This window comes from Vreelandella sulfidaeris, assembly GCF_042429665.1.
Lineage (GTDB): Bacteria > Pseudomonadota > Gammaproteobacteria > Pseudomonadales > Halomonadaceae > Vreelandella.
In genome coordinates this window covers 115,343-156,047 of sequence record NZ_JBHMAC010000005.1, presented here as the reverse complement: position 1 = coordinate 156,047, position 40,705 = coordinate 115,343, and the positions used below count along the sequence as shown (strand labels likewise).

Genomic DNA, 40,705 nt, shown 5'->3' with positions numbered 1-40,705 from the left:
CGCTTGAAGACGCCACGGGCGACATCTACAGCGCCGACGAAATCAGCAACGGCGTTAACGCCACGGTCACGCTCGGTGCGGGCACCGCGGTGGGCGACACCCTGGTGGTCACCGACGGCAAGGGCAATGAGCTTCTTAACCGTCCCGTCACCCAGGCGGATCTGGATAACGGTGTCACCGTCACGATCACCGACCTGGATAACACCGACACGGCCCTCAGCGTCACCGCCACGGTCACCGACCCGGCCGGTAACAGCGACACCGCCACCGATAACGGCGTGATTGACGCCACCGCCCCGGCGGTCAGTGTGGCGCTTGAAGATGCCACGGGCGACATCTACAGCGCCGACGAAATCAGCAACGGCGTCAATGCCACGGTCACGCTCGGCGCGGGCACCGCGGTGGGCGACACCCTGGTGGTCACCGACGGCAAGGGCAACGCGCTGTTCAGTGGCGACGTGACCCAAGCCATGCTTGATGACGGCCTGACCGTCACGATTACCGATCTTGAGGCGAGCGACACAGCCCTCAGCGTCACCGCCACGGTCACCGACCCGGCCGGTAACAGCGACACCGCCACCGATAACGGCGTGATCGACGCCACCGCCCCGGCGGTCAGTGTGGCGCTTGAAAACGCCAGTGGCGATATCTACAGTGCCGACGAAATCAGCAACGGTGTTAACGCCACGGTCACGCTCGGTGCGGGCACCGCGGTGGGCGACACCCTGGTGGTCACCGACGGCAAGGGCAACGAGCTGTTCAATGGCGACGTCACCCAAGCCATGCTCGACGATGGCCTGACCGTCACGATCACCGACCTTGAGGCGAGCGACACGGCCCTCAGCGTCACCGCCACGGTCACCGATCCGGCCGGTAACAGCGATACCGCCACCGATAACGGCGTGATCGACGCCACCGCCCCGGCGGTCTCGGTTGAACTCGAAGACGCCAGTGGCGACATCTACAGCGCCGACGAAATCAGCAACGGTGTTAACGCCACGGTCACGCTCGGCGTGGGCACCGCGGTGGGCGACACCCTGGTGGTCACCGACGGCAAGGGCAACGAGCTGTTCAATGGCGACGTCACCCAAGCCATGCTCGACGATGGCCTGACCGTTACGCTCACCGACCTGGATAACACCGACACGGCCCTCAGCGTCACCGCCACGGTCACCGATCCGGCCGGTAACAGCGATACCGCCACCGATAACGGCGTGATCGACGCCACCGCCCCGGCGGTCAGTGTGGCGCTTGAAGACGCCACGGGCGACATCTACAGCGCTGACGAAATCAGCAACGGTGTTAACGCCACGGTCACGCTCGGCGCGGGGACCGCGGTGGGCGACACCCTGGTGGTTACCGACGGCAAGGGCAACGAGCTGTTCAATGGTGACGTCACCCAAACCATGCTCGACGACGGGCTGACCGTCACGATCACCGACCTTGAGGCGAGCGACACGGCCCTCAGTGTCACCGCCACGGTCACCGACCCGGCCGGCAACAGCGACACCGCCACCGATAACGGCGTGATCGACGCCACCGCCCCGGCGGTCAGCGTGGCGCTTGAAGACGCCACGGGCGACATCTACAGCGCCGACGAAATCAGCAACGGCGTTAACGCCACGGTTACTCTCGGCGCGGGCACCGCGGTGGGCGACACCCTGGTGGTTACCGACGGCAAGGGAAACGAGCTGTTCAATGGCGACGTGACCCAAGCCATGCTTGATGACGGCCTGACCGTCACGATCACCGACCTTGAGGCGAGCGACACGGCCCTCAGTGTCACCGCCACGGTCACCGATCCGGCTGGTAACAGCGACACCGCCACCGATAACGGCGTGATCGACGCCACCGCCCCGGCGGTCAGCGTTGCGCTTGAAGACGCCAGTGGCGACATCTACAGCGCCGACGAAATCAGCAACGGTGTTAACGCCACGGTCACGCTCGGCGCGGGCACCGCGGTGGGCGACACCCTGGTGGTCACCGACGGCAAGGGCAACGAACTCCTTAACCGTCCCGTTACCCAGGCGGATCTGGATAACGGCGTCAACGTCACGATCACCGACCTGGATAACACCGACACGGCCCTTAGCGTCACCGCCACGGTCACTGACCCGGCCGGTAACAGCGACACCGCCACCGATAACGGCGTGATCGACGCCACCGCCCCGGCGGTCAGTGTGGCGCTTGAAGACGCCAGTGGCGATATCTACAGCGCCGACGAAATCAGCAACGGCGTCAATGCCACGGTCACGCTCGGCGTGGGCACCGCGGTGGGCGACACCCTGGTGGTCACCGACGGCAAGGGCAACGCGCTGTTCAATGGCGACGTGACCCAAGCCATGCTTGATGATGGCCTGACCGTCACGATCACCGACCTGGATAACACCGACACGGCCCTCAGCGTCACCGCCACGGTCACCGATCCGGCCGGTAACAGCGACACCGCCACCGATAACGGCGTGATCGACGGCAGCGTCCCTATTGCAGATCCGATTAAGACGACTGCCGAACTTTATGATGGCAACGGCACAATCAATGACAATAATCAGTTGCTGTTTAAAGCATTCACTGTAGGGGGCGGCGTAGACCAAGTCTCAGGAGAATACGAGCAGACCCCAGAAGTCGATGAGAGTGAGCCTGCTTTTGGTGGTTTTGATGAAAATTCTGCAGAAGAAGATTTAACGTTTGTACTCACTTCAATGCCTGAGTTTGGGTCTCTCTACTTAAATACAGGTGATGGCTACGCGCTAGCGACAACGAATAGTGAGTTTACTACAGCAGATACGCTGTATTGGGCTGTTAATGAAGAGCAGCTTATAGCCGCAATGCAAAGCGTTGAGGCAAGCTCTCTAGGCGGCAGGACATTACAGGCTTGGCAGTCTGACGATAGCGTTGATATTTATTCTTACAACTTGGACGGAACCAAGAGTACAGATTTATTAAATGTTTCTGATGGCAGGCTAGGTATTAGAGACAACACAGGAAACCAACTTGAAGTGCCAGGCCAATTAGGCTTCCGCGGAGAAGGTTCGGAAACCATGATTTTCGACTTCCAGCGCCCCATTGGCGAAGCTACTATTAATGTTGATCGTTTAATTGCCAGTGAAGGCGAGGTAGGCTCTGTTGCTGCGTATTTAAATGGTGAACAGGTTGGCGAATGGACCTTTAGTGGAGTTAACGGTGCAACGTTAAATGGAGTGGCAGTCGATTTTACCCCTGGTAATGGCTATAGCAATGAAAGCTTTACCCTAGAAGGCGTAATTTTTGATCAATTGCGCTTCACTGCCAAGCCTTATGCGGATGGTGTTACTGGGCAGGTACCTACTGATAATAGTGATTATTATTTAAAGTCTATACAGTATAAGGAAGTGCCCCAGGCTGATTTCCAGTACAAAGTAATGGATAGCGCTGGTAATGAAAGTAATGTGGTTGATGTAGTCATTGGTGAGCCCGCCACCCAGAGTGCTGTTCCTGACGACTTGGGTCCTGAAGTGACTGTTGAGCTTTTAGGTGCTGGCGAAGATGATGTTTATAACGTTCAAGAAATAGCAGAGGGCACAGAAGATCATGTAGAGGCACGCATTGAATTAGGTGGAACTAGTCAGGTAGGAGACTTACTGGTTGTTAACTCAAACACCTCCGACGAGCCCATTTTGAATCGTGCGATTACCCAAGATGATCTAGACAACGGTGTAAGCATTCAAGTGCCTGTGTCACCGGAGACGACCTCTGTCAACGTTGCCGCTACGGTCACAGATAATGAGGGTAATACCTACTCCGCCCAGGATGAAAAAGGTGTCGCAAACGTAGTACTTGAAGCCACGATCACCATCGATACCCTGGCGGGCGACGACGTGATCAACGGTGAAGAAGCCACCCAGACCATCACCGTCACCGGCACGGTCGGCGGCGACGCCCAGGCGGGCGACACCGTCACCCTGAGCGTGGGTGAAGAAAGCTACACCGGTCTGGTCACCGCTGACGAAGATGGCGACCTGACCTACGCCATCGACGTACTGGGCTCTGCGCTGGCTGAAAACGACAGCATCACCGCCGAAGTGACCGGTGAAGACGCCGCTGGCAACGCCTACAGCGCCGACGCTGACAAACCTTATGGTGTCGATCTAGCACCCGTTGCTGAAAGCGGTCAGGTAAGTGGAGAAGAAGACACTGCAATAGTCCTGCAGTGGGGTGACTTCAATATTGTAGATGCTGATTCTGCTGTTGATGAGTTGGGCGTAACCATCACGCAATTGTCTGAAGCCGGAACATTGCAATACAAGGCTGGCGATGGAAGTTGGCAGAGTGCTGAAGAGAATAGTCAATTCACTAAGGCTCAAATTGATGCAGGCGAGCTTCGTTTTATGCCTGCAGCCAATGAGTCAGGCTTCGATAGCTATGAAGGTGAAGGCGTAGGCAACCAACAGACTGACTATGCTCATCTTTCTTTCCGCCCTACCGATTCGCTCAATGAAGGCGAAGAAGCGACGCTGTCGATCAATATTAAGCCTGTAGCTGATGCGCCGGAACTCTCCATGACCATTACCGCTGGGGAAACAATCAGCAGTGGTGGCGAGATTATTAAGGTTAATGGTGGCAGTGAAGTAACCGGTGGCTTTGATGTCCAGAATGGACAAATTGTTAAAGTTGGCGATGGTGTACGTGTTTGGCTAACAAAGGGTGATAGTGAGCCTGACGTTGCTAACCCTGGCTCCTCAAATGCTGGTTTAGTGCAGTATTACGATCAGGGTAATGCAAACGGTAACGGTAATTATGCCGATATTTTTGTCGTGCACTCAGGCAGCGGCTATTTACAAGATGGTAACTGGAGAGGTTTGGATTCTGTTTCTGGTAATAGAACCCAAGCAACGAGCGATGCGAAACAGGATTATATCTTTGTCGCTCAGGAAGAAGGCTACAGCTATGGTGTTGAATGGAGCACAAATAATAACGCAAATAGTAGTGTTAATACGTTTGATGGTGTCAGAGTCTCTTACTCTTCCAGCAGCCAGCAGGGCAGTCTAATTGGCCAGGTAAGTAACCAGCTCGAGGGTGTTATTTATGGGGATGGCACGACTTACACCGCCAACGAGCAACGAACTAGTACCGAAATTGTGACTGGCGATGTTGATCAAGAGTATATCGTTAATATCTCTGCTGCACTGATCGATACAGATGGCAGTGAGGTGCTATCCGATATCTCGATCACGGGCATTCCTGCAGAGGCAACCGCTGAACTGACCAATGCGCCGCAGGGGGTGGTATTAACTCAGACAAGTGATGGTTGGCTGATTAGCAATCCTGAGCAGGCTGATCTGAAAGATATTCAACTAGTGGTGACTGTCCCTGTTGAGCTAGGTGCGCTTCAACTGGAGGCCAGTGTTACTTCGCATGAGGTACTTCTCGATACCGATGGCAAGCCCGTCTATGAAAATGGCGAGTTGGTCGTGCTCGACAGTAACACTAGCGCCGAGTCAGCAACGGTGGAGCAGTTTAATGTAGTAGTTGGTTCCCCAGGTAGTGACAACATCTCGGGCAGTGATGCTAACGATATCATTATAGGTGATGTGACGGGCTTGCAGCTCATGCCAGGTAAGGATTACAACATATCCTTTATGGTTGATACATCTTCGAGCTTAAGTAGCTCAGACGTTGAAAGTATCAAAACCTCACTTAAGGAAACCTTTGAAACCATCCAGGCGAAGGCTCAAGAAGCTGGGTCAGGAACCATTAAAGTTCAGCTTATCGATTTTGATACAAATGTGCAGTATAGCGTTAGTGTCGATATGGCTGACCCGAATGCACTTGGTAAGCTAGACGGCGTTATCAACGCGATGCGAAGTGATGGCGGTACTAACTATGTAGATGCGTTTAATACGGCCGGAAACTGGTTTAACGGAGAAACTGCCCATCGTGTGAATGGTAATAAAGTGGCGGAACAGGGGGTAAAAGCAACAGAGGGCGCTATCAACCTCAGTTATTTTATCACCGATGGTGTACCCACTATCTACTCGCGCGCAGCTGAAAGAGGAAGCGAAAAGAATGCGGGTGAAGATCGCTATATGTCATCAGGCGCGGATGGCATGGGTGGCTCTCAACCTACCTATGTTGATTTAGGGGGCAATAGCTGGAGTCCAGATAATAAATCTTTAGAAATGTCCCAAGCTGCTTACAAGAAATTATTAGAAAATGTTAGTGGTTTAACTGTTCATGCCTTCGGCTTTGGTGATGAATTGAATAGTAGCCAACTTGATTATTTCGATTCTGAAGGCAACTCTGTCACTGGACTCAATCCCGAGGATATTGCCAATGAAATTTCAGGCCAGGGTACGACGAGCCAATTACCTCCGTCGGATGATGTCATTAACGGTAATGACGGAGATGATATCCTCTTTGGCGATAAGGTTGTTTATGGTGATGAGAATGGTGTTGCCGCTCTCAAGACCCTGATCGCCGAAAAGCTTGAAAAAGATGTCAGCGATGTTACCACCCAGGAAATGCATGGCTATATCAATGATAATCCTGACGAAATGTCTCGGTTCGATGGCGGCGCTGAAACGGGTGGGAATGATATTCTCATCGGGGGAGATGGCGATGACATCCTCTTTGGTATGGGTGGTGATGACACCTTAATCGGCGGTCCGGGTGACGATATTCTCTTCGGCGGTACTGGCTCTGACACCTTTAAATGGGAGTTCGGAGATGAAGGAACGGCTGAAAATCCTGCGATAGATCGTGTGATGGATTTCACCCCTAGCGATGGTGACAGTTTAGACATTGCAGACCTTCTTCAAGATGAGTCCGAGGATACTATCGGCCAGTACGTAATGGCCGCTGAAGAGGGTGAGGATACGGTTCTTTATCTAAGCTCTCAGGGCAGTCTGGCTGGTGATAAAGAAAATGCTGACCAGATAGTACGCTTGGAAGGTAAAACGTTTGAAGACTTTGGTGGTGGTTCGGCGCAGGATGTTATCCAGCATATGTTGAATAACGAGCAGTTAAAAATTGACCAATAAACGTCCACGGTCATAATGCGTAGCTGAAGGGCCGCCCCGTTAGGGGCGGCTCTTTGCTAGAAGCACGTTTTTTAAGGAAATTAACTATGCTCTATACCAAACGTAATGGCGCCGGTGAGATGGTCATGCTCAGCAAAGAACCAACGTCGGAGTGCAGTGAAACGGTCGCGCCCGATTCGCCCGAAGTAATAGCTTTCTTAGCCGACCAGCCCAGTTCCTCATCACACTTTATAGCGTCTGATTTAGCGTTTGTGAGGGTGGTCGAAGATATTCTTGAAGTGTTGCTGGAAAAGGGCATTATCACCTTTACCGATTTACCAAGCGCTGCACAGGCCAAGGTGATGGAGCGTAAGTCATTGCGGGTCAAAAATAACGTCGACTTGCTAGGAGGCGATAGCGACACCATTTAGGGGCCCGGTGAGGTAGTGCCGCTACGTTAGCTATTAACGATCCGTTATTGTTTGTCAGCTGGGGTTTACCCTTGTCGTACCCCTGGTCCGGTTGCTCCGTCAACACCTACACGGAACAGGCTAGCCAGGTCTTCATCGTTAGCAACGCCTTCCCCAATCACCTGAATCCCCAGTGAATGGCAGAGTGTTGCCATGCCGCGTACGATGGTCTGCTGCTCGCTTGATTGATGCAGGTTATGGATCAAGCTGCTATCCATTTTTAAGTAAGCCAGTCCAACGTCATGTAAATCTGCCAGTTTGGTAAATTCAGCACCCACGTGTTCAATGCCAAACGTACATCCCAGCGGCCTTAACGATGTGCACAATCCCCTTAAGCTACCAATTGCATGGGTGCTTAGCGTGGCGGGCACTTCAAAGCAGAGTTGCTGCGCCAGTAGTGGTTGCGAGACAAGAAGTGCACGTAGTTCGTTCACAAACTGTGTATTGGTGATAGACGCCGCCGAAAGATTAATCCCGACTGGCTTAGGATCCGTGTGAAGGTTGAGTAGCGCTTTTTTAACCACGGCTAAATCGAGTGCTGGCTCCATATCAAAACGGGTTATCCAGGGAATAAAGACGCCAGCCGTTTGCCAATCGCCACCAAGATTTAAGCGTGCGGGACATTCGTAGTGGAGAATATCGCCATGGGCATCAAGCACTGGAAAGTATGCCAATTCAGGGCCAACCGAAATGGCTGCTTCCAGCGCCGTACGCCATTGTTGGTGGCTACTGTAAAGCGAGATACGCTCACCCTCACGCACGACGATCTGCCCGTGTGAGGCTAAACTTTCAGCCTGAGCAAGGGCATCATCCAGTGTTGCCAGAAGCGTGGCGCGTTCATCATGAGGTTCGTAGGGCACTATGGCGGTAGGTAAGTTAACCGCTACATTGGGCGCTATATTGACCACGCTCGTCAGCACTTTGCTAACCTGCTGCTTTAACTGCTCGGCATCGTCGGCTAACGGCAGCATAAAGATAAAGTCACTGCCGTTAAGGCGACCGACCACCGGTTCCGTCGAGGTTTGATCAAGTTCTCCTAACTGGGTGACCAACGTGCTTAATAGCTGATCGGTACCGGCGTAACCCAGTTGTGTGTTGAGGTTTTCCAAGTCTTGAACACGAACCATAATGAGCAGGCCCGACGCGCGAGCGTCATCGCTGCTTAATTGGGAAGAGAGTTTACTCATAAATACGTCACGGTTTAGCGCACCAGTGACACGATCGTGCTGTAAATGCCGGCGTAACTCGTCTAACTTATGGCTTTCATGGCTGAGCATTTGATGCACGTTGGCAGACAGAATATTCATCGCCTGGGTGACTTGGCGTAGTTCCAGGGTCCTGGGTTCTTTAATAGTGGTGAAGCGCCGCGCGCTAATATCCTGAGCTTGTGCGACTACTCTGGAAAGAGGATGTTTAATGCCGCGAACGACCAGGGTGGCAATGGCTAAGCTGATGGCTCCTGCCAGTAAAAACCAGGCGGCTAGTTCCAGCATACTCCGCCATAGCGAGGCATAGGCAAAGCTATGTTGGCTCTCTAGCTCCAGTGTGCCGTACTGACGCCAGCCGTCTTGTATCGTTGCGATGCCGCTGGGGACATCGAATTCAATCAGGTGGCGGAACCAGTCGGGGACCTCCCCGTTATACTCAGGTGCAGTGCGCTCAATGAGCACACGGTCTTCCATATCACGCAAGGTGATTTGGCGGTAATAGCCGGTGTCAAACTGCGCCGCTATTAATAACTCCAGAGTCACTAGATCTTTATCCAGTTGGCTCATCGAAAGAGCTAACGCGGTGGCGTTGTCTTCATTTTTAATACGCACTTCTTGCTCAATATAGTCGCGGCTAGTGGTGATACTAATGGCCAGACTACCCACGAACGAAAGCAGCAACAGGGCGATAATGGCAATCCAAAGTTGTTTAATTAGTGACATCGTGCCAATTCCTCTTAAATGAAACCCTGGGTTTGCATGCGTTCGATAACGCTGCGCCAGCGTGATAGCCGAGCTAACGGATCGGCGCGGGATTCCGTTGAACCGCCAGCCCAAAGCCCTTCACTATTAAAACTAAATAGAGGATCAAGATCAGGGCGCTGAGAAGCAGGGGTGATTGACGGTATTATATTGTCCAGCACTAACGGTTCAGCATTGGGCGTCGAGTAATAGCCGAGTACCATGTGGGCTTGCGTAATTTGGCTGCGCCCAAGCCGTGCACGCACATAAATCATGCGCAGGTATTGGCTAGCAATGCCTAACTGCTTAAGCGTAATGTATTTGGCTATGGAGTAGTCTTCACAGTCTCCCTGGCCTTTACCCATCGCTTCTAACGGAGTGGCCCAGTAATCTTCTTGTCCCCACACAGTCACATCGTCCACCCAGCGGATACGGCGATTAAAAAAGTCGTTAACGCCGCGCAATTGCGATTGTACGTCCTGAAGTTGCAGCTGTTGTAGTAGTGCAAACCACTCCTCTAAGACAGCCAGACCGGGCTGGCCATACAACTGCTGCATACTCTGGCGTAAGCGCTGCGGATCGAAAGCGGATGCAGGCGTTGGGTGAATGCCTAGCCCGACACCAAGGCATAGCGCGCCGACAGTTGCTAGGAACTGTCGGCGCGAAAAGGTAGGGGGGCGGAATTCAGACAGTGCAGGCATATGACGCCGTTAATAACCGACAAATAGGCCTCAAGACTACAAGCTGCCGTGTTTAAGTGCTACTTATCTCAGCCAAAAAAGATGAGATTGTCCTATTCCATGGCAGCCTGTTGGGTGGTTTCTAATAATGGCTCTAGAGCGGGCCACACATTGGCGAGTATCGTCGGTTGAGCATCAGCAGTCGGGTGGATGCCATCACTCTGCATAAGCGTGGTGTCTAACGCGATATCCTCAAGTAAGAAAGGCACCAGCGGCACGTCATACTCTTCTGCCAGCGTGTAGAAAACGCCGGTAAAGGCGTCCCGGTACGCTTGACCATAGTTGGGTGGTATATCGATTCCCAATAACAGCACTTTAGCGTCAGCCTGCTGGCTTTGTTCAATCATACTGGCTAGGTTTGTCTGCATTTGAGCAGGCGCCAAGCCGCGTAAACCGTCATTACCACCCAGTTCCAGAAGAACAATATCCGGCTGTTGCTGTCGGAGAATATCAGCGAAGCGTTGTAATCCACCTGACGTTGTTTCGCCGCTAATACTGGCGTTAACAATTTGTGCATCGCCCTCTAAGCGCTCGGCCAAGAGGCTTACCCAACCCTCTTCACGCTCAATACCATAGGCGGCACTTAAACTATCGCCCATCACCAGTAAGGTGGGCTCCTGGCGTGGATTGACTGATTCAGGATCATCAGACGCTGCGTTGATAGACGAAGAGGCAAAGATGGCTATCAGCACTACCAGCCATCCGGTTACCATGCGGTTCAGTTCATGCAATGTTATAGGGATGTCACGCTTCATGCCTTACTCCTCAGATAAAACTGCCAGTGCGTCTAATGATCAATCACCATCAAGCGTGTCACCTCACGGTGAACGTCAGGCTTTAACCGACAACCAAACTATCTCTGATGTTCCTCAGGGGATGAATAAGCGAGTGCACGGTACTGCTGGTCACGTCGTGCTACATGCTGACCGGCTGTCTAAAAAAGTGGTGAGTGGAGAGCGCTCGCTCACTATCTTACACGACCTGTCGCTGAGCGTAGTCGCCGGTGAAAGCGTCGCGATTTTAGGTAAAAGCGGGGCAGGGAAATCTACCTTGCTGGGCCTGCTCGCCGGGCTTGATACGCCAAGCGACGGTGAGCTCATGCTCTTTGGTAGCGCACTCAGCCGGTTGGATGAAGATGGACGTGCCTCACTGCGCGCAGGCCGCGTCGGGTTTGTGTTTCAAAACTTCCAATTATTGCCCACCTTGAGCGCGCTTGAAAACGTCATGCTGCCGCTTGAGCTGTCACCGCGAGCAGGAGAAGCACACACCGCGACCCACTGGTTAGAACGGGTAGGGCTTGGTGAACGAATGGATCACTTACCCAAACAGCTTTCCGGAGGCGAGCAGCAGCGGGTAGCGGTTGCGCGTGCGTTTGTGACAGAGCCTGAACTGGTATTTGCCGATGAGCCCACGGGCAACCTGGATCCTGATACTGGCGCGCAAATCATTGATTTATTGTTCAGCCTGAATCGCGAAGCGGGTACTACTCTTATCCTGGTGACTCATGATCATGCCTTGGCCAAGCGCTGTGACCGCTGCCTGCGCTTGGATCAAGGGCGCCTGGAGCCCTTTGAGCCGACTGCTGCCTTCAACGACGAGGGAAGCCAATGAGCGATATGAACTGGCGTTTAGCAATGCGCAGCCTCAAACGAGACCTGCGTGCTGCCGATGTCCGTGCGCTTTTTATTGCCCTGGTATTGGCCGTGGCGGCGTCTACCATGATCGCCTTTTTTCTGGATCGTTTAGAGCGCGGTCTGGAGCGTCAAGCTGGCCAGATGCTGGGCGGGGATCTTGTGCTAGAGCAGCGTACCCCCTTTTCTGCTGAGCTACGAGCCCAGCTTGAAAATGCTGGCTTTGTGCTGAGTGACCAAGTGGATCTGGTGTCGATGATTAGTCGTGACGGACGTTTTCAGCCGGCGAGCTTGAAAGCCGTTGACGATGTTTATCCTCACTATGGCATGTCCTACGTAGACTTTGGCGATGGTGCTGAGCGAATTGCCTCCGGCCCACCGCCAGGCGAAGCATGGGCTGATCCGCGCTTGGTGGAACTGGTTGGCATTACGCTTGGCGACCGCGTACAGGTCGGTCAAACCGAATTGGTAGTGTCGGGGATTATTGAGCGCGAAGCCGATCAGTCTGCTGGTTTCGGCAATTTCAATCCGCGCTTAATGATCAATACGGCGGATGTTGAGGCCACGGGACTGGTACAAGAGGGCTCGCGAATTGAGTTTGAAATCCTCGCCGCAGGCCCGCCCGCGGCGCTAGAGCAAGTACAAGGAGTACTTGATGAACTTCGCCGTGAAGGTGTTGAAGTGCGTGATGTGCGTGTGGATCGCCCTCAGCTTGGTAACGCCTTACAGCGGGCTGAAAGCTACCTGGGGTTAGCCGGCTTGGCAGCGGTATTGCTGGCAGGCGTGGCGGTGGCAATGTCCACCCGCCGCTATGTGGAGCGCCATCTGGATACCGCCGCTCTGCTGCGTTGCTTCGGCGCCAGTCAACGCCAGCTAGTGACCATATTTACCCTTCAGCTAACGGGCTTGGCACTGGTTGCCGCGGTCTTGGGAGCGCTACTTGGCCTGATTGGTCAAGCGGTTCTGATCTGGTTGTTGGTGAACTTCCTACCTATGACGCTTCCGCCGCCTGGGCTGCTACCGCTGGGGTTAGGCGTGTTCACTGCGCTTGCCGTATTGGTCGGGTTTGCCGGGCCTACACTGCTGCGTATTAAGCGGGTGAGTGCGCTAAAAGTTCTACGTCGAGAGTTAGATCCACTGCCTCCCTCTGCCTGGCTGGTGGTGGGTGTGGCCAGTATCGTATTTGGAGGGTTGCTTTGGCTCTATTCGGGAAGCTTGCCGTTAGCTAGCGCTCTGTTAGCGGGTGGTGCGCTGCTGCTCGGGGTGCTGTGGATGATCAGCACGCTATTACTGACTGCGATATTGCGGGGCGTACAGGGTATTTCTAGCCATGGCGAATGGTCTCAGGCGCTTCGATTAGGGGGGCGCCAACTCGCCCGGCGACGCCAAGCAGGGCTTGGCCAATTAGTAGCGTTTTCGGTGACATTCTTCGCGATGGCAATGATTGTATTGGTGCGTGGCGACTTGTTAAGCACGTGGCAAGAGCAGTTGCCAGCGAATACTCCCAACTATTTCGCGATTAATATTCAGCCTTCTGAACGTGACCCTTTTGAGGCCGCAGTAGCCCCGCGAGTAGAGACCCAGAGCACGCTATACCCGATGGTGCGTGGCCGTGTTATTGCGATCAATGGCCAAGCCCCCCAAGAGGCTGTTCCAGCCGATGCACGCGGCGATAACTCACTGCGAAGAGAGCTCAACCTTACCTGGCAGGCCGAGGTGCCAGAGGGTAATGAAGTAGTGGCCGGTGAGTGGTTCACACCCGCTCAGTTAGGCCGTGAAGAGCGTAATGACAGCGCAGGCTGGATGAGTGCTGTCGAAGCAACGCCTCAATCGTCCCCTCAACAGCCACCAGCGGTGCCGATCTCCATGGAGGCGGGGCTGGCTGAAAGGCTAGGGTTAAGCGTGGGTGAGGAAATGACGTTCTCGGTCGGTAGCGACGAGATTACTACGCAAATTACCAGCCTGCGCAGCCTGAACTGGGACAGTTTTCAACCTAATTTCTTTGTTATTTTCCCGCCGGGCGTATTGGAGCAGTTTGGACATAGCTACATCACGGCCTTCCACCTGCCCGAAGCGGAGCAGGGGCTTATCAGTGAACTGATAAGCGACTTTCCAGGCGTGTCCTTGCTAAACGTGGATGCCATTTTAGGTCAGGTAAGAGATGTCCTCGCTCAGGTCACCCGGGCGGTTGAATTAGTGCTCGCGTTGGTGCTGTTAGCGGGAGTGAGCGTGCTCTATGCAGCATTAACGGCAAGCCGCCCTGTGCGTGCCCACGAAAGTGGCCTGCTGCGTGTGTTTGGCGCAGGCAGCCGAATGATTTCAAGGGTGCAGGGTGCTGAATACGCGCTCTTGGGCTTTGCTAGTGGCTTGATGGGCGCGGTGCTGGCGGAGCTGACCACGGCGGCGCTATACCTATATTTGCTGGACCTCACTCCGCGGTTTCACCTGGGATTATGGATTTTCCTTCCGGTTGGCGGCGCGATATTGATCGGCGTGATAGGCCATGCGCTCTCGCGGAGTTTACGGCGCCAAGCCCCAGCCGCGAGTTTGGGCCTGATCGGTGAGGCTTAAACCGTCTCTGCCAGGCGGGAATCGTCTATTTGGCCAACCAGAAACCGACCACAACAGCGCTAATAACAGCAACAAAAAAGACCAGGTTACGGACGCGAGTATCGCGGCGTGATTTCATGATGGCATCCAATGAGTGTGGAGATGAAAAGGCACAAGCTTTACGCCCGGCATGGTAACGTTTGTCGCCTTGATCGTCATCTTGCCAGTCTTAGGACTGGGCTTTTTGTATGCTAGTGTTAGCTGTTTTTTCAGGATCGTTGTCTATGCCTCCATCTTCGCTCACAGCGGCGGGGCGCTTTGTTGCGCCGCAGCCGCTTTCTCTTGCTCAGGGGCGCTTGGCGGCCCTGAGCTGGGGGCGTTCTGATGCCCCTACCTGGCTGGCGTTACACGGCTGGCTGGATAATGCAGCCAGTTTTTCGCGCTTAGCCCCCTTGTTGGTCGATGCGCTGGATATTCGTATTGTCGCCCTCGACTTTCATGGTCATGGTCATTCGGCACACGCACCGCAAGGCAGTGACTATGCGCTGTGGGATTATTGTCATGATGTGCTCGACGCCATGGTTTCCCTGGAACTTGAACGCTGCAGCTTATTGGCTCACTCCATGGGAGCCGCCGTGGCCTGCTTGCTTGCCGCTTCACTACCCGAACGCGTTGAGCGGTTAACCTTGATTGATGGGCTAGGCGCGCTCAGTACGCCGAGTAATGAGACTGCCAGTCAACTGCGTAAAGGGTTAACCGCTTACCGCCGTCCGCTTTCAAACGCACCGTGTTACCGTGATATCGACAGCGCTATTGCCGCTCGTGTCGCGGGTGGTGTTACGCCTGTCGATACGATAACGGCCGCCCCGTTAGTCGAGCGCAATACTCAGCCTACTGCTGATGGGCAGGTACAAATGCGCACCGACAGCCGTTTGCTGAAGCCATCACTGGTGCGTTTTACCCCTGACCAAGTGCTCGCGTTATTGGCAGACATTAATGCCCCGCTTTTATTGATCGAGGGGGAGCAGGGGATCTTAGGTGAGCGCGCCTGGGCCAAACAGGCGCGCAATGCGCTAAAAGCGTTAACCCGCCATGTGCTCAGCGGAGGGCATCACCTGCATCTGGAACCACATGCGGTGGCGAACGTCGCCGCCGTCATTAACACTCACTGGGGTAAGACCGGTTAGGTTTAGGAAAGGATGGCCGCATGAATCAATGGGGACAGGAAGACAGGGGAAATAAAGTCGCGCTGGTGTTGGGCAGCGGCGGCGCACGAGGCTATGCGCACATTGGCGTTATTGAAGCGCTCGAAGCGCGGGGATTTGAGATTATTGCCGTGTCAGGGTGCTCGATGGGGGCGCTGATTGGCGGCATTTATGCCGCGGGCAAATTGCCTGAATATCGCGATTGGGTGTGTGAACTCGATTATCTGGATGTACTTAAACTGGTCGATGTAACCTGGAACCCGATGGGGGCAATGCGCGCCAGCAAAGTCATGAGCAAGTTGGAAACGCTGGTCGGTGATATTTTGATTGAGGATTTGCCTATCCCTATCACCACCGTGGCAACAGATCTGGTTCGGCAACGTGAGGTATGGTTTCAAAGTGGACCGTTGCTGCAAGCCATTCGCGCCTCCATTGCCGTGCCGGGGATCATTACCCCAGTGCATTTGGGGGATCAAGTTCTGGTGGATGGGGGGCTACTCAATCCGCTGCCGATTATGCCGGTGGTAGCCGCCCATCAGGCCGACTTTGTGGTCGCTGTTAACGTAACTGCCCATAGTCCGCTGCCGGTGAGCCTGGAATCATTACTGCCCAAAGAAAAGATAACCGACGATAGCAGTAGTCAACACGCCATTGAGCGAGCACAACCTACGGGCAAATGGATGAGCGACGTGCGTACCGCTACTCAAAAGTTGTGGAGCGGGCTAGGAGCCAGCGAAGAAGACGAAGACGGCGCACCGGAAGAGGCTATCGAAGCACGCGGTAAACGCGAGTGGAGTAAGCTCGATATGATTTTAGAGTCGTTTGATATTACCCAGGCGGCATTGGCCAAATATAAAGTGGCGGGTTACCCCCCTGATGTACTGATTGAAATACCCAAAACCGTCTGTAGCACCTATGAGTTTCACCGCGGTAAAGAGTTGATTCGCCTGGGGCGGCATTTGGCGGACGAAGCGCTGGAACGGCGCATGCCCAGTATCGCGTCGGATGCTGCCGAATAACGTTGATGGCGAGTAACCTTTATTGCCCCCGCTTGCGCAGCAGAATATACACCGCGCCGGTACCGCCATCGATATCAATTGCTGAGCAGAACGCCAATACGCCAGGCCATTCGCGTAACCACGCGTTGGTATGGCTTTTGAGCACGGGAAAATCGGACGTGGTTCCCCACGCTTTGCCGTGCACTACCAATACGCAGCGCAGTCCTTGGCCAGCCGAATCGCGGAGAAAGCTCTCAAGCTCTGCTCGAGCTTCTTCCAGCGTATAACCATGGAGATCAAGTCCCGCTTGCCACGCCGTTTGACCACGCTTTAACTGGCTAAACGAGCGCCACGGCAAATCGGGTAGACTGAATTCTAAATACTCGGAGGGGCGCACGGCTTCCACCCGGCCATCCGAGGTGCGCCCGCTGGTTTGAGGAGCATTATTTTCTACCGCCGCGTTACGCCTCGCTTCATGCGCCTTTCCATCGCGTTTAGGCTTGCCAGGGTCGGCCTGGTTGGTGGCGATACGGCGCACGCCTGCCGCCTTTAATGCATCGCGGAAGGCATTAATATCGTCATCATTGGGCAGGTGGCGGCGTCGCGTCATAACAGGCTCGGGTGATAGAAAAAGGCAACAATCAATGTCGCACAGTATAGCGAGATGAGCGTTGCTGTGAACCGGGCGACGTGAAAGGTACAATCTTTTATTCGTCGTAGCGATCACGCTATACCGGCTGTATCCATGGCTACCGTTAATCAGGAGTCGCTTTGACTACCCACTTGAACGCAGAGACCACTTTCTCAACGCTCACCCTGCCGGAGTCGGCGCTGGTGGGTGAACTTTTTACCCTGCGTGATTATCTCCGCTGGGTGTCCAGCGAGTTTTATCTGGCAGGACTGCATTACGGCCATGGCACAGAGTCTGCCTGGGATGAGGCGGTGGCGCTGTGCTTGGGCGCGCTGCACTTGCCGTGGAATATTGACCCCAGCGTATTAGAGGCGCGGCTGTTGCCTGTCGAGCGTCAGCGCATCATTGGCTTGGCGCGAGAGCGTATAACCACCCGTCGCCCATTGCCCTATTTATTGGGGGAGAGCTTTTTTGCCGGCCACCCGTTTAGCGTTGATGAACGTGTGCTGATTCCGCGCTCGCCGATCGCCGAACTCATCGAAGACGGGTTCGCGGCATGGTTTCCCGAAGAACCCCCCGCCACTATGCTGGATTTATGTACGGGTTCAGGCTGTATCGGCATTGCCACGGCACTCTATTTACCCACCTGCGAAGTGGTACTTGCCGATATCAGCCAAGAGGCGTTAGCCGTATCACGCCAGAATATTACCCGTCACGATGTAGGCGACCGCGTACGCGTGATTGAGTCGGATGTGTTCAATGGCTTGGAAAGACAGCGTTTCGATCTGATTGTTTCCAACCCGCCCTATGTCGATGCCCGTGATTTGGCGACGATGCCTGCTGAATTCCGTCATGAGCCATCATTAGCCTTGGGCGCCGGTAGCGATGGGTTGGACATTGTGCGTCGTATTTTGCGTGAAGCGCGGGAACACTTAACCGATGACGGCTGGCTGATCGTAGAAGTCGGCAACTCTGACCGCCATGTGGAAGCAGCGTTTCCCGACGTACCTTTCTTGTGGCTTGACTTTGAGCGTGGCGGCCAGGGCGTGTTTGCCTTGAGCGCCGCTGAACTCGACGCCCATGCGGCGTCTTTCGTGTGAGGAACTAATCGCCATGTCCGGCAATACGTTTGGCAAATTATTTACCGTCACCACTTTCGGTGAGAGCCACGGCCCTGCACTTGGCGCCATCATCGATGGGTGTCCTCCAGGGCTGCCGTTAACTGAATCGGATCTTCAGCATGATCTGGATCGTCGGCGGCCTGGCAGCTCACGCCATACCACACAGCGTAAAGAGCCTGATCAGGTGCGTATCCTGTCGGGTGTGTTCGAAGGTAAAACCACCGGCACCTCCATCGGTCTGTTAATAGAAAATACCGACCAACGCTCCAATGATTACTCAAAAATCAAAGAGCAGTTTCGGCCCGCCCATGCGGATTACACCTACCACCACAAGTATGGTCATCGTGACTATCGCGGCGGGGGCCGCTCCAGTGCCCGTGAAACGGCCATGCGGGTGGCTGCTGGTGCCATTGCCAAAAAGTACTTGGCTGCACAGGGCGTGCAAATTCGTGGCTATATGAGCCAGCTAGGGCCAATCAAGATTGATTTTAAAGAGTGGGAAGCGGTTGGCCAAAATGCCTTTTTCTGCCCCGACCCGGCACGTGTAGCCGAACTGGAAGCCTATATGGATCAGTTGCGTCGTGATCAGGACTCGGTCGGCGCTGAAATTACCGTGATTGCCGAGGGGGTGCCGGTAGGGTTGGGCGAGCCGGTCTTCGATCGCCTGGATGCTGATCTGGCGCATGGTTTGATGAGTATTAATGCAGTAAAAGGCATAGAGATCGGGGCGGGGTTCGGCAGTATCGCCCAACGTGGCAGCGAGCATCGTGATGAGATGACGCCTGAAGGCTTTCTCTCTAACCACGCAGGTGGCGTATTAGGCGGTATTTCCAGCGGTCAGCCCATCGTTGCGCGGTTGGCACTGAAGCCGACATCCAGCATCACGACGCCAGGCCGCTCTATCGATATTCACGGACAGCCTGTCGAGGTGATCACGAAAGGGCGACACGACCCCTGCGTAGGTATTCGTGCAACGCCCATTGCCGAGGCGATGATGGCGATTACGCTGCTGGATCACTGGCTTCGCCAGCGGGGTCAAAACGGCGATGTCAACGTTGATACACCACGCTTAGCACAGCGTTAGTCGTATAAGGTGAGGTGTGTTGGCGTATGACTGCTACACTCAAACAAAACAAAGCAAAAACAAGCAGGAGCCGCCTATGAAGATTAACGTCGAGTTTGATCTTACTCCGGATGAATTTCGCCAATCTCTGGGGCTTCCCGACGTGGAAGCTTTCCAGAAAAACCTGCTTGAGAATATCCAGCGTCAGATGGAATCGGGGGTAGAAGGCTACGATCCTATGAGCCTGATGCGGCCTTTTCTGCAGCAACCTATGATGCAGCAACCTATGATGCAGCAAGGACTGTCTCAAGGGCTAGCCAACTTCGGTACGTATCAGCAAATGATGCTGGATATGCTGCGCCAAGCAGGGAGTGCTGCTACCTCGTCGACGCCCCGCGCTGATGCTGAGCCGGATGCAGATAGCAGTACGAAAACGAGTAACAATGATGGAGCTGGCAGCAAGACCAAGTCCAGTGCATCGTCGCGCTCTCGTTCTGGCGCTAGCACAAGCTCTACCAGCAAACGCAGCGGTGCATAAAGTGAACAGGCGCGTTAGCGTGCAGCAGCGCAAGCGGCCTTCATCCTGCTGCATTAGGACAACGTATAGACGTTGAAAAGAGTCCAGGGCAAGGGGCGCCAAATTTGTCCGGTGGCTCAGATACGTTGTTAGTGTTGCAATGCAACAAGCCAACGCTTACTCTTTTTTGCGTTGCAGCAAAGCAGTCTCACACGCGATGAGTCACTCCCAGGCTCATGCCAAGGAACGAAATAGGAGCAGACGCTATGCAAGATAATATGATGGACGCCTTTAACGCCCAAACACGCCAAATGTTCGAGCCCATGCGTAAGATGAATTCGCTGATGCTTAACAATATGGAAAAAATGACGCAGTACCAGTTGGAGGCCATGAAGCGCTACAGCCAAATGGGTACTGAGCGCATTCGCAGCGCCACTGAAATTCAAGATGCAGAAAGCCTGCGTGATTTCGGCACGAAACAAGCCGAAATGATGAATGCGCTTTCTCAGCAGATGCAGGAAGACGCTAGAGTAATGAGCGAAATGAGCCTGCAGTTTAAATCGGAAATGGAAAAGATGTTCAGCGAAGCCGGGCAGCAAATGTCTGACCAGGCCAAGGCCGCAACCAAGGGCGAGCAACCTGCCAAAGCTAGCAGTCAGTCATCGCGTAAAAGCTGATTGAAGACATCATTGCGGCGCCTACTTGGCGCCGCAATGCATTTATGAGCTTGGTAATAGCGAACATTATAGCTAACGCCTTCGGTACGCCTGAAGAAAGGCGTCGGGAGAATAATGATGCAGTCATCGTGGCACAACCCATTCCAGTCAATGCCCGGGTTAAAAGGCTTATCCGACAGTTTTCCTCAAGGGCTGCCGCAAGGGTTATCAGAAGGCTTGACTCCCGAAGAAATCGATGCCTGGAACCGCCAATTAAAGGTCATTGGCGAACAGTATCAAGGACTGATGCAGGACTTGCTTGCCCGTATGGCGCCTAGCGACGCAGCCGATTCCATCTATAGCGATATGCGGCAAAGCTTTGAGGCGGGTGCAAAAGCGCTCATGCAAAATCCGACGCTATTATGGGAAACTCAATCCCGGTTACTGCAAGACCAATGGCTATTGTGGCAGCAAGGCATGCGACGCATGGCGGGCGAGCAGGTTGACCCGATCATTACCCCCGCCAAAACGGATCGTCGTTTTAAAGACGAGGCCTGGACCCACGACCCCCAATATATGGCCATTATGCAGCAGTACTTACTGTTCTCGCAGATGGTTGACGAATTGGTGGCGAGTTTAAGTGGGCTAGATGATATCCAGAAGCGTAACTTGACGTTTTATGCGCGGCAACTGGTGAGCGCTATGGCGCCGACCAACTTTATCACCACGAACCCTGAAGTCATGCGTCGAACGCTTGAAACCCAAGGTGAAAACCTGGTTGAGGGGCTGGCCCGACTGCGCGAAGATTTAGCCAACTCAGCAGAAGGCATTAACGTTCGCATGACCGATCGCAGCGCGTTTGGCGTGGGCGACAATATTGCGGTGACCCCTGGGGCGGTGGTGTATGAAAACGAACTGATCCAGCTAATTCAGTACACGCCAACGACCGAAAAGGTCTTTAAAACACCGTTACTGATGGTGCCGCCCTGGATCAATAAGTACTACATTCTTGACTTGCGAGAAGACAACTCAATGGTTAAGTGGCTGGTGGAGCAGGGGCATACGGTGTTCCTGATTTCCTGGCGTAACCCTGGCCCAGAGCAGCGCGATATCACCTGGGCTGACTACATGCAGTTGGGTCCCATTAACGCGATGGACGCTATCGAGCAGGCGTGTGGTGAAAAGTCAGTTAATCTGCTTAGTTACTGTGTTGGTGGGACATTGGCTGCCTCCACAGTGGCCTACCTCACCAGCACCCGGCGAGGCCGCAAAATCAAATCAGTCACCTACATGGCGACGCTTCAAGACTTCCGGGACCCCGGTGATATCGGTGTGTTCCTGAATGAGCAAGTGGTTGAAGGCATCGAAAAAAGCATGCAGTTAAAAGGCTATTTAGATGGTCGCTCAATGGCCTATAGCTTCAACTTATTGCGTGAGAACGACTTGTTCTGGTCGTTCTATATCAACAATTACCTGAAGGGCGAAACTCCCGCCGCGTTTGATTTGCTGTACTGGAATACCGATGGCACCAATCTACCCGCCGGCACCCACGCGTGGTATTTACGTCATATGTACCTGGAGAACCGCTTGGTTGAGCCGAACGGTATTGAATTGGATGGCGTCAAAATAGATCTGCGTAAGGTTTCCACGCCGAGCTATTTTGTGTCCACCAAAGAAGACCATATCGCCAAATGGAACAGTACGTACTATGGCGCGTTGCTGCCCAAAGGGCAGGTCACGTTTGTATTAGGCGGCTCGGGACATATCGCCGGTATTGTAAACCCGCCTCATAAGAACAAGTACGGCTACTGGACCAACGACGAGCTACCCGACACTCATGAGGCATGGCTGGAAAGCGCAACGCCGCATGAAGGCTCATGGTGGCCCCATTGGCAGTCCTGGATGACTCAACATGGCTACGCTGATAACGACAAGATGGTGCCTGCTCGCCATCCTGGTAGCGGTGAGCTAACGATTATCGAGCCTGCGCCTGGACGCTATGTGAAGGTGACGATCCCGGAAATAGTCGGTGAAATTCCGGCGTTCTCCTAGCCGGTAAGCATGAGCTTCTCGGTGGCTATTGTCTCGCTATAAAAAAGCCCGCTACTCAGAGCGGGCACGACGTCACGGTCTTTTACGTCAAAAAGGTCAACCATTGGGTCCGCTTGAGTTAGTTGCGGATCAAGTAATCAAAAGCGCCAAGGGAAGCCTTGGCCCCTTCCCCCATGGCAATGATGATTTGTTTATAAGGGACAGTAGTTACATCACCCGCAGCAAATACGCCGGGTACTGAGGTCATACCGTGCGCATCGACAATGATTTCTCCTCGCGGCGTCATCTCAATCGGTGAGCCTTTGAGCCATTCCGTATTGGGTACTAAGCCAATCTGGACAAAAATACCTTCCAGCGCGACGGATTTACTCTCATCGGTCGTGCGGTCTTTATAATTCAAACCATTGACTCGACTGCCGTCGCCAGTCACTTCGGTGGTTTGCGCGTTCAAGATAATATCGACATTGGGCAGGCTTTTGAGCTTTTTCTGCAGTACTGCGTCTGCGCGCATTTCGCCCATAAATTCTACCAAGGTGACGTGACCGACAATCCCAGCAAGGTCGATCGCAGCTTCGACACCAGAGTTTCCGCCACCGATCACGGCGACGCGTTTGCCTTTGAACAGCGGGCCATCACAGTGAGGGCAGTAGGCAACGCCTTTATTGCGATACTGCTGCTCACCGGGCACGTTCATTTCGCGCCAGCGCGCCCCTGTCGCCAACACCAAGGTTTTACTTTTAAGTTTGGCACCGGTCTCAAACGATACTTCATGTAGGCCGCCTTCCACCTCAGCCGCTTTGAACGACGTGGCAAGCTGCAGATTCATGATATCGACTTCGTAATCTTTTACGTGCTCTTCAAGCGCGCTGACCAACTTCGGACCTTCGGTATGGGAAACAGAGATAAAGTTTTCAATCCCCATCGTGTCAGCTACCTGACCACCAAAACGCTCAGCCGCAACACCAGTATTAATGCCCTTACGCGCCGAATAAATAGCCGCTGCCGCACCAGCCGGGCCACCACCGATCACCAATGTATCAAAGGCCGCTTTTTCACTTAGCTTTTTAGCATCGCGTTCGGCGGCACCGGTGTCGACCTTGGCTAAAATTTGCTCAAGGGTCATGCGGCCTTGGTCAAACGGCTTGCCGTTAAGATAAATGCTCGGCACTGACATGATTTCGCGCGACTCGACTTCATCCTGAAACAGCGCACCGTCGATAGCGACATGGCGCACGTTCGGATTGAAAATAGCCATCAGATTAAGCGCTTGAACCACGTCCGGGCAGTTTTGGCAGGACAGTGAGTAGTACGTCTCAAAAAGCATTTCGCCATCAAGGGCTCTGATTTGATCAAGTAGGTCCTCAGAGGTTTTAGGCGGATGGCCACCGACATGCAAAAGTGCCAGGACCAGCGACGTAAACTCATGGCCCATGGGAATGCCAGCAAATACCACGCCGGTTTCTTCACCGGGGCGATTAATCGCAAATGATGGTTGACGCAAGTCCTGACCATCACTGTGCAGGGTAATTTTATCGCTCAGGCTGCTAATCTCTTCTAGCAGACTGAGAAGTTCTTGTGACTTGGCACCGTCATCGAGCGACGCAACGATCTCGAACGGCTGGGTCACTTTCTCTAGATACGCTTTTAACTGAGATTTTAAATTGGCGTCCAGCATGACAGTAGCTTCCTCACGGGTAACAGAGATAGGCAAAATACAGGTGCCCGGTGTACTCCTGCTAATGCGCCATCAAACGTTTGGAGCAAGCGCAGGCGGATAAAAAATAAGTACACAAAACAAACAGGGCAGCCGTGACAAAACACCCGGGCAATGCCCGGGTGCTGAGCTAACACACACTTAGCTATTTCAGCAGCTAATGATGTCAGCCGCGGATTTTACGAATCCTTGGAGAGACGTAAAAGCCAGTAGTGGTTTAGATTTTGCCTACTAGATCCAGTGAAGGAGCCAGCGTATCTTCGCCTTCTTTCCATTTGGCTGGGCATACTTCGTTCGGATTCGCACGCACGTACTGGGCAGCTTTCACTTTGCGTAGCAGCTCTTCTGCATTGCGACCAATGTTGCCAGCGTTAATCTCAACAATTTGGATTTTACCATCAGGATCGACAACAAACGTGCCGCGCTCGGCAAGTCCAGCATCTTCGATCAGTACTTCAAAGTTGCGCGAAATACGTAAGGTTGGGTCAGCAATCATCGGATACTGCAGCTTGCCGATGGTTTCAGAGCTGTCATGCCATGCTTTGTGAGTAAAGTGGGTATCGGTAGAGACGCTATAGATTTCGACCCCAAGCTTCTTGAACTCAGCATAGTTGTCAGCTAGGTCACCCAGCTCGGTAGGGCATACGAAGGTAAAATCGGCTGGGTAGAAGAAAAAGATAGACCACTGACCCTGCATATCAGCTTCGGTAACATCAACAAACTCGCCATTTAGGTAGGCGGTTGCTTTAAACGGCTTAACTTCTGTATTGATCAAGGACATGCAGTTAGTCTCCAGGTTTTATTAATGAATGGTTAGGAAATAAGAATATACTAAAGGCTATCGACTAAAGGAGAAAATTAATAATAGATATCCCTTTGATAGATTTTAGCTATTTAATAACTGCCAGTATGCATCGATAAAGCCAGAAAGATATGCCATTGGTTTCAAGTCTGGTTTCAGATACGGTTTCAGGCACTCCTTTTGTCAGGCGCAGCCGCCGCATGACAGCCCACTCTCTTTGTTGGGGCAATATTTATTGGGACAATAGTGCGGAATACAATAATTTTGCACATTGACTTGCGGTGCTCGTCCCTGCACCGCAAAATTCGCACGGTAAGTATTATGGCCTACGCTATTGGTTAACTGTTGAGCGTCCGTAGTGGCCGCCGCAGTAAATACTTGGCAAAGCAAGCTGATACTTATGTTGAATATGCTAAAAAGTGGCTAAATAAAGTAGACAATAGGAGCAGTCAAGATGGGGAATCACCACAAACTTTCCGCGGCCGTTGCGGCTATCACGTTCGCCGCAGCGGCTAGCGCTGCCCACGCTAATGAAGTGCGGGTGTTTAACTGGTCAGATTATATCGCTCCGGAAACGCTGGAAAAATTCACCGAGCGTACCGGTATTGAAGTGACCTATGATGTTTATGATAGCAACGAAATTCTAGATGCCGCGTTACTGGCTGGGCGTTCTGGCTATGACGTGGTAGTCCCGTCTACTTACTATTTCACTCGGCAATTGAAAGCTGGCGTTTTTCAGCCGCTTGACCACGACTTGCTGCCCAATTTAGAGAATCTTGATCCTGAGCTGATGGCTAACCTGGAAGCCATTGATGCGGGCAATGAATATTCGGTTCCCTATATGTGGGGCACCAACGGCATTGGCTATAATGTTGATCGCGTAACCGAGATTTTGGGTGACGATGCGCCGGTCGATAGCTGGGCGCTGCTGTTTGATCCTGAAATAACCGCCGCCTTGAGCGAGGCGGGCTGCGGTTTATCCATGCTTGACTCCGCCGATGAGATGCTTTCGCCTGCGATGGCTTATCTAGGGCTGGACCCGTTAAGCGAAAACATGGACGATTTGGAAGCTGCCGGTGAGGTTATTGCGGCTGTTCGCGATGATATGACCTACTTCCATTCATCGCGCTATGTGTCGGATCTGGCGAATGGTGATGTTTGTGTGGCCGCGGGTTACTCCGGTGATGTTTTCCAAGCCGCCGAACGCGCTGAAGAAGCCGGCCGTGATTTCACCATTGGTTATAGCATTCCTAAAGAAGGCGCCGCGCTGTGGTTCGACATGATGGCGATACCCGCCGACGCGCCGAATACTGAAAACGCTCACGCATTTATTAACTTCATTCTGGACCCGGAAATTGCCGCTGAGATCACTGAATATGTTCGTTACGCCAACCCCAATTTAGCGGCAAACGAATATCTTTCAGATGAAATCATTAACGATGTGTCAATCTATCCGGAAACCGAGGTCATGCAAAACCTGTACGTACAGGCTGAAAAGCCACAGGATGTACTGCGTGCCCGTACGCGTATCTGGAATCGTGTTAAGTCCGGGCGTTAAAAGCTAATACTTATCCGACAGCGAGCCAGTCATGCTGGCTCGCTGCTTGTTTTTTTAATGCCCGGAATACCGGGCCTTTTGATGGGAGTGGCGAATGGTCACTACGCCCCTGTCGAACGAGCCTTCATCTGCTTCACCCGCGACTCCTTCAGCCTCACGTTCACAAGGCAAAACACCACGGTTTGCCGAAGATGTGGTGCTGGAAGTGAAGCGCTTAAGTAAGCGATTTGATGATGCGCTGGCGGTGGATGATGTCAATTTGCAGGTTAAACGCGGTGAAATATTCGCGTTATTAGGTGGTTCTGGGTCGGGTAAGTCGACCTTACTGCGCATGTTGGCAGGGTTTGAAACGCCAACGGAGGGCCGCATCATATTAGACGGTGATAACATCACCGCTGTGCCGCCACACAAGCGGCCGATTAATATGATGTTTCAGTCTTATGCGCTGTTCCCTCATATGACGGTCGCGCAAAATATTGCCTTTGGCTTAAAGCAGGACAAGCTTCCAAAGGCAGATATCGACTCACGCGTTGCCCAAATGCTCAAGCTGGTGCACATGGAGCGTTTTGCCAAACGTAAGCCACATCAGCTATCCGGCGGGCAACGCCAACGGGTGGCGTTGGCGCGCTCACTTGCCAAGCGACCTAAGCTGCTGCTCTTGGACGAACCCATGGGGGCGTTGGATAAAAAGCTGCGTACAGAAATGCAGCTTGAAGTGGTCGAGATCATTGAGCAGGTGGGGGTTACCTGCATCATGGTCACCCATGATCAGGAAGAAGCCATGACCATGGCTGACCGGGTCGCCATCATGGCGGATGGTTGGATTGAGCAGGTTGGCTCGCCGGTAGATATTTATGAAAGTCCGGTGAGTCGTATGGTGGCAGAGTTCGTCGGAACGGTGAATCTGTTCGAAGGCGAAATTATCGAAGACGCGGCTGACCATTGTCGCATCGTTGCCCCGGCGCTTGAGCGACCCATTTATATTGACCATGGGATTACCACCCAGGCGATGGACAAGCGGGTTTGGGTGGCGCTTCGGCCCGAAAAGATTTGGCTAACCCGGGAAAAACCCAGCGCAGAATATAACTGGGCGGAAGGGAAGGTGGACGATATCGCCTATTTAGGCGGCTTTTCGCTCTATTACATACGCACCCAGTCGGGCCAGATGATTAAGGTCAGTATGGCGAATACAGAGCGTCGCGGTGATCGGCCAACCTGGGAAGATAGCGTGTATGTCCACTGGGAAGATCACAGCACCATTGTGTTAAACCGCTAGCGTAGTCCGGTTGCCGCTGGCTTTTTTTAACGCGAGGAGACTGCCTTTAATGAAGCCATCTCGTTCTTCTGCACTGCTCAAACGGCTGCAAATAGGTCGTCGGGCAGTGATTGCGTTTCCGCTCGTGTGGTTAACGCTGTTTTTCTTACTCCCTTTTGCGTTGGTGCTTAAAATCAGCCTCTCGGAGGCAGCCATCGCCATTCCGCCTTATGGGCCATTGGTTGAGTACGCTGATCAGACGCTGCATGTGTTTTTAAACCTGGGTAACTATCTTTTTCTACTGTCGGACTCGTTGTATATCGCCGCTTACTGGGGATCGGTAAAAACGGCCTTTATAGCGACAGTAGTGTGTTTATTGATTGGCTACCCCATGGCCTTTGCGATGGCACGGGCGCCCGTGCGTTGGCAGCTATTGCTATTGCTGTTGGTGATGCTGCCTTCATGGACATCATTTTTAATTCGTATCTACGCCTGGATGGGAATTTTAAGTAATAGTGGGCTCATCAATAATCTATTGATAGGACTAGGGCTTATTGAGACACCGCTACGGATGATGAACACCCAGTTCGCGGTCACCATTGGCATCGTGTATGCCTATTTGCCGTTTATGGTGTTGCCGCTGTATGCCCATCTGGCGCGTATGGATAACTCATTACTCGAAGCCGCGGCTGACCTGGGGGCGCGTAAGTTAACCACCTTTATTAAAGTAACCTTACCGCTCTCGATGGGAGGCATAGTGGCCGGTTCAATGCTGGTGTTCATCCCGGCCGTCGGAGAGTTCGTGATTCCCGAGTTGCTGGGTGGCCCAGATACGCTAATGATCGGTAAAGTCCTTTGGGAAGAGTTTTTCCTCAATCGTGACTGGCCCGTAGCGTCGGCGCTTGCCATGGTGATGTTGCTGCTTTTACTGGTGCCGATTGTCTGGTTTCACCGTTACCAGTCCCGCGAACTTGAACAGTGAGATGCGTTTTATGAGCACTCTATTATGATGATGACACGGCGAATTAACTTTTCGACAGTCATGCTGGTGGTGGGCCTGCTGTTTCTTTATTTACCCATGTTTGTACTGGTGGTGTACTCGTTTAACTCCTCGAAACTAGTCACCGTATGGGCGGGGTTTTCCACTCATTGGTATGCAGCGCTGTTCCGTGATGAGCAGATTTTATCGGCGGTATGGACGAGTCTGCGGATCGCTTTTTTTGCCGCCAGCATGGCGGTCTGTTTGGGCACCGTTGCCGCCTTTGTCATGACCCGTTACGGACATTTTCGAGGGAAAACGGCGCTGTCCAGTATGGTAACGGCACCGCTGGTAATGCCTGAGGTAATCACTGGCTTATCGCTGCTGTTGCTCTTTGTTCAGATGGCGCAGCTTACCGGCTGGCCTGCTGATCGCGGCATGTCGACCATCTGGATTGCCCACACCACATTTTGTAGTGCCTACGTCGCCGTGGTCGTGGCTGCGCGGCTGCGAGAGGTAGACCATTCCATTGAAGAAGCTGCCATGGATTTGGGCTCACCACCGGTGAAAACCTTCTTTACGATTACGCTGCCGATGATTACACCTGCGCTGGCGGCAGGCTGGCTGCTGGCGTTTACGCTTTCCTTGGACGACCTGGTCATTGCCAGCTTTGTCTCGGGCCCTGGGGCTAACACATTGCCGATGGTGGTTTTTTCATCGGTGCGCATGGGCGTGTCGCCGAAGATTAATGCGTTGGCCACCCTGATCATTTTAACGGTATCGCTGGCGACGCTATTGGCGTGGTTTTTTATGCGTCGCAACGAGACCAAGCGGGGAGCCGCGCTGCGTAAAGCCGACATGTAACCGTGCGAGGTTTACGCATGATGCGCTTCGTCGCTCGCGGGCGTTACAAAATATCGTCATCGCGTCCGGCCATGACGCTGTCAAGTTCGCCGGTCATGGGTGAGACAATGATGCGAAGCTGGATAGGCGCGCAGCATTGGTGACAGTCTTCCCATGTGGCATGGCTGCCTTGCGAGACATCAATGAGAAACGTCAGCGGCGTGTCGCAGTAGGGACAGTGAAAGTCATAATTGACCAAGGCGTCGTCATACATCGTTAGCAACCTTTGATAGTGGGTTCTTTTGATGGTGGATTCTTGAGCAGGCGTTGCCCAAGTGGCGCGTGTTTTTAACATTTGAGTGTAGCAGTGTGATCCTCAAGTAGGGCATCGTAAGTTTGAATCAGGTAGGATATCGACAGTTTCCCAAAGCAACGCAGTGAGAGTAGCGATGAAGTTACGTAACATGGCAGTAGCGGCCCTAGTGGCCTTTCCGATGGTCGCGTTGGCTGAAACCCCTAATGTAGCGCCTGGTGAATGGGAGTTTGTTAGTAAAACCAGCGTTAGCGGCGAAATGGAGATTCCGGATCAAACCGAAACCGAGCGCCAGTGTATTACTCAAGAAGAGCTTGAGGGCGCCGAGTTTGGTTTTATAGAGGAAGAAGAAGGCTGCGAGCTGCTTGACCAGGAGCTGAACGCAGACGGCCTAAGCTACAGTATGGTGTGCCGTGCTGAGGGTGGCGAAGCGACGATTGATGGCGAGATGCGTTTTATGGGTGAGCATATTGAAGGGAATGTCGATATCTTTACCCAGTCACCGATGGGTGAGCTAAGCATGAATACGGTAATTAAAGGCGAGCACGTGGGCGAGTGTGAGTAACCAACCACTCTCTTTTTAGCCCACCGTGTTAATGGAAAAAGGGTGCCGCGAGGCGCCCTTTTTCGTCGCTAGAAGCGCAGTGATAAAGGCGGTACTGACGACCAGATTGCCGCGCTTCGCTCGCCATGGCATAAACCAAGTTTTTACCCTTCGTCGGCGATTTCATCTTCAAGTTGACGCTTCACCGCACCCGGTGAACCGGTGTAGCGGGCCAGTAAATCGTAGGCAACGGGCACGACAAAGAGCGTAAACAGCGTTGCCGAGCCTACGCCTGCCATAATCACAGTACCGATAACCAAGCGCGATTCTGCGCCAGGCCCGGTCGATATAATCAGCGGAATGGCGCCAGCCATCGTGGTCACCGCGGTCATTAGAATAGGTCTTAGGCGGGTGACCGAGGCTTCCATTAATGCCGCTCGGAAGGCTTGCCCCTCATCGCGTAGCTGGTTGGCAAATTCGACGATCAAAATGCCATTTTTTGCCGCTAGGCCAATCAACAGCACGAGCCCCACTTGACTGTATATATTCAGAGACTGGCCGCTTAACAGCAGTGCGAGTAGGGCACCACTCATTGCTAATGGCACCGTCAGCATGATCACAAACGGGTGAACCAGGCTCTCAAACTGGGCGGCGAGCACCAAAAAGACCACTAGCGCGCCTAATATCAGCAGGAACGCAGTGGCGCCACTGGCTTGTTGGAAGTCACGCGATGCCCCTGCCACATTGGTCTGTGCCTCTTCCGGCAGTAGTTCCGCCACGCTCTCTTCTAAATACGCCAAGGCTTCACCCAGAGGATAGTTATCCGCCAGGTTGGCCTCAATCGTAATGGAGCGTATACGATCAAAGCGGTTCAGCGTGCTGGCGCCCGCAAAGTCGGACAGGGTAACAAGGCTTGCCAGGGGAATCAGTTCGCCGCTACGTGCCGAGCGCACCTGAATATTATCCAGCGCTCTGGGGCTATTTTGGCGACTTCGGTCGCCCTCGACAATCACCTCGTACTCTTCACCATCATCCACATAGCGCGTCACGTTGCGCCCGCCTAGCAACACTTCCAACGTTCTCCCAATCTCTGTCACGGTAACGCCCAAGGCCGCAGCACGCTCATAATCGATGTCTACTCGAAGCTGCGGCTGGGTTTCGTTGTAGTTGCTCTCCAACGCCAGCAAACGAGGATTATTGGCTCGTACATGATCAATGAGGGTATTCCGCCATTGGGCAAGCTCTTCATAAGTGCCACCGCCCAATACGAACTGCACCGGCTTTTGGGTACGCTGTCCAAACCCCTGTCGCATGACGGGAAACGCGCGCACCCCCGGTAAGGTGCTAAGGGATTGGCGCACGTCATCCATAATGTCCCACGCGCTGCGTCGGCTGCCCCAGTCGGCCATGTTGACGATGATAAAGCCGCTATTGAAGTTCTCAATATTGCCGAATCCACGCGGGGCGCGTACCACTACGCGCTGCAACTCGCCGCTTTCAACCAGCGGAGCCATACGGGCTTCGATCTCATCCATATAATCCATCATATAGTCGAAAGTAGCGCCTTCAGGGCCGTTCACCAACACAATAAAATTGCCACGATCTTCTTGAGGTGTGTATTCGTTGGGGAGCGCTGTGGCCAGCCAGGCGGTGGCAGCCATCAGCAATACAAACAGGGCTACCACTAGCCAGCGCATGTTGAGCACCCACTCCAGCATTGTTCGGTAGCGCTGCTGGGTGCCGCTGAGCAACCACTGTACCGCGTTACCAATGCGGCTATCGTGCATGCCGGGCTTAAGAATTTTAGACGCCATCATGGGGGTAAGCGTCAGCGCCAGCAGGGTAGAGATGGCGACCGCGGCGGCCATCGTGAGGGCAAATTCAGAAAACAGCCGACCGATATCACCTTGGAGCATGCTTAGCGGGACGAAGACAGCTATTAACACCAGCGTTGTCGCGATAACGGCAAAAGCAATCTGTCGCGTTCCCCGAAACGCGGCGACCAGTGGGGTTTCGCCATAGTCATGCATGCGCCGGTTAATATTTTCGAGCACCACGATAGCATCATCCACGATCAAGCCAATCGCGAGCACCAGCGCCAGCAACGTTAATAGATTGATTGAGAAGTTCATCGCCGCTAGGGCGATAAAGGCACCAATCACGGCAATCGGAACCGTTACCGCGGGCACCAGCGTAGTGCGCAGATTCCCTAAGAACAGAAAAATCACCACTACCACCAAGCCCATCGCAATCAATAGCGTCATCACCACCTGGTCAATGGCGCCGGAAACGAACAGCGACGCGTCATAGTTCAAACTTAGTGACATCCCCTCGGGGAGAGTGCGCTGTAGGCGCTCAAGCTCCTGCTGTACCGCCTCAGAAAGCTCGATGACGTTGGCGGTGGATTGCATAATCAATCCTAAGCCGACCATCGGAACGCCGTTAGAGCGGAATACCGAGCGGTCTTCCACTGCGCCGATCTCGACCCGTGCAACGTCAGCCAGGCGCACCCGATAGCCGTTATCGCTTTGGTTAAAAGGAGAGTTAAGGGCGAGCCGCTTAAAATCGTCGGCGCTGGCAAAGCTACGTGGGAGACGGACGATAAACTGACGATCTTCTGATTCAAGTGACCCGGCCGGTAATTCAACATTTTCGGCCCGGAGCGCATTCTCGATATCGCTGACCGTGAGCCCGCGCGCAGCCAGCGCATTACGATCGACCCATACGCGCATGGCATAGTCGCTGCCGCCCCCCACGCGCACACGAGCAACGCCTGGCTGAACGGAAAGGCTATCGACTAAAAAACGGTTAGCATAATCAGTGAGTTCGGTGATTGAATACTCTTCGCCAGATAAACTAAGCCAAACAACCACTTCTTCGCTGCTGTCGGCTTTAGTCACCTCGGGAGGGTCGGCATCGTCGGGCAGGTTGCGTAGCGCCCCTGAGATACGATCACGGATATCATTGGCAGCCGCATTGATATCCATATCAATGCCAAACTCTATCTCTATTCGTGAGCGGCCATCTTCGCTTTGCGACGTAATCAGCTCAATACCTTCTACCCCGGCAATGCGATCTTCCAATACCTGAGTAATGCGCGTTTCCACCACACTTGCTGAAGCGCCAGGGTAGCGAGTATCGATCGTGACCACTGGTGGGTCGATCGTGGGATACTCTTGTAGCGGTAAACGGTTGAGCGCCAATAGGCCAAAGGCAATAATCAATGCGGCGATCACCATGGCCAGCACGGGACGCTGCACTGAGATATCGGAAAGACGCATTAGCGATCAGCCTCCAGCAGGGCGCGTATATCGGCCTCGTCATCAGCGATACCGATCAACCTTGCTTCCTGCCCATCCCGCGCTAATTGGAGTCCATGAAAAACGATTAAATCGTTGGCTGCCAACCCATCGACCACTTCTACATCGCCATAGCGACGTTCGCCGATCATCACTTCGCGTCGTTCCAGGCGCGTGGAACCATCTTGCTGTTCGATTATCATCACGAAATGACGATCACCGCTGGGTTCGATGGCCGCTTCGGGAATGACCAGCGTATCGCGTACGCGCTGTTGAACGATCACTTCCATCAGCATGCCCGGACGCAAGCGCTCATCGCTATTACTGAGTTCAGCGCGAATATTAACGCTGCGCGTGGTGGGATCTACCCGCGTGCCAATGGTGGCAATTTCACCGCTAAAGAGGGCGTCAGGGTAGGCGGCAGTAGTCGCCGTTAGCGCTAACCCAGGGGTTAACCGGCCTACAAATACCTCTGGAACACTAAAGTCGAGTTTCATGACATCTAGCTTGTCGAGGGTGATCAGTTCCATGCCTGGGGTGACCAAGGCACCGATACTAATATTGCGAAAGCCAACGCGGCCACTGAAGGGCGCCGTTATCTGGTAATTGGTCAGCTCTGCTTCAATCGCTTGTATATCGGCATCTGCCTGGCGTAGCCGAGAGCGGTTATCTTCAACATCCGCCCTGGCGGCTAAATTACGCGCTTGCAGTTGCGCAGCACGATCAGAGGCGTTGCGTCGCTCTTCGCGTAACGCCATGGAAGCCCGAAGCTGCGCTTGTTCTTCTGCATCTTCCAGTCGGATCAGCAATTGCCCTTCTTCGACCTGCTCGCCGTCCTGGAAATTAATCTCGGTAACAAGGTCCGTCACGGTGGCCGACAGTGTGACGCTCTCATCAGCGCTAAGTGTGCCCAACGCCTCCAGTGGATCGGACCATGTCGTCATCACGGCCCGTACGCCAATGACCGAGGGTGCCGTTTGGGCAATGGTTATCTCAGATAGAAGAAGTAACCCAAGCAAGGTGAGTCGCAAGCACTGTCGTCGTCGAAAAAGTAAAGGCATAAACGTCTCGGCGTTAGAAATTATTTGTACAGTTACTTTATAGAGTAATGGAGCGATATAATAATTTTTAGTGTTGACCCTGTTAGAATGCCTGCTTTTTATAGCGGGAGTCGTCGCCTTTATGAACGGTCCATCAAGAGCTATCCATCATGATCTATGATGTAGTGATTATCGGCGCTGGCGCCGCAGGTTTGATGTGCGCAGCTCAAGCGGGTTATTCCGGCAAGCGAGTGTTAGTGCTTGATCATGCAAGCAAAGCCGGCAAAAAAATTCTGATGTCGGGTGGCGGTCGCTGCAACTTTACCAACCTTGGCACGACGCCACAGCACTTTTACTCCGCTAACCCCTCTTTTTGCATCTCAGCGCTTAAACGCTATCGCCCTGAGCACTTTGTTGAGCTGGTTGAGCGCCACGGGGTTGAACATGTTGAAAAAACGCCCGGGCAGCTGTTTTGTGCTACTTCCGCCAAAGAGATCGTACGTACCTTGCTGACTGAGTGCGAATGGGCGGGAGCCGAGATCGCGCTCAATACGAAGATAACCCGCGTTGAACGACAGGGCGATGCCATGCAGCTGAGCACATCGCTGGGTAACATTGATGCGGGTGTGGTGGTGGTGGCCAGTGGCGGGCTCTCCATACCGACCATGGGGGCGACGGGGTTTGGTTATGACCTGGCCCGCCAATTTGGATTGGAGGTGTTCGATACCCGCCCGGGCCTGGTGCCTTTCACGCTAAGTGATACCTGGAAGGCGCGCGCCGCTGAGCTTGCAGGGGTCAGCGTACCGGTGGCGGTTAGTGCCGGTCGCCACTGTTTTAATGACCCTATGCTGTTTACTCACCGGGGGTTGTCAGGGCCTGCGATGCTTCAAGTGTCTAGCGTTTGGCAGCCAGGAGAGTCGATTATGATCAACCTTCTGCCCGGTGAGAACGTAGCAGCGTCGCTACGTGAGGCGCGTCAGGTAACGCCCAAGCGTCAGCTTTCAACATGGCTCATCGAACGCTTTCCGAAACGTCTGGCTCAAGCGTTGCTTGAGTGGTACCCCGACCATGACCCAACGCGTCCGCTGGCAGAGTATGCCAATCAGGCGCTGGATCAATGGGCGGTAAGGCTTAACGCATGGCAATTAAAACCAGCAGGTACTGAAGGCTGGCGTACAGCCGAAGTGACAATGGGAGGCGTTAATACCGCTATGCTCTCCTCTAAGACCTTTGAAGTGAAGGGGCTGCCACAATTGCGCTTTATTGGTGAAGTCGTCGATGTGACCGGGGAGCTAGGGGGATATAACTTTCAATGGGCGTGGGCGAGTGGCGTGGCCTGTGGCCAATCCTGCTAGGCTTTAGGTAAAAAAACGATTCTTGCGGAGTTCGATCCGTCTTTTTGCCGGTGTTCGCCTAGCATGATTCTTACTCGCTGGCTTTTTGAACAAAGCCGGTGAGTAGATGGAAGAAATAAAATCAAGTTGCCACTTTGGCAAGTAGCTTAAGCTTCTTGAGCAACATATAGCCTGCCAGTGCTTTCCTACCGGCCACCATTGCACCACCAGGGTGGCGTATAAGCTTATACGCCGCCACGCCGCCTGCCACATAAAGCGGCAGCCGAAAGCTTTGCCAGTTTTTATCCAGTGGTGAAGCCGCCAGCTGCAAATACTCGCTATCCACTAAAATATCCACTCGCTGTTGCTCCAACTCAGCCAGTAGCTGAGCTTTGCGCTGTGCGCGAGTGGGTGGTTTAACCGTGTCTGCGGATGGTTTCATCACTTGGCTCCTCAAGCAGTGCTCTATCAGCGGCAAGCTGTTTGAGTGTTTCTTTTAACAGAGAGTGTCGCTTCGATTGACGAATCGCGATAAAGGCTAGTAGCAAGCTGGCGCCAATCAATACGCAGGCACTGATGGCAATAGCGGTTAAGCGATACGTATCCCAAAACAGTACAACGATTAATGCCGTCAGCGTAGCGATGCCCAACAACAGCAGCACGAGGCTAGCGCCTGATAGAAGCAGCAAGACCAGTAATCGAGCACGCTCTTCTTCCAGTTCAAACACCGCCAAACGCAGACGGGTTTCGCTATTAGCTATTAGCGAGTTTAGTAAGCGTTTGGCGGCCGAGAAGACGCGTTGGGTAGGACCCAAAGCCATTAGCGTCGACCGAGCAGCATACCCACTACCATACCTGCAGCGGCGCCAATGCCAATACTCGTCCAGGGGTTTTCATGAACGTAGCGGTCACAAGCGTCAGCTTGGCTCGAAATTGAATCGCGTGTTTCGTCATAGATGCGCTCGCCACGGGCTTCAAGCCGTGCACGGGTATCTTTTAAGCGGCGCTCGGCGCGAGTACGAAGATCGTTCATTTCTCCGCTGGCATCTTTAGCAGTCGCATTGACCAGTTCTTCAACGGTTTCACTCAAATGGCGCAGATCATCTTTAAGTTGATCGGCTTGAGTGGAATAAGTAGCTTGACGTTTAGCCATGGAGTCTTCCTTTGACGAATGAATAGTTAGATTAATATTAGCATAGCAGCCTGATAGCAACAGACACTAGACAAGCGTATCTGCCTATCGGTTCAGTCCTGTTGCGCTGAACAGTGGGTTTAAACTAAACCCAAGGCTTAAACGATGCACGCGTTGATCATAATCGATCATGCTTTCACCGTAGCCATAGTAGTACTGTACATGGGCTCGCAAAGTGTTGAAAGCCGGCCAGCTATAATCAATCTGGGTGCCGATATTGCCCGCGCTGGGATTGCCGCGTAACTGACCACTCACTTCATGGTTGTTATTAAGGCGTTTGGCAAGTCGGATATCGCCATAGCCCATATAACGATCGATATCAGGGTTGTCATCCTCACTGGCCGATTCAGGAACGCGCCAATGGGGTGCCAAGGTGAATGCCCAGTCGCCACTCTGGAAAGTGCTTTCAAGGTAGACACGGTTCCAACTGCGCGAGAGCGGCGATGAGCGACCGTTTGACTGATGATTAAACGCTACCCTGTTGCGAGTGTTCACCCAGCCAAAGGCTTCCCAGGCATTATCGAAATCAATGAACACTTCGGGTTCGTAGTTGGTTTCCCGGAAAGGCGACGACGCGTCCGTGTTATAGGCTTGCCACCAACTGCGCTGCGTGTAACCAAAATAGAGGTCGCCATAACGACCAATCAACTCATCGACTAGCTTAACTTTGGCACTGAACTGGAATTTAAGCTCGATGCTATCTACGTCGCTGTCGTCAGAAATATAGCGAAAGTTTTCGCGATTCTGGTTGGCATTGAAGCTGACCGGAAACAGATAATTAGTACGGTGTGCGGTAATAGAAAAGGGGTTGCGGCTCGACTCTTGTTCAAGCACGCGACGCTCGCTTAAATCTTCCCTTGCCACTTCAACAGGTAAAGGCTCAAACGGGGTGCCTTGACCGACGTCTTCGGGCGTTTCTATTTGCTGCAACTGCTGACGCAGATTATATAGCTCAGCATTGAGCGCGCGGATACGCGCCTCGATTTCTTGTTGTGAGTCAGCTAACGCGCTGGTGCTGAACGTTATAAGACCCAAGAGCACTACCCGTTTCATGAACGGCAATTTTCGGATGACCATCAAGGTGGCTCGCAAAATGGTTGATAAGGCAAATGCCAAGCTTGTTTCTATCACGCCGTTTACGGAAGTCAACAGCTCTGATTGCGCTAACCATCAGAACATCTGACAATACCCTCTCTATCCGTGTCTGCGGAGTTTTCGATGTCAACGAGGCATAAGTAACGTGGTGAGATGCGCCTGTAAGTGGAGTGTGATCGGTTTATTCCTGCTGTTAATTTTCAGTATTGCCACGCTTAACCCAGCCCATGCCAATCTTCCGGCCAACATGGTTGAACAAGTGCCCGAGCAGTCTGAGCTGGCGTCGAGGCTGGCTGAGTTGGAAGCCCTTGAAGGGCCTTTAACCGCTGCGCAGGAAAGCGATAAGGAAGCATTAGAAGCAGCCCTTGAAGCCTACCAACGATTGACCTCTATTAATGAACGTCTTATCGCACTTGAAGCACGCGTAGAAGAAGCGCCTGAACGGTTAGCACGGCTTCAGCGAGAGTTAAACGAGGCGGAAGAGGCGACGCAGCAATTGTCAGTCGCCGATTTGAGCGACCGTCCTCTCGATGAGCTTGAGGCGATGCAAACCAACGCTGTCATTGAACTACAGCAGTTGCAAAGCCAGCTTGCCGAAGTGAACTCTCAACTGTTATCCGCCCAAACTTTACCAGAGCGTGCCCAGCAGTCTATTGCCGAAACGCTTCAGCGAGCGGAGAGTTTACGCCGACAGCATGATGAGCGCGAGGCTTTGCTGGCAGATCGTCAACTTTCCGCACTGAATGATGCGAAACTTATCCAACTGCGCATTGAGCGGGCCCTTGCCGAACGAGAAGTCAGTTTTTACCAGCGTGAGCTAAGCGCTAACAGTCGGCTGCGCGAATTGGCGCAGCAGCGTCGCGACGTGCTGATGCTGCAGATCGATTATCAAGAGCAGCAGCTTAGTATGCTGCAAGGTGTCATTGACCGCCAGCGGCGCTTGGCCTCTGAGCAAGCCATTGCCGATGCCGCCCGAGATAATCCGCTGATTGCTGCTGGGCATCCGGTGGTGGAGCGGGCACAGCAAATTAACCAAACATTGAGTCTTGAGCTTTTAAGGGCGACCGATCGCGCTAATAGCGTGGTGCGTGAAAATATTGAAGCACAGCGTCAGTTGGAGCATGTACGTCAGCTACAGCGCAGCCTAAATGAGCAGATTGAGGCGATTCGCGGCAGTCAGTTGTTGTCTCGTATTCTACGCGAACAGCGCAAGTCGTTGCCGCCTTTGGCCGCGCCGCGCGATTTACAGGATGAAATTGCTGATCTGCGTTTAAAGCAGTTTGACTTGGTCCGCCAGCGCGACCAGCTGCGTAAAAGTGAACAGCTGGCTGCTACCCGCCTGGCGGAAGCTGGATTGGAGGCGACGCCTGGGCTGGTCGATTCGCTGTCGCAACTTTATCAGTCTCGTCGCGAACTGGTGGAGCAGTTGGAGCAGGCTTACGGGAGCTTGCTGAGTGCGGCAATCGAGTTACAGCTTAATCAGCAGCAACTGATATCGACGACCACCGAGTTACGTAAAACCATTGCTGAGCAGCTTTTTTGGGTAGCCAATAGCCGTCCATTAGATGTCGGTTGGGTGCGCCAACTGCCTCATAACGTGATGCTTGAATGGCGCGAAGGTGAGTGGCGCGCCATTTTGCCTAACCGTTGGCAAGGGCTTTCCTGGGAGATGCTCCAAGGGATGCCGCTGATCGTTCTGAGTTTGGTTTTATTAGGCTTGAGACGCCAAATTAAAGCTCGCCTGGCCAAGCTGCACTCCCAAATTGGGCGCCTCAAGAGCGACACGCAGCTACATACCCCCAAAGCGGTACTGCTGAATGCACTGTTGGCGCTGCCAGGCCCTCTTTTGTTAGCAGGCATCGGGGTTGGTCTGCAGGAGGCGGAGGGAACATTGGCGAACAGTGTCGCGCCGGCGCTGCTTCAGTTGGCGCTTAGCTGGGCCGTGGTCGCCTGGGCACGCAGGCTATTGGTCGCTGATGGAGTGGCTGAGCGCCACTTTACCTGGTCGCCCCAATACACCTCTCGTCTTCGCCAGTTGCTGAGCGGGTTAGGCGTTGCTTTGGTGCCCGTGATCGCCATTGCGGCGATGGCAGGAGAGATGGAGTCCCCGCTAGCATTGCGGCCTGTTGCGCTAGGCTTATTAGCCGCTGGGCTGT

At 53.5% G+C, this 40,705-nt stretch carries 31 protein-coding genes (1 of these 31 only partly in view); 18 read left to right on the top strand and 13 right to left on the bottom strand.

The window, feature by feature from the left end; all coding sequences use genetic code 11:
- Positions 1 to 7,019, top strand: a 7,019-nt coding sequence (locus tag ACFFLD_RS03510; protein WP_386072422.1) for an Ig-like domain-containing protein, incomplete at its 5' end; no start/stop codon positions are given.
- 86 nt (positions 7,020 to 7,105) lie between these two features.
- Entirely contained in the window at positions 7,106 to 7,429 is a 324-nt protein-coding gene (locus ACFFLD_RS03505) for a tryptophan synthase subunit beta like protein (RefSeq protein WP_386035671.1), read from the top strand.
- Positions 7,430 to 7,494: 65 nt separating this feature from the next.
- Here ACFFLD_RS03505 and ACFFLD_RS03500 read toward each other — a convergent pair whose 3' ends face one another.
- The 3 genes from ACFFLD_RS03500 to ACFFLD_RS03490 form a co-directional block, all read right to left on the bottom strand.
- Positions 7,495 to 9,399 carry an EAL domain-containing protein gene (locus tag ACFFLD_RS03500; protein ID WP_386035668.1) on the bottom strand — a complete coding sequence of 635 codons (1,905 nt, stop codon included), beginning with the start codon at positions 9,397 to 9,399 and terminating at the stop codon, positions 7,495 to 7,497.
- 14 nt (positions 9,400 to 9,413) lie between these two features.
- Positions 9,414 to 10,118 carry a transglutaminase-like cysteine peptidase gene (locus ACFFLD_RS03495; protein ID WP_386035665.1) on the bottom strand — a complete coding sequence of 235 codons (705 nt, stop codon included), beginning with the start codon at positions 10,116 to 10,118 and terminating at the stop codon, positions 9,414 to 9,416.
- A 92-nt stretch (positions 10,119 to 10,210) separates the two neighbouring features.
- Positions 10,211 to 10,912 (bottom strand): arylesterase, encoded by a 702-nt coding sequence (locus ACFFLD_RS03490; RefSeq protein WP_386035662.1) that lies wholly within the window; start codon positions 10,910 to 10,912, stop codon positions 10,211 to 10,213.
- Here ACFFLD_RS03490 and ACFFLD_RS03485 point away from each other — a divergent pair.
- The 4 genes from ACFFLD_RS03485 to ACFFLD_RS03470 all read left to right on the top strand — a co-directional run bounded on the left by ACFFLD_RS03485 (position 10,911) and on the right by ACFFLD_RS03470 (position 16,562).
- Positions 10,911 to 11,768, top strand: coding sequence for an ABC transporter ATP-binding protein (locus ACFFLD_RS03485; RefSeq protein ID WP_386035660.1), 858 nt, complete (start codon positions 10,911 to 10,913; stop codon positions 11,766 to 11,768). The genes ACFFLD_RS03490 and ACFFLD_RS03485 overlap by 2 nt on opposite strands.
- Complete coding sequence (locus ACFFLD_RS03480) at positions 11,765 to 14,359, top strand: ABC transporter permease (RefSeq protein ID WP_386035657.1); 2,595 nt, start codon at positions 11,765 to 11,767, stop codon at positions 14,357 to 14,359. The genes ACFFLD_RS03485 and ACFFLD_RS03480 overlap by 4 nt, the downstream gene beginning before the upstream one ends.
- Positions 14,360 to 14,622: 263 nt before the next feature.
- Positions 14,623 to 15,525: an alpha/beta fold hydrolase gene (locus tag ACFFLD_RS03475; protein WP_386035654.1), complete on the top strand. Its 903-nt coding sequence runs from the start codon at positions 14,623 to 14,625 to the stop codon at positions 15,523 to 15,525.
- A 20-nt stretch (positions 15,526 to 15,545) separates the two neighbouring features.
- Positions 15,546 to 16,562, top strand: a complete 1,017-nt coding sequence (locus ACFFLD_RS03470) for a patatin-like phospholipase family protein (protein ID WP_386035650.1) — start codon at positions 15,546 to 15,548, stop codon at positions 16,560 to 16,562.
- A gap of 19 nt (positions 16,563 to 16,581) precedes the next feature.
- Here ACFFLD_RS03470 and ACFFLD_RS03465 read toward each other — a convergent pair whose 3' ends face one another.
- The gene (locus ACFFLD_RS03465) at positions 16,582 to 17,151 is read right to left on the bottom strand and encodes a Smr/MutS family protein (protein WP_386035648.1); all 570 of its coding nucleotides are present in this window, start codon (positions 17,149 to 17,151) and stop codon (positions 16,582 to 16,584) included.
- 161 nt (positions 17,152 to 17,312) lie between these two features.
- Here ACFFLD_RS03465 and prmB point away from each other — a divergent pair, with 161 nt between their 5' ends.
- From prmB to phaC, 5 genes are all read left to right on the top strand, one after another.
- Positions 17,313 to 18,272, top strand: coding sequence for a 50S ribosomal protein L3 N(5)-glutamine methyltransferase (gene prmB, locus ACFFLD_RS03460; RefSeq protein WP_386035645.1), 960 nt, complete (start codon positions 17,313 to 17,315; stop codon positions 18,270 to 18,272).
- A gap of 13 nt (positions 18,273 to 18,285) precedes the next feature.
- Complete coding sequence (gene aroC, locus ACFFLD_RS03455) at positions 18,286 to 19,377, top strand: chorismate synthase (protein ID WP_386035642.1); 1,092 nt, start codon at positions 18,286 to 18,288, stop codon at positions 19,375 to 19,377.
- A gap of 76 nt (positions 19,378 to 19,453) precedes the next feature.
- Positions 19,454 to 19,894 carry a hypothetical protein gene (locus ACFFLD_RS03450; RefSeq protein ID WP_386035639.1) on the top strand — a complete coding sequence of 147 codons (441 nt, stop codon included), beginning with the start codon at positions 19,454 to 19,456 and terminating at the stop codon, positions 19,892 to 19,894.
- A 245-nt stretch (positions 19,895 to 20,139) separates the two neighbouring features.
- Positions 20,140 to 20,550 carry a phasin family protein gene (locus ACFFLD_RS03445; protein WP_386035636.1) on the top strand — a complete coding sequence of 137 codons (411 nt, stop codon included), beginning with the start codon at positions 20,140 to 20,142 and terminating at the stop codon, positions 20,548 to 20,550.
- Positions 20,551 to 20,667: 117 nt separating this feature from the next.
- Positions 20,668 to 22,581, top strand: coding sequence for a class I poly(R)-hydroxyalkanoic acid synthase (phaC, locus tag ACFFLD_RS03440; RefSeq protein WP_386035691.1), 1,914 nt, complete (start codon positions 20,668 to 20,670; stop codon positions 22,579 to 22,581).
- Between the two features lie 118 nt (positions 22,582 to 22,699).
- Here phaC and ahpF read toward each other — a convergent pair whose 3' ends face one another.
- Together ahpF and ahpC are read right to left on the bottom strand one after the other, a co-directional pair.
- A complete protein-coding gene (gene ahpF / locus ACFFLD_RS03435) occupies positions 22,700 to 24,256 on the bottom strand; it encodes an alkyl hydroperoxide reductase subunit F (RefSeq protein ID WP_386035633.1) in 1,557 nt (518 codons plus the stop codon).
- 256 nt (positions 24,257 to 24,512) lie between these two features.
- Positions 24,513 to 25,070, bottom strand: a complete 558-nt coding sequence (ahpC, locus tag ACFFLD_RS03430; protein ID WP_446753351.1) for an alkyl hydroperoxide reductase subunit C — start codon at positions 25,068 to 25,070, stop codon at positions 24,513 to 24,515.
- A gap of 481 nt (positions 25,071 to 25,551) precedes the next feature.
- On the opposite strand from ahpC, the gene ACFFLD_RS03425 reads away from it, so the two are divergent.
- The 4 genes from ACFFLD_RS03425 (at position 25,552) to ACFFLD_RS03410 (ending at position 29,753) form a co-directional block, all read left to right on the top strand.
- Complete coding sequence (locus ACFFLD_RS03425; RefSeq protein WP_386035627.1) at positions 25,552 to 26,655, top strand: polyamine ABC transporter substrate-binding protein; 1,104 nt, start codon at positions 25,552 to 25,554, stop codon at positions 26,653 to 26,655.
- A 94-nt stretch (positions 26,656 to 26,749) separates the two neighbouring features.
- Positions 26,750 to 27,931, top strand: coding sequence for an ABC transporter ATP-binding protein (locus tag ACFFLD_RS03420; protein ID WP_386035624.1), 1,182 nt, complete (start codon positions 26,750 to 26,752; stop codon positions 27,929 to 27,931).
- A gap of 49 nt (positions 27,932 to 27,980) precedes the next feature.
- Positions 27,981 to 28,892: an ABC transporter permease subunit gene (locus ACFFLD_RS03415; RefSeq protein ID WP_386035621.1), complete on the top strand. Its 912-nt coding sequence runs from the start codon at positions 27,981 to 27,983 to the stop codon at positions 28,890 to 28,892.
- Between the two features lie 24 nt (positions 28,893 to 28,916).
- A complete protein-coding gene (locus tag ACFFLD_RS03410) occupies positions 28,917 to 29,753 on the top strand; it encodes an ABC transporter permease subunit (protein WP_386035618.1) in 837 nt (278 codons plus the stop codon).
- A 43-nt stretch (positions 29,754 to 29,796) separates the two neighbouring features.
- Here the strand turns inward: ACFFLD_RS03410 and ACFFLD_RS03405 are convergent, their stop codons facing one another.
- The gene (locus ACFFLD_RS03405; RefSeq protein ID WP_386035615.1) at positions 29,797 to 30,006 is read right to left on the bottom strand and encodes a CPXCG motif-containing cysteine-rich protein; all 210 of its coding nucleotides are present in this window, start codon (positions 30,004 to 30,006) and stop codon (positions 29,797 to 29,799) included.
- Positions 30,007 to 30,181: 175 nt separating this feature from the next.
- On the opposite strand from ACFFLD_RS03405, the gene ACFFLD_RS03400 reads away from it, so the two are divergent.
- A complete protein-coding gene (locus ACFFLD_RS03400; protein WP_386035612.1) occupies positions 30,182 to 30,610 on the top strand; it encodes a DUF3617 domain-containing protein in 429 nt (142 codons plus the stop codon).
- Between the two features lie 143 nt (positions 30,611 to 30,753).
- On the opposite strand, the gene ACFFLD_RS03395 is transcribed toward ACFFLD_RS03400, so the two are convergent.
- Both ACFFLD_RS03395 and ACFFLD_RS03390 read right to left on the bottom strand, forming a co-directional pair.
- Positions 30,754 to 33,870, bottom strand: a complete 3,117-nt coding sequence (locus ACFFLD_RS03395) for an efflux RND transporter permease subunit (RefSeq protein WP_386035609.1) — start codon at positions 33,868 to 33,870, stop codon at positions 30,754 to 30,756.
- Complete coding sequence (locus ACFFLD_RS03390; RefSeq protein ID WP_386035606.1) at positions 33,870 to 34,949, bottom strand: efflux RND transporter periplasmic adaptor subunit; 1,080 nt, start codon at positions 34,947 to 34,949, stop codon at positions 33,870 to 33,872. Before ACFFLD_RS03390 ends, ACFFLD_RS03395 begins: the two co-directional genes overlap by 1 nt.
- Positions 34,950 to 35,098: 149 nt before the next feature.
- Here ACFFLD_RS03390 and ACFFLD_RS03385 point away from each other — a divergent pair, with 149 nt between their 5' ends.
- A complete protein-coding gene (locus ACFFLD_RS03385) occupies positions 35,099 to 36,283 on the top strand; it encodes an NAD(P)/FAD-dependent oxidoreductase (RefSeq protein ID WP_386035603.1) in 1,185 nt (394 codons plus the stop codon).
- A 121-nt stretch (positions 36,284 to 36,404) separates the two neighbouring features.
- On the opposite strand, the gene ACFFLD_RS03380 is transcribed toward ACFFLD_RS03385, so the two are convergent.
- The 4 genes from ACFFLD_RS03380 to ACFFLD_RS03365 form a co-directional block, all read right to left on the bottom strand.
- Positions 36,405 to 36,704 (bottom strand): YqjK family protein, encoded by a 300-nt coding sequence (locus tag ACFFLD_RS03380; RefSeq protein ID WP_386035600.1) that lies wholly within the window; start codon positions 36,702 to 36,704, stop codon positions 36,405 to 36,407.
- Positions 36,679 to 37,083 carry a phage holin family protein gene (locus tag ACFFLD_RS03375; RefSeq protein WP_386035597.1) on the bottom strand — a complete coding sequence of 135 codons (405 nt, stop codon included), beginning with the start codon at positions 37,081 to 37,083 and terminating at the stop codon, positions 36,679 to 36,681. The genes ACFFLD_RS03380 and ACFFLD_RS03375 overlap by 26 nt, the downstream gene beginning before the upstream one ends.
- Positions 37,083 to 37,415, bottom strand: coding sequence for a DUF883 family protein (locus ACFFLD_RS03370; RefSeq protein ID WP_386035594.1), 333 nt, complete (start codon positions 37,413 to 37,415; stop codon positions 37,083 to 37,085). The genes ACFFLD_RS03375 and ACFFLD_RS03370 overlap by 1 nt, the downstream gene beginning before the upstream one ends.
- Positions 37,416 to 37,499: 84 nt before the next feature.
- Positions 37,500 to 38,531 (bottom strand): phospholipase A, encoded by a 1,032-nt coding sequence (locus tag ACFFLD_RS03365; RefSeq protein ID WP_386035591.1) that lies wholly within the window; start codon positions 38,529 to 38,531, stop codon positions 37,500 to 37,502.
- 190 nt (positions 38,532 to 38,721) lie between these two features.
- Between ACFFLD_RS03365 and mscK the strand changes: the two genes are divergently transcribed.
- Positions 38,722 to 40,705, top strand: partial view of a mechanosensitive channel MscK gene (gene mscK, locus ACFFLD_RS03360; RefSeq protein ID WP_386035588.1) — the 5' portion only. Its footprint extends 1,355 nt past the window's final position; 1,984 of the gene's 3,339 nt are visible here — the first part of the coding sequence; its start codon is at positions 38,722 to 38,724; the stop codon falls past the right edge of the window.

Bases quoted from the DNA above. Each gene is read 5' to 3' on its own strand.
- ACFFLD_RS03375 (WP_386035597.1), bottom strand. From the start codon at position 37,083: ATGGCTTTGGGTCCTACCCAACGCGTCTTCTCGGCCGCCAAACGCTTA.
- ACFFLD_RS03395 (WP_386035609.1), bottom strand. From the start codon at position 33,870: ATGCGTCTTTCCGATATCTCAGTGCAGCGTCCCGTGCTGGCCATGGTG.
- ACFFLD_RS03400 (WP_386035612.1), top strand. From the start codon at position 30,182: ATGAAGTTACGTAACATGGCAGTAGCGGCCCTAGTGGCCTTTCCGATG.
- ACFFLD_RS03415 (WP_386035621.1), top strand. From the start codon at position 27,981: ATGAAGCCATCTCGTTCTTCTGCACTGCTCAAACGGCTGCAAATAGGT.
- ahpF (WP_386035633.1), bottom strand. From the start codon at position 24,256: ATGCTGGACGCCAATTTAAAATCTCAGTTAAAAGCGTATCTAGAGAAA.
- ACFFLD_RS03365 (WP_386035591.1), bottom strand. From the start codon at position 38,531: ATGGTCATCCGAAAATTGCCGTTCATGAAACGGGTAGTGCTCTTGGGT.
- ACFFLD_RS03385 (WP_386035603.1), top strand. From the start codon at position 35,099: ATGATCTATGATGTAGTGATTATCGGCGCTGGCGCCGCAGGTTTGATG.
- ACFFLD_RS03390 (WP_386035606.1), bottom strand. From the start codon at position 34,949: ATGCCTTTACTTTTTCGACGACGACAGTGCTTGCGACTCACCTTGCTT.
- ACFFLD_RS03420 (WP_386035624.1), top strand. From the start codon at position 26,750: ATGGTCACTACGCCCCTGTCGAACGAGCCTTCATCTGCTTCACCCGCG.
- ACFFLD_RS03425 (WP_386035627.1), top strand. From the start codon at position 25,552: ATGGGGAATCACCACAAACTTTCCGCGGCCGTTGCGGCTATCACGTTC.
- ACFFLD_RS03505 (WP_386035671.1), top strand. From the start codon at position 7,106: ATGCTCTATACCAAACGTAATGGCGCCGGTGAGATGGTCATGCTCAGC.
- phaC (WP_386035691.1), top strand. From the start codon at position 20,668: ATGCAGTCATCGTGGCACAACCCATTCCAGTCAATGCCCGGGTTAAAA.
- aroC (WP_386035642.1), top strand. From the start codon at position 18,286: ATGTCCGGCAATACGTTTGGCAAATTATTTACCGTCACCACTTTCGGT.
- ACFFLD_RS03490 (WP_386035662.1), bottom strand. From the start codon at position 10,912: ATGAAGCGTGACATCCCTATAACATTGCATGAACTGAACCGCATGGTA.
- ACFFLD_RS03475 (WP_386035654.1), top strand. From the start codon at position 14,623: ATGCCTCCATCTTCGCTCACAGCGGCGGGGCGCTTTGTTGCGCCGCAG.
- ACFFLD_RS03380 (WP_386035600.1), bottom strand. From the start codon at position 36,704: ATGAAACCATCCGCAGACACGGTTAAACCACCCACTCGCGCACAGCGC.
- ACFFLD_RS03465 (WP_386035648.1), bottom strand. From the start codon at position 17,151: ATGACGCGACGCCGCCACCTGCCCAATGATGACGATATTAATGCCTTC.
- ACFFLD_RS03495 (WP_386035665.1), bottom strand. From the start codon at position 10,118: ATGCCTGCACTGTCTGAATTCCGCCCCCCTACCTTTTCGCGCCGACAG.
- ACFFLD_RS03500 (WP_386035668.1), bottom strand. From the start codon at position 9,399: ATGTCACTAATTAAACAACTTTGGATTGCCATTATCGCCCTGTTGCTG.
- ACFFLD_RS03450 (WP_386035639.1), top strand. From the start codon at position 19,454: ATGAAGATTAACGTCGAGTTTGATCTTACTCCGGATGAATTTCGCCAA.
- ACFFLD_RS03370 (WP_386035594.1), bottom strand. From the start codon at position 37,415: ATGGCTAAACGTCAAGCTACTTATTCCACTCAAGCCGATCAACTTAAA.
- ACFFLD_RS03410 (WP_386035618.1), top strand. From the start codon at position 28,917: ATGATGATGACACGGCGAATTAACTTTTCGACAGTCATGCTGGTGGTG.
- ACFFLD_RS03485 (WP_386035660.1), top strand. From the start codon at position 10,911: ATGCCTTACTCCTCAGATAAAACTGCCAGTGCGTCTAATGATCAATCA.
- ACFFLD_RS03405 (WP_386035615.1), bottom strand. From the start codon at position 30,006: ATGTATGACGACGCCTTGGTCAATTATGACTTTCACTGTCCCTACTGC.
- ACFFLD_RS03480 (WP_386035657.1), top strand. From the start codon at position 11,765: ATGAGCGATATGAACTGGCGTTTAGCAATGCGCAGCCTCAAACGAGAC.
- ACFFLD_RS03470 (WP_386035650.1), top strand. From the start codon at position 15,546: ATGAATCAATGGGGACAGGAAGACAGGGGAAATAAAGTCGCGCTGGTG.
- ACFFLD_RS03445 (WP_386035636.1), top strand. From the start codon at position 20,140: ATGCAAGATAATATGATGGACGCCTTTAACGCCCAAACACGCCAAATG.